Origin of the sequence: Fibrobacter sp. UWR4, assembly GCF_003149045.1 — a bacterium.
Taxonomy (GTDB): domain Bacteria; phylum Fibrobacterota; class Fibrobacteria; order Fibrobacterales; family Fibrobacteraceae; genus Fibrobacter.
In genome coordinates, this window is the sequence record NZ_QGDU01000028.1 from 1 (window position 1) to 48576 (window position 48576).

Annotated in this window: 48 protein-coding genes; 17 read left to right on the forward strand and 31 right to left on the reverse strand. The window is 48.6% G+C overall.

The genetic code is table 11. From position 1 onward, the window contains the following. Nucleotides 1–125 precede the first annotated feature (125 nt). The 13 genes from BGX12_RS11410 to BGX12_RS11470 all read right to left on the reverse strand — a co-directional run bounded on the left by BGX12_RS11410 (nt 126) and on the right by BGX12_RS11470 (nt 12148). On the reverse strand, nt 126–782 hold the full coding sequence (locus tag BGX12_RS11410) for a hypothetical protein (protein ID WP_109736188.1): 657 nt from the start codon (nt 780–782) through the stop codon (nt 126–128). Between the two features lie 7 nt (nt 783–789). After that, nucleotides 790–1428, reverse strand: a complete 639-nt coding sequence (locus tag BGX12_RS11415) for an OmpA family protein (protein ID WP_109736189.1) — start codon at nt 1426–1428, stop codon at nt 790–792. 3 nt (nt 1429–1431) lie between these two features. Beyond that, a complete protein-coding gene (locus tag BGX12_RS11420) occupies nt 1432–3321 on the reverse strand; it encodes a fimbrial protein (RefSeq protein WP_109736190.1) in 1890 nt (629 codons plus the stop codon). 11 nt (nt 3322–3332) lie between these two features. Continuing rightward, a complete protein-coding gene (locus tag BGX12_RS11425) occupies nt 3333–4241 on the reverse strand; it encodes a hypothetical protein (protein WP_109736191.1) in 909 nt (302 codons plus the stop codon). 8 nt (nt 4242–4249) lie between these two features. Beyond that, nucleotides 4250–4969, reverse strand: coding sequence for a hypothetical protein (locus BGX12_RS11430; RefSeq protein ID WP_109736192.1), 720 nt, complete (start codon nt 4967–4969; stop codon nt 4250–4252). Next, nucleotides 4969–5796 (reverse strand): hypothetical protein, encoded by an 828-nt coding sequence (locus BGX12_RS11435; protein WP_109736193.1) that lies wholly within the window; start codon nt 5794–5796, stop codon nt 4969–4971. The genes BGX12_RS11430 and BGX12_RS11435 overlap by 1 nt, the downstream gene beginning before the upstream one ends. Nucleotides 5797–5857: 61 nt before the next feature. Beyond that, a complete protein-coding gene (gene tadA, locus BGX12_RS11440) occupies nt 5858–6397 on the reverse strand; it encodes a tRNA adenosine(34) deaminase TadA (protein ID WP_233246377.1) in 540 nt (179 codons plus the stop codon). Nucleotides 6398–6409: 12 nt separating this feature from the next. After that, nucleotides 6410–6835 carry a hypothetical protein gene (locus BGX12_RS11445; protein ID WP_109736194.1) on the reverse strand — a complete coding sequence of 142 codons (426 nt, stop codon included), beginning with the start codon at nt 6833–6835 and terminating at the stop codon, nt 6410–6412. An 11-nt stretch (nt 6836–6846) separates the two neighbouring features. Next, entirely contained in the window at nt 6847–7839 is a 993-nt protein-coding gene (gene nirJ2 / locus BGX12_RS11450) for a putative heme d1 biosynthesis radical SAM protein NirJ2 (RefSeq protein WP_109736195.1), read from the reverse strand. Nucleotides 7840–7930: 91 nt separating this feature from the next. Next, complete coding sequence (locus BGX12_RS11455; RefSeq protein ID WP_109736196.1) at nt 7931–8191, reverse strand: hypothetical protein; 261 nt, start codon at nt 8189–8191, stop codon at nt 7931–7933. Nucleotides 8192–8277: 86 nt separating this feature from the next. Next, entirely contained in the window at nt 8278–9453 is a 1176-nt protein-coding gene (locus tag BGX12_RS11460; protein ID WP_109736197.1) for a cytosine permease, read from the reverse strand. Between the two features lie 16 nt (nt 9454–9469). After that, a complete protein-coding gene (gene hemL / locus BGX12_RS11465) occupies nt 9470–10756 on the reverse strand; it encodes a glutamate-1-semialdehyde 2,1-aminomutase (RefSeq protein ID WP_109736198.1) in 1287 nt (428 codons plus the stop codon). Nucleotides 10757–10816: 60 nt separating this feature from the next. Beyond that, the gene (locus BGX12_RS11470; RefSeq protein ID WP_109736199.1) at nt 10817–12148 is read right to left on the reverse strand and encodes a hypothetical protein; all 1332 of its coding nucleotides are present in this window, start codon (nt 12146–12148) and stop codon (nt 10817–10819) included. A gap of 64 nt (nt 12149–12212) precedes the next feature. Between BGX12_RS11470 and leuB the strand changes: the two genes are divergently transcribed. After that, a complete protein-coding gene (gene leuB, locus BGX12_RS11475; protein WP_109736200.1) occupies nt 12213–13304 on the forward strand; it encodes a 3-isopropylmalate dehydrogenase in 1092 nt (363 codons plus the stop codon). Between the two features lie 91 nt (nt 13305–13395). Here leuB and BGX12_RS11480 read toward each other — a convergent pair whose 3' ends face one another. The 7 genes from BGX12_RS11480 to BGX12_RS11510 all read right to left on the reverse strand — a co-directional run bounded on the left by BGX12_RS11480 (nt 13396) and on the right by BGX12_RS11510 (nt 23205). Further along, nucleotides 13396–14919 (reverse strand): CotH kinase family protein, encoded by a 1524-nt coding sequence (locus tag BGX12_RS11480; RefSeq protein ID WP_109736201.1) that lies wholly within the window; start codon nt 14917–14919, stop codon nt 13396–13398. An 89-nt stretch (nt 14920–15008) separates the two neighbouring features. Then, complete coding sequence (locus tag BGX12_RS11485; RefSeq protein WP_109736202.1) at nt 15009–15497, reverse strand: hypothetical protein; 489 nt, start codon at nt 15495–15497, stop codon at nt 15009–15011. 54 nt (nt 15498–15551) lie between these two features. Further along, nucleotides 15552–16397: a ZIP family metal transporter gene (locus tag BGX12_RS11490; protein ID WP_109736203.1), complete on the reverse strand. Its 846-nt coding sequence runs from the start codon at nt 16395–16397 to the stop codon at nt 15552–15554. A 123-nt stretch (nt 16398–16520) separates the two neighbouring features. Continuing rightward, complete coding sequence (locus tag BGX12_RS11495; protein WP_109736204.1) at nt 16521–17600, reverse strand: hypothetical protein; 1080 nt, start codon at nt 17598–17600, stop codon at nt 16521–16523. Between the two features lie 295 nt (nt 17601–17895). Beyond that, nucleotides 17896–21771, reverse strand: a complete 3876-nt coding sequence (gene purL, locus BGX12_RS11500; RefSeq protein ID WP_109736205.1) for a phosphoribosylformylglycinamidine synthase — start codon at nt 21769–21771, stop codon at nt 17896–17898. Nucleotides 21772–21979: 208 nt separating this feature from the next. Next, entirely contained in the window at nt 21980–22546 is a 567-nt protein-coding gene (locus tag BGX12_RS11505) for a hypothetical protein (protein ID WP_109736206.1), read from the reverse strand. 11 nt (nt 22547–22557) lie between these two features. Then, nucleotides 22558–23205 (reverse strand): hypothetical protein, encoded by a 648-nt coding sequence (locus BGX12_RS11510; protein WP_109736207.1) that lies wholly within the window; start codon nt 23203–23205, stop codon nt 22558–22560. A 101-nt stretch (nt 23206–23306) separates the two neighbouring features. Between BGX12_RS11510 and BGX12_RS11515 the strand changes: the two genes are divergently transcribed. Next, a complete protein-coding gene (locus BGX12_RS11515) occupies nt 23307–23834 on the forward strand; it encodes a hypothetical protein (protein WP_109736208.1) in 528 nt (175 codons plus the stop codon). On the opposite strand, the gene BGX12_RS11520 is transcribed toward BGX12_RS11515, so the two are convergent. Genes BGX12_RS11520 through BGX12_RS11535 form a run of 4 tightly spaced genes read right to left on the reverse strand, consistent with a single transcriptional unit; the run spans nt 23794 to nt 27799 of the window. Beyond that, entirely contained in the window at nt 23794–24489 is a 696-nt protein-coding gene (locus BGX12_RS11520; RefSeq protein ID WP_109736209.1) for a glycosyltransferase family 2 protein, read from the reverse strand. The two genes, BGX12_RS11515 and BGX12_RS11520, sit on opposite strands and share 41 nt — an antisense overlap. A 3-nt stretch (nt 24490–24492) precedes the next feature. Then, nucleotides 24493–25377, reverse strand: coding sequence for a glycosyltransferase family 2 protein (locus tag BGX12_RS11525; protein ID WP_109736210.1), 885 nt, complete (start codon nt 25375–25377; stop codon nt 24493–24495). After that, a complete protein-coding gene (locus BGX12_RS11530) occupies nt 25365–26615 on the reverse strand; it encodes an O-antigen translocase (protein ID WP_233246378.1) in 1251 nt (416 codons plus the stop codon). Before BGX12_RS11530 ends, BGX12_RS11525 begins: the two co-directional genes overlap by 13 nt. Nucleotides 26616–26620: 5 nt before the next feature. Continuing rightward, the gene (locus BGX12_RS11535; protein ID WP_109736212.1) at nt 26621–27799 is read right to left on the reverse strand and encodes a DegT/DnrJ/EryC1/StrS aminotransferase family protein; all 1179 of its coding nucleotides are present in this window, start codon (nt 27797–27799) and stop codon (nt 26621–26623) included. 69 nt (nt 27800–27868) lie between these two features. Here BGX12_RS11535 and BGX12_RS11540 point away from each other — a divergent pair, with 69 nt between their 5' ends. Continuing rightward, nucleotides 27869–28852: a GNAT family N-acetyltransferase gene (locus tag BGX12_RS11540; protein ID WP_109736227.1), complete on the forward strand. Its 984-nt coding sequence runs from the start codon at nt 27869–27871 to the stop codon at nt 28850–28852. Nucleotides 28853–28888: 36 nt separating this feature from the next. Here the strand turns inward: BGX12_RS11540 and BGX12_RS11545 are convergent, their stop codons facing one another. Continuing rightward, a complete protein-coding gene (locus BGX12_RS11545; protein ID WP_109736228.1) occupies nt 28889–29293 on the reverse strand; it encodes an FdtA/QdtA family cupin domain-containing protein in 405 nt (134 codons plus the stop codon). Nucleotides 29294–29531: 238 nt separating this feature from the next. Here BGX12_RS11545 and rpsD point away from each other — a divergent pair, with 238 nt between their 5' ends. Further along, nucleotides 29532–30137 (forward strand): 30S ribosomal protein S4, encoded by a 606-nt coding sequence (gene rpsD, locus BGX12_RS11550; RefSeq protein ID WP_109736213.1) that lies wholly within the window; start codon nt 29532–29534, stop codon nt 30135–30137. 157 nt (nt 30138–30294) lie between these two features. On the opposite strand, the gene BGX12_RS15540 is transcribed toward rpsD, so the two are convergent. Next, nucleotides 30295–30471, reverse strand: a complete 177-nt coding sequence (locus BGX12_RS15540; RefSeq protein ID WP_158278233.1) for a hypothetical protein — start codon at nt 30469–30471, stop codon at nt 30295–30297. A gap of 17 nt (nt 30472–30488) precedes the next feature. Continuing rightward, nucleotides 30489–32129, reverse strand: a complete 1641-nt coding sequence (locus BGX12_RS11555) for an acetolactate synthase large subunit (protein ID WP_109736214.1) — start codon at nt 32127–32129, stop codon at nt 30489–30491. Nucleotides 32130–32631: 502 nt separating this feature from the next. Between BGX12_RS11555 and urtA the strand changes: the two genes are divergently transcribed. The 13 genes from urtA (at nt 32632) to BGX12_RS11620 (ending at nt 43201) form a co-directional block, all read left to right on the forward strand. Next, the gene (gene urtA, locus BGX12_RS11560; protein ID WP_346348701.1) at nt 32632–33798 is read left to right on the forward strand and encodes an urea ABC transporter substrate-binding protein; all 1167 of its coding nucleotides are present in this window, start codon (nt 32632–32634) and stop codon (nt 33796–33798) included. A gap of 139 nt (nt 33799–33937) precedes the next feature. After that, nucleotides 33938–34840, forward strand: a complete 903-nt coding sequence (gene urtB, locus BGX12_RS11565) for an urea ABC transporter permease subunit UrtB (protein ID WP_109736215.1) — start codon at nt 33938–33940, stop codon at nt 34838–34840. A gap of 31 nt (nt 34841–34871) precedes the next feature. Then, nucleotides 34872–35945, forward strand: a complete 1074-nt coding sequence (gene urtC / locus BGX12_RS11570) for an urea ABC transporter permease subunit UrtC (RefSeq protein WP_109736216.1) — start codon at nt 34872–34874, stop codon at nt 35943–35945. Between the two features lie 9 nt (nt 35946–35954). Continuing rightward, nucleotides 35955–36785, forward strand: coding sequence for an urea ABC transporter ATP-binding protein UrtD (gene urtD / locus BGX12_RS11575; protein ID WP_109736217.1), 831 nt, complete (start codon nt 35955–35957; stop codon nt 36783–36785). 2 nt (nt 36786–36787) lie between these two features. Beyond that, nucleotides 36788–37501: an urea ABC transporter ATP-binding subunit UrtE gene (urtE, locus tag BGX12_RS11580; RefSeq protein WP_073160182.1), complete on the forward strand. Its 714-nt coding sequence runs from the start codon at nt 36788–36790 to the stop codon at nt 37499–37501. Between the two features lie 2 nt (nt 37502–37503). After that, nucleotides 37504–38184, forward strand: coding sequence for an urease subunit gamma (gene ureA / locus BGX12_RS11585; RefSeq protein ID WP_073160180.1), 681 nt, complete (start codon nt 37504–37506; stop codon nt 38182–38184). Nucleotide 38185: 1 nt separating this feature from the next. Next, nucleotides 38186–39898, forward strand: coding sequence for an urease subunit alpha (gene ureC, locus BGX12_RS11590; protein WP_109736218.1), 1713 nt, complete (start codon nt 38186–38188; stop codon nt 39896–39898). Between the two features lie 25 nt (nt 39899–39923). Next, nucleotides 39924–40433 (forward strand): urease accessory protein UreE, encoded by a 510-nt coding sequence (locus BGX12_RS11595; protein ID WP_158278234.1) that lies wholly within the window; start codon nt 39924–39926, stop codon nt 40431–40433. An 8-nt stretch (nt 40434–40441) separates the two neighbouring features. Continuing rightward, entirely contained in the window at nt 40442–41134 is a 693-nt protein-coding gene (locus BGX12_RS11600; RefSeq protein ID WP_109736220.1) for an urease accessory protein UreF, read from the forward strand. A 10-nt stretch (nt 41135–41144) separates the two neighbouring features. Then, nucleotides 41145–41753: an urease accessory protein UreG gene (gene ureG / locus BGX12_RS11605; protein WP_109736221.1), complete on the forward strand. Its 609-nt coding sequence runs from the start codon at nt 41145–41147 to the stop codon at nt 41751–41753. Between the two features lie 38 nt (nt 41754–41791). Further along, a complete protein-coding gene (locus tag BGX12_RS11610) occupies nt 41792–42157 on the forward strand; it encodes a hypothetical protein (protein WP_088665851.1) in 366 nt (121 codons plus the stop codon). Nucleotide 42158: 1 nt separating this feature from the next. Further along, nucleotides 42159–42470, forward strand: coding sequence for a hypothetical protein (locus BGX12_RS11615; RefSeq protein WP_109736222.1), 312 nt, complete (start codon nt 42159–42161; stop codon nt 42468–42470). Nucleotides 42471–42490: 20 nt separating this feature from the next. Continuing rightward, nucleotides 42491–43201 carry an urease accessory protein UreD gene (locus BGX12_RS11620; protein WP_158278235.1) on the forward strand — a complete coding sequence of 237 codons (711 nt, stop codon included), beginning with the start codon at nt 42491–42493 and terminating at the stop codon, nt 43199–43201. 8 nt (nt 43202–43209) lie between these two features. Here the strand turns inward: BGX12_RS11620 and BGX12_RS11625 are convergent, their stop codons facing one another. Genes BGX12_RS11625 through BGX12_RS11640 form a run of 4 tightly spaced genes read right to left on the reverse strand, consistent with a single transcriptional unit; the run spans nt 43210 to nt 48363 of the window. Continuing rightward, entirely contained in the window at nt 43210–43926 is a 717-nt protein-coding gene (locus BGX12_RS11625) for a M48 family metallopeptidase (protein ID WP_109736229.1), read from the reverse strand. Next, complete coding sequence (locus tag BGX12_RS11630; protein ID WP_199220767.1) at nt 43919–47149, reverse strand: type I restriction endonuclease subunit R; 3231 nt, start codon at nt 47147–47149, stop codon at nt 43919–43921. The genes BGX12_RS11625 and BGX12_RS11630 overlap by 8 nt, the downstream gene beginning before the upstream one ends. Before the next feature lie 59 nt (nt 47150–47208). Next, entirely contained in the window at nt 47209–48027 is an 819-nt protein-coding gene (locus tag BGX12_RS11635; protein ID WP_109736224.1) for a helix-turn-helix domain-containing protein, read from the reverse strand. A gap of 21 nt (nt 48028–48048) precedes the next feature. Continuing rightward, nucleotides 48049–48363 carry a restriction endonuclease subunit S gene (locus tag BGX12_RS11640; protein ID WP_158278236.1) on the reverse strand — a complete coding sequence of 105 codons (315 nt, stop codon included), beginning with the start codon at nt 48361–48363 and terminating at the stop codon, nt 48049–48051. Between the last annotated feature and the right edge of the window lie 213 nt (nt 48364–48576).

The window sequence follows — 48576 nt, forward strand, 5'->3', positions numbered from 1 at the left end:
GAACAATCGGCCGAGAAAACGACTTGGATTTCTCACCCCATTAGAGTATATTTCTAGGCAAGTTAAACAAATTTACTTGGCGACTTAAATTCGCCCTCAATATAGGTTATTCATTTAAAAGTAGACTACTTTTTTTCCTGGGGGACCAAGCGTTCCACAATGCGGAAGAGGTCGTTATAGATTTCCAGGAAGTCTTCAATCCAGATGGGATCGCGTTCGCCCACCACATGGAAGGTTTCTTCCAAAGTATGACGGGCATTGTACAAGCCAACCAGGCTACCTGCAGGCTGAACCACATTTCCCTGATACAAGTCAGCGGCAACAAGACGGGCTCTGTAGCTACGACGCAAACGGGAAATCAAAGCCCCGCGAAGGGACAGAAGTTCCTCATGAGCAGCCAGGACGTTACCATTCTTCACCCAATCTTCCACCAGACTCAGGCGACGCAAAATAGTTTCACGTTCTGTATTAGGAACAAGGGATCGCTTTTCGTTAAGAGTTTTCTTGATTCGCTCAGAAATACCGCCCAGGATTTCTGCGTTCCAGAACACCATGGGATTTTCCGCAAAGCGATTATCAGTTTCCACCTTAGGAGTATGGGAGGAAATCCAGCGGTCCAGCTTATCAGCCACCATCTGGGCTTCCGGCAGGCGGTCCACAGCCAAATATTCCCCAGCGCGAGTCAGCAGGTTATCTGCATAGACCATACGCCAATGAGGAAGCTTTCCGCTCTTGCGGATTGCATCAATGGACTGTTTCAATGTATCAAGACGTGTCTGCATTAAAAGCCTAGTTAGTCTTTTCCATCATCTGGAGCGGAGTCACACCGATTTCCACACGACGGTTCAGGCGGCGGTGTTCTTCACTATCATTGGGATACTTGGGCTGGTGTTCGCCAAAGCCCGCTGCAAACAGACGTTCCGGCGGGAATCCTTCCTTGATTAAGGTCTTCACCACGTTCACCGCACGTTCCGTAGAAAGGTTCCAGTTGGTATATGTGGAAGACTTAATAGGAGTATCATCCGTAAAGCCACTGACCATGATAACGTCCGTAGAATCCATCGCTTCCAGAAGGCCCTTGCTAATTCCACGAATCACGCCTACACCTTCCTGAGTCAGATCTGCACCGTTAATCGGGAACAGGAACTGAGCCTGAATCTGAATCTTGCCACCTTCCAAGGCGATAAGACCCGCTTCAATAGAAGTCTGCAAGCTCTTGGAAAGAAGGGCGTTTCGTTCAGCGGCAATCTTTCGCATTTCTTCCTGGCAGCTCAGCACTTCTTCTTCGGTACGAGTCAAGTCTTCTGCCTTCTGTTCCTTCAAGGTAGCCATTGCTACAAAGGCCAGAATAAACAGCGAGACCAGGGCCACACCCAAGTCGGTATAGGCCATCCAGGGATTGCTGTTTTCGTCTCTCTTGAAACGCATAGATTATTCCTCGACTTTGGATTCTTCTGCAGGTACGGCAGCTGCGGAAACGGAGTGGCCTACGCGCTGAGTCTGTTCCAGAACTTCCAGGAGGATTTCCTGAGTCTTGACCGCATTTTCCATGAGCACTTCGCTGGCGCGTTCGTGGAAGGCTTCCAGAGACTGGTTGAGATGTTCGATGAAGTTTTCTTCTTCATCACGTTCAGCAGTATCACCGCTGAGCTTTTCAAGGATAGTTTCCAGACCAGCACGGAGCATTTCCAGGTTGGCGCTCAGTTCGGACTGGTTTACACGCATCAGTTCTGCGGTTTCTACAATGTTGCCGCCAAGAGCGTCGGTTGCTTCCTTTTCCTTGACCACACGATTGTCAATGCTTTCAGTGAGAGCCTTCTGGGCTTCAAGCAGCACGGAAGAGGTTTCGGAAAGCTTCTGGAAAGCAGCCAGAATATCGTTGGAAAGAGTCCCAAGCTTTTCGGAAACAGAGGCGGAAAGTTCTGCAGAACCAGCCTGAGCCTTTTCTGCAACCTGAAGGGCAACATTCTTGAGAGTTTCAAGACCTTCACGCTGTGCATCCACATTGGAGGTAGCACGTTCTTCCAGACGTTCCATAAATTCGTTCCACTGAGCGTTGGACTGCTTTACCTGATCGGCAATGGATTCAGCAATGCTGGTAGAAGAATCGGCAAGAGAACTCTGGGCGGATTCACTGACCTTGTAAAGGCCATCATAGACACTGCCGGATACATCGCTCAGCGCAGACTTGACATCATCAGCAACGCCGTTCAAGCCAGCCTTTACTCCAGAAGCAATATCACCAAGACCATTATCCAAAGCAGAGGAAAGGCCATTCAACTTTTCGTCCAGCTTAGACGGGATGGATTCCACGGATGCGGACAGAGCCTTCACGCTGTTTTCCATAGGAGCGAAGGCCGTGGAAATGGAAGCGCTTACAGAGTTCCCCAGATCCTTAACTGCATTATTCATGCCGCTCATTGCAGTTGCCAGAGATTCGTTGAGAGTCTTCACGGAGGTCGACATATCTGCGGAAACCTTCTGGACGGAAGCATTCACGCTTGCAGAAACCTGCTCAACGGAAGCGGACACACTGCTATTCATCTTGGCGGTAGTAGCGGACAATTCCTCCCCTACCTTGTTTACGACGCCGGTAAGGCCTTCCTGCACGGAAGCGGTAACAGCAGCCAAGTTCTTCTCTACACTTTCGAACAGACGTTCAAGACCAGTCTTGTCGGATTCTTCTTCGGGAACATCGCCCTGCATATCCAGAGTCAGGGCATCCAGACGAGCCATGAAACTATCGCGGGAAGCGATCATCAAGGAACGAGTTGCATTCAGGATCAATGCGGCAAACAAGCCACAGAGGGAAGTACCGAAGATACCCTTCATGTTCTGGAACAAGTGCTGGATGGTATCCAAAGTGCCCTGGGTCGTTGTATCCATAGCGCCACCAGCTGTCGCGATGGAAGCCATGAGACCGAAGAAGGTGCCCATCAGGCCAAGGAGAATCACCGTACCGCCAGAACTGCGGGGAACCTTGATTTCCATATTGTTATTCAGGACTTCGTAGGCGATGGGAGAATCCAGACGGATGTTCTTGCTCAGAAGACGCTTTGCAAGAGCGATACGTTTTGCCACTACGCCATCACCAGAGATTCCATAAATACCGCGGCTCTCGCAAGTTTCAAGAACGGAAGTTTCTGCAGCCACCTGCTTAATCTTCTTGAGGGCGACGACCTGTTCCACGATGAACACCACGAAGATGGCGATCATGATCATCCAGCCAAACAGCGGAGCGCCGAAATAGCTAGCGCCTGCCAATAGAACCGCAAGGCCCACAATTGTTAACAACAAGACGGATGTGAATGTATTCTTCATTTTTCACCTGCTTAGGCCTTAGGAGAGGCCACTGTTTCAAACAAATTCAACTGACCACGGTTAAAGCCGCGGAGGAACAAGGCCCACTTGCTCTGGTACCATTCAATGACCTGAATGGTAAGACCGCGGGCATAATCGCAAAAATCATCAGTAAAGGCCAGGAAGCCGTTTTCGTAAGCGTAATGGGGATTCCAGTAGCGACCTACATTTCGTGCGCAAGAAGTAGCAGAACTGTAGTAGTGTCCAGAACCCTTGGTAGCAAATGCCGCTGCAAAACGTTTCTTGGCAAGAGCATTCAGAGAACTACGCAAGGAAACCACCATGGAGTTTTCCTTATCCCTAAGGGAGGCTTCCAGACTGGGCAAGAGTTTGGATACGGCATCCACAGCGGATTCTCCGTGCCAGTACTTGCACAATTTTTCCTGTAGCTGCATCACACGGCCATGCATACGCACAAACAGCGGTTCTGCATCGCTGACCAGCAAATGGATGGTAGCGGAATAGAACGCGTTAATGTCCTGCTTGTTATTCTTTACGGTAAGAGTCCAGCCCTTCTCCTCGTCATGCTGGAGGAAATCTCCTCCCTCGAGAAGCAAGCGCGTCACTTCTTCCGTAGAGAAGCGCTGCATCCACTTGGTGCGGAACTCGTCATAAAGTTTATTGGCATCCGCGATGATCTGAGGGAAACTGGCATCGGCCAGTTTCCATGCGGTATCACTGTAGGAAATCAATTCCGAGGATCCAACTGTTGCAGTCGGGTCGTTCAGCATGGCATCCAGATGTTCGTAAAGAACGATAGACCACGTCACCATCATGGACTGGGACAAATTAGCCACCATAGATGAACGGTTCGGTCGTACGTTCAGACGGACACTGCTGCCCGTCATCTTACGAATAGATCTGCGGAAGGAATCTTGCACTTAGTCTCCTAGAATGCAGTTTCGATGCGCTGCCAGATGGAGCGGTTCACGCGCTTGTTCTGGCTAGCCAGTTCTTCGGATTCCTTACGGATATCAGATTCAAGATTGTTCTTGACCAAGGACTGATCACCTTCAAACTGACCACCAGCTTCCAGATACAGACCATAGACGTTATTGGAAATCTTGGTCTCTGCAGAGATTGCCTTACTTGCACGAGCAGAAAGAGCAAAACGGTTGCGGTTGAATTCGCAACGAGACAGGAAAATTTCGGGAGCGTCGTCCAACCACAGTCCGTAGTAGTTGTTCACAAAATGGACATTTTCAAAAATGCCCTTGGAACGGAACACAGTATTGCGGAATGCATTTTCCACCACCAGGTTCTTCACTTCGAAGGGGCGGTTCAAAGAAATGAAATGGATGCCGTTCCAGCTATAGGACGGATTCTGACTGCGGAACACCACAGGCTTTTCTTCGGAGCCCTGAATACGTACCGTACCGCGGAACGTAATCTTGGCATATTCTCCCATAAGGACGGTCACCCCAGGTTCAATGTTCAGAGTGTCGTTAGCGGAGAACACCACGCCCATTTCAAGCAGGTAGGGACTTTCAGAAGCGAGCAAGTTTACCTTGCCGTTTTCTACCTGAGGGAAAGGTCTTTCGCCAGCAACAGCCAAAGAGGCCAGAGCGAGAAGGCCAGTAAGACAACGAGTCAACTTAGCAAAGCGCATTAAAATTCACTCCTCAGCTTAATCTTCTGGATGACGTGCATATCGGGAATAATGCTTCCGGAAACGATGTCATTCATCTTCAAGTCGCCAGAAAGTTCAATGCTAGCGTTCACCAGGACGCCATGAGTTACATCAAACAAAATGTCACCGGAGCCCAGAATGAAACCGTTGCTTTCCATCAGCACATCGGAAGTGGAATCTGCTGTTTCCCTGTACTTCAGGTTCATACCCACGCGGGCCATCTGTACGCCGTCGTGAACGTACTGTTCCTTAAAGGTAAAGGTCTTGTACACCGTAGTGTTGCCGTTACGCCCCGGAATTTCAGTAGGACGTTCCCAGGTTTCGCCAACGGAAACAGCCTTACCCGGAAGGATGGGCTGAATCTTCAGGAACAGACGGACCAGGTTCAGAGCTTCTGTTCCCAGCGTAAGGGAGTCTTCCAGGATTGCAGAACTGATCATGCCATCCTTAGCCATCTTGTACTGGAAATTTTCGGTAGCGACAGCCTTTTCCATTTCGCGGAATTCTTCCACGGTACGCTTGTCGGACTGATAGTCAACGGAATCCACGTTCAATTCGAACTTTGCAGTGCCATCATCGTAGGCGGTCAGCATGCTATTGGAGGCACGGACCTGAAGGTGGGTGGTCATGGCTTCCGGAGAAGTGGAAGTGGAATCCATAGGAAGAATGGAATTCAGGTTGGATTCAAGGTGATAAGTCTGTACGGGAGCATTTTCAGTATTGAATGCGAGGACGTACTGATCATTATCACAGGAACATAAGAAAAGCAGTGCAGCAGAGCTGGCGAGATATTTAATAAAAGTCATGGTTAAAATGTAGCAAAGACATAAAAAAACAGGGTCCCTCGCTTGCCGAGAGACCACTGAATCAGGCCTTTTTTCCGGAGTCCCCTTTTTCCAGTCGCATCCGCTGGAAGAAGGCCTTCAGGATCCCAAGACATTCTTCGGCAAGAACGCCTCCTGTAACGGGCACGGGACGTTTTAGGGCGTTATCCGTAATCACGTCGATGGTAGTTCCGCAACCGCCAAAACGAGTATCGGGAGAACCATAGACCACACGGGAAACTCGACTATTCAGAATAGCGCCCGCACACATGGGACAAGGTTCAAGCGTTACATACAAAGTACAACCATCCAGACGCCAGTTGTCCAAAGCACCTGCAGCCGTACCGATGGTCAAAATTTCAGCGTGGGCAGTAGCATCCTTCAGCATCTCGATTTGGTTATGACCTTTACCGATCACGACCCCATCCTTCACGATGACGCATCCAATGGGAATTTCCTTTTCGTCAAAAGCCTGCTGCGCCTCACGAAGAGCCATGCGCATGAAGCGTTCGTCTTCTTCCGCCAGCAACTTTGCCGCAATCTCCATCGGGTCAATATCACCCACTTTTTTCAGGTCTTCCATAAATTCGGCCTGCTAAATAAAAAGGTTTACGGCGGAAAGGATCAAAGCCAATATACCGCAAACCAAAGCGGCAATGGACGCCGGAGAAATAGAACGTTCCTTGGAATCCGTACTTTCATCCAGGCGAACATTTTCAGGAAGCATTTTCATCAAATGACGGATCTGCTTTTCCATAGAATTGCAGCGGGCATCAAGGTTCTGTAATTGAATATCGTGTTCTTCGTCCTTCACCGCCTGCCTATGGATTTCGGCATCCTGAGCCCCATTCTTATTTACCAGGGAATCCAAGCGGAAGTCATGTTCCTTATCCTTGGCCACCTGGGATTTCAGCTTAAAATCCTGAGTCTGATTTTGAGCACTCAAGGAATCCAGACGGGAGTCGTGCTCACGATCCTTTTCGCGGAGTTCGCTAATCACTTCTTCTTCATTTTCAGACATTGAGTACTCCCCTACTTTAATCCACGGCCATAGGCACAGTTGTTATCTTCGTGCATGTAGTCGCCATCATGATAGTAGGCAGCACGGGCTCGACAACCACCACAACGGTCGTTATACTTACACTTGCCGCAGGAGCCTTCGTAAGCCTTGGTACGAAGTTTCTTGAACACCTCCGCATTTGCCCAGATTTCGTCAAAGGGGGCATCATGAACATCGCCGGCAACTTCCATCATATAGGCGCAGGGGCGAACCTCTCCCACCGGGTTAATGATACAGTAGTCCAAGCCGGCAAGGCATCCGCGAGTGTAGCGGGTCTTAATATCCAGCTGATCAGCAATACGCAGGAACTGAGGGGCACATGTAGGCTTTACAGGAATACCCAAAGTTCGGCTCTTTTCCATAATGTCACGGAGAAGTTTCTCGTATTCCGCCACATGGAGCGCATGGTCTGCAATTTCTTTACCACGACCAACAGGCACCAGGAAGAAAATCTGATGGTTTACGGCACCTATACTCTTGACCCAATCCATAATGTCGAAAATTTCAGACTGATTCCAGTCCATGATGGTGGTGTGAATCTGGAACGGGAGACCTGCGGCCTTACAATTTTCAATGCCGGCCATCGTCAATTCAAAAGCATTTTCCAGACCGCGGAACTTGTTATGGCGAGCAGGATCGATACTGTCGATGCTGATTCCCATGGCCATGGCCCCGGCCTTCTTCAGATTCTGGGCCATTTCGGCGGTAATCATGGTGCCATTGGTACCGAAAACCGGACGGAGACCAACGCGAGAAGCATGTTCCACCAATTCCACAATATCCGGGCGAGTCATGGGTTCGCCACCACTAAAGATCATAATCTTGAAACCGGCCTTGGCAATTTCATCAATAAGCTTGTGGCCTTCTGCGGTCGTAAGCTCACGATCCCTATGGTCACCGGCATTCTGGTAACAATGCTTGCAGGTCAGGTTGCACTTATTGGTGGTCATCCAAGATACGATCATGATTATCCTCTTTTTATTACAATCGCAAATATAAAAAATGGGATTCCCCATCAGGGAAACCCATTCTAGTATTGATTGAAAACGAAACTAATTAAAGTTCAAAATCGAAATCGCCGTCGTCTTCCAAATCATCACAGGACTTATTTGCAAAAGCCTTGTCATAGAAATAGGTGGTAACACCATCTTCGTCAGTGCACTTCAGGACAGAACCGCTGGGGCAGCCAGAACCTTTCTTAGCGGTCATTTCCATGACGACACCTTCGTCTTCTTCTTGCTGGCTAACGCAGCGTTCATCCACATTAGCCTTATTGCTTGCAGTATTGTCCATTTCAGCACAAGTATGGGTGTTCATTTCCATAACGTCGGCCAGACAAAAGAGAAAACTTACAAAAAGAGTACAAGAAATTTATTTCAGCCCAGCTTTTTTTTGCTTGAGTTTTAAACTTTCTTGATTCTTGCAGCAAAAGTCAACGCTGCAGATATTACAACGGCCAGCAAAGTGGGTCCAACAGCCTCGAATCCCGTAGTAACAGCCACCTGATAAACTGCGAAACCCGCAAGCCAGGCGAACAGATTCCAGATCCAAAAGCACTTCTTCTCCAGATGTTCTTTCACGAAATAGAAGGAAACCAAGAGTACAGCGGCCATGGGCGCAAAGACAGAGGCAATCATGTACAGGAAGTGAATGTAGTGATCCACAATGCCCCAGATGGCAAGAACCGTACTGAGTGCACAGACAACAACGCCAGTAATTTTAGGGTTCAGCCTGTTAACAATGGCCTTGGCAGATTCGCCTGCAGAATTTGCAGCCAAGAAGTTGGTAGTCACCGTAGAAAGGGCCACAATGAGAATTCCCGGAATACCGATACCCGCCAAAAGAATAGCCTGGGCAATGTTGGTTCCCACACCGAGACCCGCAATCTGCAAACCGATGAAGTACATCCAAAGGCTTGCAACCGTATATGCAATCGCAGAAACGGCCGTCGCCTGGACAGGCTTCTCCACGTCCTTCGTATAGTCGGAAATGACCGGCAGCCAGGAAAGAGGCATGGCAATGGAAATTTCAAAAACAGTCCAGAAGTTAAAAGTCGGAAGATTTGCAGATGCACCTGCCGCAGCAGAATCTAGACCGAAGAACTTAGCAGTCAGCACCACCAGAAGGACCGCAAGGAGACTCATGACCACTGTAGTAATCTTCTGAGTTTTACGAAGTCCCACAAAAACCCATGCGGCAATTAACGCAGCAATAATAACGCACGTAACGGGAAAAGAAATAGGAAGATTAAGGCCACCTAATGCTAGAGCGCCCTGGGCATTCAGGACTGCAATCCAGCCAATCAGCTGCAACAGGTTCAAGGACGCAAAAAATTTGGAGCCGTACTTACCGAATGTAGAAGCGGTAGTTTCCATGGCGTTCAGACGAACTCGAGCACCAATAAGGCCCACGAAGTACAACATGATGCCACCCAAGACATGCCCCAGAATCAACGGAAGCCAAAGTCCCTGGGGCGTATTTGCAGCACCGATTTCAATACCACATTCAATTTCGGAAACGGAAATGGCGACACCAAACCAGATGGCACCATTCGTAAACAGGTTCGTTTTCTTTTCCATCTGCGAATCTCTAAACCTAAATATTCTTCAGCACCTTCTGGGCAGCGGTGATGGTTTTCTCGATATCTTCATCCGTATGGGCAGAGCTAACGAAGATTGCTTCAAATTGACTGGGAGCCAGATAGATGCCTTCGTCAAGCATTCCCAGGAAGTACTTGCGGAACAGTTCCAGGTCGGACTTCTGTACATCGGCAAAGCAATTTACGGGACCTTCCGTAAAGAAGACACAACCCATGGAGCCTACCTGGTTGGTCGTCATGGGAAGGCCAGCCTCGTCTGCTGCGGACTTAAGGCCCTTCAGCAGTTTTGTAGTGCTGGCTTCGGCGCGAACATAATGTTCGGGATTGCCGCTGAGTTCTCGCATGGTGGCAAGGCCTGCAGCCATAGCCACCGGATTGCCAGACAAGGTGCCTGCCTGATAGATTCCGCCCAAGGGAGCGATCTGCTGCATCACGTCCAGGCGACCGCCATAAGCACCCACAGGCATGCCGCCACCGATGATCTTACCGAAGGTAGTAAGGTCTGGAGTAATGCCGTACAGACCCTGTGCGCAGTGAATGCCCACGCGGAAACCCGTCATGACTTCATCCACAATCAGGAGAGCGCCATGCTTTTTGGTTTCGTCGGAAAGGGTCTGGAGGAATTCCCTGGTTGCAGGAACAACCCCCATGTTGCCAGCCACAGGTTCCACAATGACACCGGCGATTTCATTACCGATGGCGTTAAACGTTTCGCGGACACCAGCCACATCATTGTACTGGAGAGTCAAAGTGTACTTGGCAAGATCAGCAGGAACACCCTTACTGCTGGGCTTACCGGTGGTCAACATTCCGGAGCCAGCCTTGATTAAAAGGCTATCGCTATGACCATGATAGCAGCCTTCAAACTTGATAATCTTGTCGCGACCGGTAAAGCCTCGAGCCGCACGGATAGCGCTCATGGTGGCCTCGGTACCGGAGTTCACCATACGAATCATCTGGATACTGGGCACCAGCTGCATGACCAGCTTTGCAAGTTCTGATTCCAGACCGCAGGGAGCGCCAAAGCTCAAGCCGTTCTGTGCAGTTTCAGCAACCGCCTTGATAACAGCGTCATGAGCATGCCCCAACATCATGGGACCCCAGGAGCCCACGTAATCCACATAGTCATTTCCATCCACATCATAGATGTGACTTCCCTTAGCACGGGCAATAAACGGAGGGGTAGCCCCCACGTTACCAAAGGCTCGAACAGGACTATTGACGCCACCAGGCATCAGGGACTTTGCTTCAGCAAACAGTTTTTCACTAACAGAATGATTCATGAGCACGAAAATAAAAAAAACTCAGCTCGTAAAAAAATATCACCCCCAAAAATAACACCATCATTGATGCATTATTTCCAGACCTAAATAGGTTCCGTCTTTTTTGTACAATGTTCCTTCCCAGTCCAGCATCACATCTCCATGAGACAATTCTTCCTTTGCCGCGTAAAAATCCTTCGTGCTAAAGCGAAACAGAGCCATTCTAGAATCTATAGCGTCACACATATCCATCGCTCCCGCACATATATGTTTTACATTTCTTTCTTCCAGCATTTTACAGAACCTCTCTAATTTTTCATTTTTCTCCCTTACCAACGCATACAATTCACTGCAGCGAACACCATTCTGGGATTTACAAAAATGGCTGTTTGACATTCCATCATAAACAAAGGCTTTCATCGTTAAACTTTTTTGGTAAGAAACAGCAATTAAGGTATCCCCATAATTTTCTGCCGTTTCCTTCACAAAAGCTCGCTCCTGCGGGGATAATCCACAGGGAACCGCAAAACCATTTTCATAACACATTTCAAAGGGTATCAGAGAATCAACCTCATTTTCCCTATAGAAGTGCTTAAGGCTCCTTTCAAAAATAGAGGCTAGCAGCGAATCTATTTCTAAATCTTTGGGGAATTTATTTTCATTGATGCGAACATAGTAGCGTTCCGGTACCCAAGTAGAGCCATCCTCTTCCAGGAACTTTCCCATTGAAAATTTCTTTGAAAGAATTACTTGAGCATAAAGATCATCGCACTTCTTGCCATCCTTCGAAGCACAGGCAGCTTCAAGAGATCCATCTTCATTGAGAATCATTTTCGACATTGTCGGAACACCATCAACAACGGATTGCGCATAGCTGATAGATTGTAGTTTAATGCGAAGCCCCTTTAGAGAGTCTTCACCATTCATTTTCTTCACCACATTCACAAGCAGTGCAGAATCCAGGGAACAAGGATGACGAGTTTCTACCCCATCTACGTCTGAAAAACAAACCCTATAGACAAGATCCTGGGACTCGGTTTGAAGCGAATCTTTCACCGATGTTTTCTTCTTGGATAATTTTGTAATATCATCAAGAACCTTTTGAATATCCTTGCTAAAGGAAGCTAATCTGGTATCAAAGAACTTTTCGATTAACACGGAGTCCAACACAGTATACGTCATCAAGGAAACAGGCTCATTGACAACTTTGTCATCTGCAAACTTTTTCACGGACTTCGATGTATCATTTTGACTGCAGCCTGACAGAACAGCTAAAACGCAAAGAAACAATACTCTAAAAAACACTCTAAACCCCAAAGATGGATGCCCATTTTCGTTCAAATTAGCAAAATTGCAATCAAAGATTGCATTTAGCAGCGGCTCGGCAATGTCAAAGCATAAATACTTTGCCACTGCGCTCGCCTTTTTACTAGATTTGTCCCGTTCAAATAATTAAACCTTAAAAAGGACTCTAGTAATGAGCAAGAATTACAAGATTGCAGTTCTCCCGGGCGACGGTATCGGTCCGGAAGTGATGAAGGAAGCTGTCCGCGTTCTGGATGTTGTTTCCAAGAAGTTCGGCTTCGACGTGAATGCTGAATGGGCAAACGTCGGTGGCGCTGCTTACGATGAAAGCGGTTCTCCCCTGCCGGAATCCACCCTCAAGCTGGGCGAAGCTTCTGACTGTATTCTTTTCGGTTCTGTGGGCGGCCCCAAGTGGGAACACCTTCCTCCTAACCTGCAGCCGGAACGCGGTGCTCTCCTGCCGCTCCGTAAGCACTTCAAGCTTTTCTGCAACCTCCGCCCCGCTCGCGTTTACAAGGAACTGGCCGGTGCTTGCCCGCTCCGTTCCGACATCGTCGGTGACGGTTTCAACATCCTTACCGTTCGTGAACTGACTGGCGACGTTTACTTCGGTCAGCCCAAGGGCCGCGAAGGCATTCCTGGCTCCAAGGAAGAAATCGGTTTCGACACCATGAAGTACAGCCGCTACGAAGTGGAACGCATCGCCCGCTTCGCTTTCGACGCTGCTATGCTCCGCAACAAGAAGGTCGCTTCCATCGATAAGGCTAACGTTCTCACCACCTCCGTCCTGTGGCGTGAAGTTGTGAACGAAGTCATCAAGGATTATCCGGAACTGACTCTCGAACACCTCTATGTGGACAACGCTGCTATGCAGCTCCTGAAGCGCCCCCGCGACTTCGACGTGATGCTCTGCCCGAACCTCTTCGGCGACATCCTGACCGACGAATGCGCAATGCTCACCGGTTCCATGGGCCTCCTCCCCTCCGCTTCTATCGCTGAAGGTTCCTTCGGTCTGTACGAACCGGCAGGTGGTTCCGCTCCGGACATCGCTGGCAAGGGCATCGCTAACCCGCTGGCACAGATCCTCTCCACCGCTTTGATGCTGCGTTACACCTTCAAGGAAGAAGAAGCTGCACGCGCTATCGAAGCCGCTTGCGAAAAGGTGATTTCTCAGGGCTACCGCACTGGCGACATCTACCAGGAAGGCTGCACCAAGGTCGGCACCACCGGCATGGGCGACGCTATTATTGCCGCACTCAAGTAATTCGAGCATAACAATGCGAAAAAAGACCAGTTCTCATTTTTGAGGCTGGTCTTTTTTTACCCAAACAAATTTTATCCAAATAAATCTCGAATTAATACGCGGCGACTACACTCGTATAATCCGCAATCCTTTTTTGCAGCCAGCTTTTGAGGGCTACGACATCCGTAGTGTAACTGCGCTTGGGTTGCCAGCGGGCGGCATCATTTTCCAGAGCATTCTGGCACAGCGCCACATATTCATCTAGATTGGCGGTTGCATAATCATACAAAACATCTTTCAGTTCGTTCCAGCGTGCCTTATAGGCTGCCAGGAATTCTTCGTTACTGAACATGTTGGTAAAGAAACCACTTTCGCCGTAACCGTTCCAAGCAGCACCCGCGTTCACATTTCCGCCCGGACCAAATCCGCCGAATCCACCCATACCGCCGCGGCCTCCTGCCCCATTATTTGCAGTGTTACAATAAACCCATGCGCTCATGTTTTCGGCAATGCAGTTGAAAGGGCTCTTGCTAGGATTGCCGCTACTCAAGATCCAGGAATTTTCGCCAAAGTATTCAGAGGTTTCTTCATTCCAGCTGTAGCCAAAGCCTCCATCGTAATCCCAAATAGGACCGAAGGCGTATTTACCCTCAGCGCTTTCCTTATAGAGGTAAGTACTGCGGGGAGCCTCCAGTTCCACATTGCGGGTCACTTCCTGAATAATCAAATAGTCGATGAATGTGGCAACATCCATCAAAGCGGAGAACGTAGCGAAATCACCATCGGCAATAGCCTGCTCCACCTTGGAGAAATCCGCCTGGATGGATTCCAAGGCGGTAGCCGTAACATCCTTAGGGTACTTCACGGCCATGGGCAACTTGTAAACGCTACTCCAGAAATTATTGTGTTCCCAAGTGTTCAATTCCGGACCATCGTCCTTATCCATATTGAACAGCACACCTGTGGCCTTGTCAATGTTCACGCGGCTGGCAGCCTGTTCAATCTGTTCCGTCAGCTGGTAGATTCCCTTGTAATCCCCGTTCACTTCTACTTCTACAAAACGGTTGGCGTTCACGAACTTGAAGTTTCCCATGTTGCGGGCCATATCAAAAACAACCGCATTCATGAACTTGCTCTGATCGCGGTAATTGGCTAGCAACACCCAGTCCTTATTGGCAGCTAACCCAAGTAGCTCAGCCTTTTCGTTAAACTTGATGCGGTACGGTTTCTTCGGGTACCACAGGCGTGTGGAATTTCCGCGGTAGCGCACCTTCCCCGCCATCGCAGGAACATTCCCATACAAGCCATTGCCCGCAATCTCAATGACGGCCTCGCTATAGACAGCCTCGCCATTTTCTGTTGTATCATTTAGTGCGACACTATCGGGAACTGTAATGCGAATATAAGGAATGCCGTTATTCGGCAGGGGGGCAGACACAGAACTGGAGCTTTCCTCAAAAGTCGATTCATCACCAGTCTCTGGACTTGCAACATTTTCGGGGGTTGCAATATTTTCTGGACTCGCAACATTTTCGGAGTTCGCAATATCTTCCGGACCTGTGGAATTTTCCCCACAGGCAATCATCAAGCCACACCATACAAAAACAGCCACCCAACGCCAAAACATCCCGATCATAAAGCACCTCAAAAGGCAATTTAGACCAATCTGTTTTTCATGAAAAGGGCTGTTTCCAAGATTCAGAACAATTTCGTGTTAAGGATGTGTTAAGCCTTGAGCAAATTCTCAATATCTTCTCGACTCAGGTAAGTGCGCTGTTCCAAGCCTTCCACAATGGCGAGCAAGGATTTCTGGCAGGCCATCAGAATGTTGTAGCACTGTTCCACCACGTTGGTTTCCGCCAGCTGGAAATAATAGCAGGCGGCCTGAAAACTCTGATAGTCAGCGTCACTGCGGTTCAGTTCCATAGGGAGTTCCCGCATCACCGTGTCCAAGTTGCAAGCGAATTCCTTGCGGATAATGAACTCGGAAATATGTCCGGCGATAGCGATGTGGGCGGAGCCGTCCAGTTCGCTTCCCGTAATGCGGGTAATGCCCGGACGTTCCTTGGAGTTCACCATCTTCACGTATTCCAGCGGACGCTTGAACAAAAACGCAACGAGGGCATGGCCTGCTTCGTGGCGACACAATCGGGTATATTCTTCTGCACCGAAGAATTCCACCAAGGATTCACGAGTTAAAATCTGTTCAGACATACTTCAAATCTAGAAATTTCAAAAATCAAATTTGCGGCACAGATCCTCTGCCAATTAAAGTGCCGTATCCAGCACCATCATCAGGGAGAATCCTAAAGCAAAAAGCAAGGTCACCCCATCGAAATGAATTCCGTCGCTTGCCTCGGGCAGCAATTCCTCCACCACCACATAGATCATTGCACCTGCTGCAAGGCTAAGCAAATAGGGCATTGCCGGCAGCAAGGCGCTGGCCAGGAAAATGGTAACGATTGCGGCACCCGCTTCTGCAATTGCGGAAACAACGCCCAGCCAAAAGGACTTAAGGCGGGTTTCACCTTCAGCACGTAGCGGCAAGGAAATAATCGCACCTTCCGGAAAATTCTGCAAAGCCATACCAATGGAAACCGCTACCGCAGACGCCAAGGATACAACACCTGCGACACTCTCCGCCACACCAACTGATACCGCAGCACCATCCGTAACTGCGACCGCCCCCGCAAGCCACCCGGCAAACACAACGCCAATGGCCATGCCTTCAGGAATATTATGGATGGTTACAGCCAGCGCAAGCATGGTGGTGCGTTTCATCTTCACCTGGGGGCCTTCGGGTTCGTCACTGCCCAAGTGCAAATGAGGCGTAAGCTTGTCAATTAAAAAGAGCAAAAGAATGCCAGCCCAGAAACCAGCCACCGGCGGAACAAAGGCAAGCTTACCGTAATTTCCAGAGGACTCAATGGAAGGCAGCAGCAGGCTCCACACAGAAGCTGCCACCATCACGCCTGCAGCAAAGGCAATCATCCCACGCTGCACCTTGGGCGGCAAGCTTCCCTTCACGAAAAAAACGCAGGCAGCCCCAAGAACAGTCCCTAAAAACGGGATTCCAATTCCATAGATTACAGGCAAGTAACGTGCAATATCCATAATCCACCTCGTCAGTCAATTTACTTTACACCCCCATTTCCCATAATAGCAAGAAATAGGGATCCTTGCATACAAGAAATGCCGCAAAAAAGCGGCACTTCTAATTTTTTCAGAAACGAGGCATTACCTTTTCTTCTTGGATTTTGCCTTAGACTTCTTCTTAGTAGTCTTCTTAGTAGTCTTCTTAGAAGACTTTTTCTTGCTAGCCTTCTTTGCGGCAGGCTTCGGAGCCGGCTCAGGAGCAGCTTCCTCCGCTACAGGTTCTTCTGCAGCAGGTTCTGCTACGGCTTCTTCAGCCGGTGTCTCTTCTGCGGGAGCTTCTTCTGCGGAAGCTTCTTCAGCCTGTGCAGGTTCTTCTGCAGCGGGTTCTTCAGCCGGAGTTTCTTCGGCAGCAGGTTCTGCAGTTTCTTCCGCGACAGGTTCAGCAGCAGGTTCCTCAGCTACAGGTTCTTCTGCAGGCTGTTCAGTAGAGGAATCGCTATAGCTAGAGTAGTAATCCTCATAGGAAGCAGGTTCTGTATTTTCGCTTTCAGAGGAAGAACTTTCTGCGGCAGGTTCTGCAGTAGGTTCTGCGGCAATGTCGCCCCATTCGTCAGACTTTTTCTTTGCGCTAGCAGAACCACCGAACAGATCAAAATGAACCGTGATGGAACCACCAAACTTCATTGAACTCAGGCGGAAATTAACGTCAGCCAAATCTTCGAACTTCTTGTTCATGGTCAAGTAAGTCCAATCCAGTTCAATGCCCACGTTATACGGCAACTGGGCGCCCACAGCAACCGTTGCAAAGAAATTCAGGGGACTTCTCCACCAGGTAATGTAATTTGTGGCAGGAATCGGATAGCCAATTCGAGCTTCAAAATAAGGACGAGTGCCCCATTCTTCAGGACCGATTACACCAACAGAACCCCACAGAGGGATCGAAGGCATGACAATGTTATTGTCACCATCTTTCTGCACACTGAAGAGGCCAAGACCGCCACCCACCATCAACGGGCCTGCGGGGAACACTAAAAATTCACCACCAAAACCAAAAGAAATATCGGAATTGAGATCCGTGTTGGTGTCGATACCCTTTGCAGTTTTCTTTTGCTGGACGTTACCAGGAGCATATCCAGAAACAAAGCCCTGAATTTGAGCAGCAGAACTAAATGTAACGCAAGCGCCCAAAGCGAGAGCCAATACAGTAGAAACTCTTTTCATTTCAAAACCCTTTCTAATGAATGCAAATATAGCTTTGTCGTACTAGAGTTCCTCGTAATTTTTAACTAACAATTGCAATCCGCGAAACACGCATAAACTTTTGTAAACATTGTCAAAAATCCGACGCAGGAATCAGGGTTAAGTATTAAAAAAACCGCCCCCTGCAGGTGATGCAGGAAGCGGATATTTAGTAGACAGTAGGCAGGGATTCGGGAGATGAACCTCGCCTGCGTCACAGGCCGACCTCACACCTGTTTAGCCCACAAAAATACGGCCAGGCCGCATTCGACCCTAGCTACCCAACAAAAATACGGCCGTTGCGGAACAGCTGCATCCACGGGCCGTCTTCGCCCCATTCAGCCGGATGCCAGGAGTACTGGCAGGTACGGAATACACGTTCCGGATGCGGCATCATGACGAGAGCACGACCGTCTTCAGAGCAAAGGCCGTTGATTGCAAACGGAGAACCGTTGGGGTTCAGCGGGTAGCGTTCGGTGTATTCGTGCTTGCCGTCCACGTAGCGGAGGGCTACGAGGCCAGTCTTCAAGCAGGCTTCTGCAGCTTCACGAGAGGCGAATTCTGCGCGGCCTTCACCGTGAGCCACAGCGATGGGCAATACGGAACCAGCCATACCCTTCAGGAGAACAGCCGGGGTATCTTCAACCTTCAGAGAGCAGTAACGGGCTTCGAAACGTTCAGAGAGGTTCTGAACGAAGCGGGGCCAATGCTTTGCGCCAGGAATCAAGTCCTTCAGGTTGGAAACCATCTGGCAGCCGTTGCAGACGCCCAGAGTGAAGGTGTCCTTACGGTTGAAGTAGGCTTCGAATTCTGCGCGAGCCTTGGGGTTGAACAAGATGCTCTTTGCCCAGCCTTCGCCAGCGCCAAGAACGTCACCGTAGCTGAAGCCACCGCAAGCCACCAGACCATTGAAGTCCTTCAGGCTTACGCGACCGCTCAAGATGTCGGTCATGTGAACGTCGATGGATTCGAAACCGGCCTTGGCAAATGCAGCAGCCATTTCCAGTTCACCGTTAACGCCCTGTTCGCGGAGGATAGCCATCTTCGGGCGGCTAGAGTAATCCTTGATGATCTTTGCGCTTGCATTGAGATCGAAGGTGACCTTCGGGGTGATACCCGGATCATCCTGTTCAAGCTTCAGCTGGTATTCGCTTTCGGCGCAAGCCGGATTGTCGCGGAGGGCGGCGATGCGGCGAGTGGTATCGGACCAGATAGCGCGAAGGTCAGAGAGGCCTTCTGCGTAGTCGCCAATGACGATGTTGTAAGTGTTGTTCAGCTTACCGATTTCAGAAATGGTGTCGCCAAGACCTGCAGCAGCGAAGGCAGCCTTAACAGCAGCAACGTCTGCATTTGCAACCTGAAGCACAGCGCCCAGTTCTTCGTTGAAGAGAGCGTCGATGATGTTGCCCTGGAGAGAATTTACATCCAAAGTAACACCAACGTGGCCTGCGAACGCCATTTCGGTAACGGTGGTATAGAGACCGCCATCAGACTTATCATGGTAAGCCATGATCTTGCCGTCGGCATTGAGCTTCTGGATGGTTTCGAAGAAGGCGCGGAGTTCCTTAGCGGAATCAACGTCCGGAGCCTTGTCGCCAAGCATGTTATAGACCTGAGCTGCAATGGATGCACCCATACGGTTCTTACCGCGAGCCAGGTCAACCAGCATCAAGGTAGTCTCCTTGTTCTGGATGAGCTGCGGGGTCATGGTCTTGCGAACGTCGGCGCAGGGAGAGAAGGCGCTGATGACCAGGGAGATGGGAGCGGTCACGCGGTGGCTACCCTTTTCGTCCTGCCATACAGTGCTCATGGACATGGAGTCCTTGCCCACCGGAATGGTGATGCCTAGTTCCGGGCAGAGTTCCATACCGATTGCCTTCACAGCTTCGTACAGGTCGGCACCGTCACCTTCGTAGTTGGGAGTTGCCATCCAGTTTGCGGAAAGGTTTACGCGGCCCATATCCGGAACGTAAGCGGCAGCCATGTTGGTGAGGGATTCAGCAACAGTCATGCGGGCTGCGGCAGCCGGAGAGATGAGAGCGATAGGAGCGCGTTCGCCCATGGACATGGCTTCACCTTCGTAGGTGTCCAGAGTTGCGCTAGTGACAGCGCAGTCAGCCACGGGAACCTGCCAGGGGCCAACCATCTGGTCGCGGCAGATCATACCGGTCACGGAACGGTCACCGATGGAGATCAAGAAGGTCTTGTCTGCCACAGTGGGGTTAGCGAGAACGCGGTGTGCAATATCCTTGATGGTTGCATCAGCAGGAACCACCTGAGAAGTGAGCGGACGCTTCTGGCTCTTTTCGTTACGGATCATGCGAGGCGGCTTGCCCAAAAGGACTTCCAGCGGCATGTCGATAGGAGTAGAACCGAAGTGCTTATCGGTAAGAGTCAAGTGCTTTTCAGGAATAGCTTCGCCAACCACTGCATACGGGCAGCGTTCACGCTTACAGATAGCGTCGAACACGTCAAGCTTGTTACCAGCAACAGCGATCACATAACGTTCCTGGGATTCGTTACTCCAGATTTCGAAGGGGCTCATACCCGGTTCGTCGTTAGGAACGTTACGGAGTTCAAACTTACCGCCGAGACCGCCATCGTTCACCAGTTCCGGGAAGGCGTTGGAAAGTCCACCTGCACCAACGTCGTGGATGAAGGTAATGGGGTTTTCTTCGTCCATTGCCCAGCAACGGTCGATGACTTCCTGGCAACGGCGTTCCATTTCGGGGTTTTCGCGCTGCACAGAGGCGAAGTCCAGAGATTCGTTACCGGCACCGTTAGCCACAGAACTTGCAGCACCGCCACCAAGGCCGATGAGCATAGCCGGACCACCGAGAACAACCAGGTGGTCACCCGGGTCGATGTGGCCCTTTTCGATGTGGTCATGCTTGATGTTGCCGAGACCACCAGCCAGCATAATGGGCTTGTGGTAACCGCGAACTTCGGTACCCTTTTCAGCAGAGACTTCCTGTTCGAAAGTACGGAAGTAACCGAGAATGTTCGGGCGGCCATATTCGTTGTTGAATGCGGCACCGCCCAGAGGACCTTCAATCATGATGTCCAGAGCGGAAGCGATACGGCTGGGGCTGCCAAAATCCTTTTCCCAAGGCTGAACTGCGCCCGGCAGCTTGAGGTTGGAAACGCTGAAGCCAGTGAGACCGGCCTTCGGCTTGGAACCCTTACCAGTTGCACCTTCGTCACGGATTTCACCGCCACTACCGGTTGCAGCACCGGGGAACGGAGAAATTGCAGTGGGGTGGTTATGAGTTTCCACCTTCATCAAGATATCCACTTCTTCGTTGTGGAAGTCGTACTTGTTGGTGCGGGGGTCTGCGTAGAAACGACCGGCGGTTGCACCCTTCATCACGGCAGCGTTATCCTTGTAGGCGCTGAAGATGTTGGTGTTGTGCAGAGCGTAGGTGTTCTTGATCATCTGGAACAGGGACTTGTCCTGCTTGACGCCGTCGATGGTCCATTCAGCACCGAAAACCTTGTGGCGGCAATGTTCGGAGTTGGCCTGAGCGAACATGTACAGTTCCACGTCGGTGGGATTGCGCTTGAGGGCGGTAAAGTTGTTGACCAGGTAGTCGATTTCGTCGGCGGAAAGAGCGAGGCCCATGGCCTTGTCTGCCTTGACGAGAGCTTCGCGGCCTTCAGTGAGGACCGGAATAATGTTCAGGGGGCGCGGTTCTTCCTTGCTGAAGAGAACGTCCAGGGAAGCCTGATCAGCGAACACGGCCTGAGTCATGCGGTCGTGGATTTTGGCTTCGATAACCTTGCGGGCGTCGGCGGAAGCGGCACCGTCAAACTTTACGTAGTAGGCGATGGCGCGTTCGATACGCTTGATGGCGGGCAGGCCGCAGATGTGAGCGATATCGGTAGCCTTGGAGCTCCAAGGGCTGATGGTACCGGGGCGCGGGCAAACCACGAACATTTCACCTTCCAGAGCCTTGGCTTCACGCATGGGGCCGTAGTGGAGCACCTTTTCCAAGGTGGTCTTTTCGTCTGCAGTCAGATCTGCGGACAGATCCACCACATGGAGGAATTCAGCGTAAACGCTAACGACGTTCAGGTTTTCTTTCTTGAAGTCAGCCAGAAGTTTCTGGAGACGGAAGTCCGACAGAGCCGGAGTACCACGAAGAATGAGCATTTTTACCTCTTGCCGGGGTTAGCCGGCACCTTGTGTTTTTGATTTTTACGGGGTAAAATTTAGCTTTTCTCCCCTACCCTTTAAAGTTGCAAATTGCTTAAATTCGATTAAAAACAACAAAAAACGGTCCGAAACTCGGACCGTTTTCGTAACTCGTTGTAAGTCAAAGAGATAGCATTCAGTTCGCCGCAACCAAAGTCGCAGGCGATTACTTACGCTTCTTGCCCTTCTTACCCTTAGCAGCCTTCTTGGGAGCAGGTGCCGGAGCTTCTTCAGCCACTTCTTCTTCGCCTTCTTCATCTTCGTCCAGTTCTTCTTCAGCAGCTGCTGCAGAAGGATTGCCCTGGAGAGCGGAGATGTTCAGGCCGGAATAGCCGGCGAGAGTCTTCAGGTTAGTCTTCTTGTCTTCGGAAATGCTCTTGAAGGAAGCTTCAATGAAGTAGCTGGGAGCGATTTCGAAGCGGTGAACCAGGGTCTTGAAATTGTCGGAGCCCTTTACGGAAGGAGCTACGGCACGTTCGATGGCCTTAATATCACTGGAGGTCTTTACACCCTTTTCGGCAACACCGCAAGCAACAGCCCAAACCTGCTTGGAAAGCATGATGTTGGTGCTTACGTATTCGAGAGTGCTAGAACCATACTTCTGGTAGGCGCCGCTGCTCTTGGCATAAGCGTCATTTGCCTGAGAGGCATAGCCATTCTTCTGAACAAGAATCATCACCAAGAGGAGAGCGGCTACGCAAGTAAAAACGATGGAAAAAACTTTAACGTTCATTATTCGATCTCCTATTCAAAGTGGAACGGGGCCGGTTCGCCCACCTTAAATGCTTCGGTCATGTTGATCTTCTTGAGTGCTTCGTAATCAACGGACTTCAGCTTCTTGCCGTCGAAATTAAAGGTCACCACGCAACCCTTACCGCAAGCAACTTCCTTGACGTTTGCTTCGTCCTTTACTAGGAAGGATTCAGCAAGACCACGTTCACCATATTCAGCCAGAGCCTTGTTGATGATGGTTTCGGAGTTGTACATGTTCAAGAGAGCGTTCTTGTAGATGTAATTCAACTGAGTAAGACGAGCATCCTTGTTTTCTTCCACAGCCTTCACATTTGCCTGGAAAGAAGCGAGGGACTTGTCGCTATTCAGGGTAGCATAGACCAGATTCCAAGCCATGTTGTACTGGTCCACGGACTTCCACAATTCGAAACGAACTTCGTCAACGGAAGTCTTGTACGCAGTCATCTGGGTGTCGTAGGAGGACTTGGCCTGTTCTTCGTAAGAGCTCTTCATGCACATCATCAAGATGAACAGACCGACAATCAGGACGATATCGGCAATGAGCAGGATCTTAAACTTCTTCATGTTAGCGGGAGCCTTTGCTGCAGTTTCTGCTGCATCGGATTCCGTAGCCACGGTTTCAAGTTCTTCGTTATTCATAGGTTTCCTTTTTAAAAGATTTCTGCATAGAATATAATTCCTTACAACAAAACTGCAAGTTAACTTTTATAAAAATAGGGGTTATTGCTATATTTTTGCCCATGAACGAAACCACTGAACAGAAAAAACTCCCCTCCCAGATCATCTTCGAGAACCTGAAGGAACTTCTGCGCGCAAAAAACACCGCCCACGAATCCATGTTCAAGTTCCACTGGAAGAAAATGTGGCCATTCTCCATGTTTTGGCCGCAGGTGGATTTCGAGCGTATCGTCCGCCTCATGAGCGAACTTCGCAAAACAGTCATTAACCAGAAGAACCTGGTGGCACAAGCCAAGGGCAAGTCCAAGGATTTCGAGAAGACTTTCCTGAACGCCGTCCCCGCCTACCTCGACGCCCTGGACGTTTCCTGCAAGTTCCTGGGAGAAGCCGCCCAGTGGAAACAGGACATGCTGTACAAACGCATCCATAAAGATGTAAAATTCAAGCGAGACGTTTCTGAATGGAGCCGCATCCTGAAGGACTACGAAACCGCCCAGGGAGATTTAACCCGCGCAGGCGCTTTTGTCCAAATGGGCTGGCAGGAATTTGTCAATGCAGGAGGCTTCGTAGCAGAGCCAAGCGCCACTTAACGCGCTGCACTAGACCACGAGATTTGCCGCCCACCAGCTGGGTGGCATTTTTTTCATGAATTCGATACTGGATCAGGCATTCCTTTACAGCCACCACAGAAAAGTGACGTTCACCCATCAGCCCCAACCACTGGTCATGCATGGGCAAACCCTTCGGGAACGGCAAGGCCTTTTCCAGCAGTTCCCGACGAAACGCCATGCAGCAACCTGTATAAGTATTCTTGAGCCAGTTGGCGAACACACCGGACTTGTAGGGACGTTCCTTCCACATGGTCCCTAAGGTGGCAATAGGCTTGCCTTCCCCATCCATGAAATTTGCATCATGAACGGCCAGGACGGAATTTTCCAGAGCAGACAACATCTGAGGAACTTTACCCGGAATCCAGAAATCGTCCTGATCCGACAGGAAAATCACATCGCCCTTGGCTTCCCGAAGGGCACGTTCAAAATTGTACGTAGGTCCCAGGTGCTCCGACTGCGGGAGAATTCGTACACGGCCATCCCCCACGGCTGCAATCACATCCAGAGTCCCATCCGTAGAGCCGTCATCTGCCACCACAACTTCAGCATTCTCGGGCAGCTGGGAAAGGATACTCTCCAGCTGTTGCCTGATATAGGCGGATCCATTATATGTCGCAATGCAGACGGAAATCATGAGCTAGTGTTTTAACAGGAATGACGGAATAAAAAGTTTTGGCAAGCGTTTCAAGAACGGTCCAGTAAAGCTAGCCAATTGGGGAAGACGTTTCAGCGCTTCCCATTTCTGTTCATAAGCCAGGGCGGAGAACCAGCGAGCCTTCCAGACTTTTACCGCCCGTGAATAAAGCTCGTGTTCCTTGTACAGTTCTATTATTTTCAGAAATTCCCCGTACATGCGGTTATGATTGGCATGCATATTATTCCCGTGATCCCGGTAGTAACAGCATTCAATATCCGGAGAAACCGGCTGCGGTCCAAATTCATACAGGACCCGCAGGTACAGCGGATAATCCTCAAAGAAGAACCGGGAGTCGTAACCGCCAAGGCCACGAACGTTTTCCGTACGGAACATTTCCGCACAACCGTGAAGTCCCTTTTCCCCTAGGAAGAACGTCTCAAAATCAATTTCAGGAACAGCCTTCAGAAACTGAGGGTCCAAATCATCCCCCACAACGCCATCGGCAGTCATTGGCTTGACCTGTCCAAAGCAGGCTACTGCCTGAGGGCGACTTTCCAGAAACTGAGACTGCTTCGCCAGGCGATCCGGAGGCATGATGTCGTCAGAGGAGAACGTGCAGTAAAATTTTCCGCGAGCATAGGAGAGCAATTCATTGCATGTCGCTACAACACCTTTGTTGGGACGATGCACAAACCTAAAGCCCAGTTCTTCGGACAGACGCTTCAAGATTTCAGGGGAACGGTCGGAGCTACCGTCGTCCACCACAATCAGTTCAAATGAAACGCCCCTCTGTTCCATGACAGAACGGACTGCGGCTTCCACAAACTTTTCATGATTGTAGCTTGCCAGCAGCACCGATACCTGAGGGGTTGTTACGGATTCCACTTTACCCTCCGGACCATAAAGAACATAGCGATAAAGTACAGCAGATTTTCCATAGCATAGCCCACCATGGGGCCATTAAATTCAAAAGACTTCATCTGCATGCACACTACAGAGGAAACCGCCAAAAAGACTTCAGCCAGAATTTCTACCGTAAGGAATTTCTTGGTTTCCTGACGGGCAATCAGAACCAGAGCAAGAGCGAAACCGCCAGTCCTGAAGAAGTCCCCAACCAACTGATACAGCAGGTAATCGGCGGCACCCATATAGGCCCTGGAAAAAAGTACTTGCACTAGAATCCCGCGGCAGAAATAAAGAGCCACAACCATTACCAGGGAAATCCCCATGACACGCAAAAGCAAGGGATTGAAAAGTTTGAGGAATTCCTGACGAGTCTGTTTGGCTGATACCTTCGGTAAAATAATTACCGTCAAAATGGCAGACATCATCATGAACAAGAAGTCGGAAACTTTCCATACGCTCTGCCAAATACCGGTGGCATCATTTCCAAAATTGGAAGCCACGGAGGTTCGAATAACGGTCAGCACCACAGGGCTTAAGATCATGGGAACCAGCCCCATCAGAGCATAGGACAGCCAAGGCCCGCGAACATCCGCAGCAGTCGACCAGATTCTCTTCAGGCTAAAGCCAGCCTGGCTTGCCACACGGATTGCAAAGAAGGCGGCAACAATAGACTGGGTCGCAATAATGGAAAGAACGGAAAGTCGGCCGGAATAAAGGAAGAAGGCGACCCAGATAATTTGCCACATGGAAGTGACCATATTGATGAGAGCCCACTTCTTGTTCTCCCCCAGCCCATTCATTACGGCAGCTGTAATAGTAATGATGTTCGTGGACAGAATGCCGGGCAAGGCGAACAGGATAGCCGCCTGGACCAGCCGAGTGTTCATTCCCGGGAAAAGACTTTCCAGGGGAGCCATGAAGCAGAAGAGCACCGCGGCAATTGCCGTAAACAAGGTGGCAAAGGTAGTGAGCCTAAAACCACCATGCCAAATTCCCAACAGTTCCTTGTCATTATTCTTATTTTGTGCAGAAAGACTCGTCCAACCATTCTGGAGAGCAAGGCTAGAGGTCGCCTGTCCGATGGAAAGCAAGTTCATGAACTGTCCCACGCAGGCAAAAGCGGCAGGCGGCAGGAAGATCGCCAGCAATTTGTTGATGGCAAAAGCCCGCAAGGCATTGAACGCGGTTACAGCCCCGGAGCCCAGAAAACTCTTCATAAACATTAACAATCCACCTTAAAACTGTTGACGCCATCAATAACAGCCTGAATTTCTTCATCGCTCATAAAGGGATGAAGAGGCAAGCTCAATTCTTCACGGGCCAAACATTCTGCAACAGGATATTCCACCATTCCATAAGCGTCAGAGAAAGCCTTTTGCAGATGAGGCGGCGTAGGGTAATGGATGAGGGTTTCGACCCCCAGTTTCGCCAGATGTTCGCGAAGTTCGTCGCGGCAGCTGGAGCCATCGGGACGTTCGCAGTGTACTGCAAAAATATGCCACACACAATTGGCGTCGGCTGACGCAGGCAAGCGAATCAAGGGATTCTTAATTTCAGTCTGATACCGCTTGGCGATTTCGCCACGGCGGGTATTCTCCCCATCCAGGCTTGGAAGTTTTTCGGACAGAACTGCGGCCTGCATTTCGTCCAGGCGGGAATTTTCGCCCACATACTCGTGAACGTACTTTTTCTCGGATCCATAGTTCGCCAGCATGCGGACTACGGCAGCAAGTTTTTCATCGTTGGTCACCACGGCACCTGCATCACCAAGGGAACCCAAGTTCTTACCCGGATAAAAACTGAAGCCAGCAGCGTCGCCCAGATTTCCGGCACGGCACACCTTTTGAGATCCGTCAACGCAAGGCATATTCATGGCAGCACCATGGGCCTGGGCGGCATCTTCCAGCAAAAGCAAGTTTCGATCTTCCGCATAGGCACGGATTCGGTCCATGGGGCAAAGGCGGCCATATAGATGAACCGCAAGAATTGCCTTGACAGCAACACCGCTCAGTCTTGCATTGGTAAATGCATTTTCAACCGAAAGCAAGGACAGTACACACGTATCCTTATCCGGTTCTGCCGGGAACGGTACAAGTCCGGCTGCCTTTACAGCAAGCCAGGTTGCGATAAATGTATTGCTAGGAACAATGACTCCATCACCCGGTTCCAATCGGCCGAGTTCAATGTAGCCCTTCAAAATCAAGGAAAGAGCTTCCAGACCATTCCCTACCCCGACGCAGAATTTGGCACCGCAATATTCAGCAAAACTTGCCTCGAATTTGCGACATTCCTCGCCACGAATGAACCAGCCAGATTCCACCACACGGGAAGTTGCCTGCTGCAAGCGTCCATGATAGGAATCTACCACACGCTTTAAAGGATAATAGGGAACTTGAATCATATAGTGTAAAGTAGCAAATTCCATGAAACAGATACAATTTAAATCGCCGTGTTTTTCTACTTTAAGGACATGTACGAAATTTTGCCCTACACCAAGGAATTGGATAGTCGCCTAGACCGCTTTGTGAACCAGGATTCCGTGAACGGAACATTCCTGCAAAGCAGGCGTTTCTTGAACTATCATCCCGAGGGCCGTTTCGACGAAGCAGGTTTCGCCCTACAAAAAAGTGGGATCATCGCAGCCTATTTTCCCGGTGTAAAAATTGTTGGCAACGTAAATGAAAAGCCTGCATTCATTTCCCACGCGGGATCCACTTTTGGTGGACCCATTATGGGCAAGCCTTTTTACAATGGCGCAAAAATTCAGGAAGTCCTTTCCGAAGCCGACGCTTACTTGTCACAGAATTTTTCTGAAGTTCGTCTCAAAGTTACGCCAGCCCTTTTCTCCGAAGAAAGCCCTGACCTGCTTGAATATATTTTGGAACATCTCGGCTATCAGCGCCACACGGAACTGAGCTGCAGTACACCCATCAAGAAAGGCGAAGATCCCCTGGAACGTTGCGATGCAAAGCACCGTCATCAGTTTGCAGCCAGCGAGAATTACAAGCTCACTTACCGTGATCTGGAAAGCGAAGAAGATTTCGCCACGTTCTACAAGTTCCTTGAAATTTCCAAGGCCAAGCATCAAACCAAGCCGGTCCACTCCTTGGCAGAACTTTTGGATTTAAAGAAACGAATCAAGAAGAGCATTCGGTTCAAGAGCCTTTGGCTGGACAATCGCTACATCTGCGGCATGATGCAGTTCCTGTTCCCGAAAACAGGTGTGGTTCACGACCAGTATATTTCTGCGGACGAAAGTTTTGATTTGTTCCACCACACTACAGCAATGCATGTGTACGCCATGCGCGAAGCTGCCGAGGAAGGCTACACCAATTTTTCCTGGGGAATCTCCACCGAAGAACACGGCGACATCCTCAACGAAAACCTCTATCGATTCAAGGAAGCCTTTGGCGCAAAGCCCTGCGTCAACGTAACCTTCACCAAAAAATTCTAGTCCCACAATGAAGCAAGGGGTGGTCCCCCTTTTGCATCATTTAACTTCCTTCAAGAAGTCTTCGTATTCGTAGATGTAATCTTCGGCATCGTAATGTTCTGAAGCCAAGACCATGCACACGGCGCCGGAGGAGAAATTCTCGATTTCACGCCAGGTCATGGTGGGAATGTACAAGCCCTTGTAGGAACGGTTCAACTGGAACTTCTGACGGGTTTTGCCGTTATCCAGAACCACGTCAAAACTGCCGCTGGCAGCAAAAATCAGCTGGCGGAGTTTCCGATGGGCATGACCGCCGCGAGTGGATCCACCCGGAACGTCGTAGAGATAATAAACTCGCTTAATATCAAAGGGGACCAGCTGGCCACCCTCCACAACACTAAGGTTGCCACGTTCATCATGAACGATGGGGATGTCAATCAGTTGCGGTTCATTCCAATTCATGGTATACAATATAGTAGGAAGTAGGAAGTAGGAAGTAGGAAATGGGAAGTAGGAAGTACAGAAAAAAGCCAACAACCGTCTACTTCCTACTAAAAGGCACTCCTCGGGTGCAAGTCTTCCCTTCTCGGGTTGAAATTCCTGTCAAGATTTTCTATATATGGGTCACAACTTAGCGTATGTCGTGTTAAGCTCTACCAACATACGTGTTAACCAAAGAGCTTCCTTTAACGAGGTTAATATGTCCTCTTTCCGTGGACCTAAGGGCAAGGTTGCCCGTTCCCTGGACCTTGCTGTTTCTCAGAAGACTCAGAAGGCTCTCGACCGTCGTCATTTTGCACCTGGCCAGCATGGTCAGAACCGCAAGAAGTCCGCTTCTGTGTACAAGCAGCAGCTCGTCGAAAAGCAGCGTCTTCGCTTCACCTACAACATTTCCGAAGCTCAGCTTGCTAAGGCTTATGCCGAAGCAAACCGTCGCGCCGGTTCTGCTGGTGATAACCTGATGATCTTGCTCGAAACCCGTCTGGACGCAGCAGTGCTCCGCATGGGCTTCGCTCGCACCATCTTTGCTGCTCGTCAGTACGTTGCACACGGTCACTTCACCGTGAACGGCGTCCGCAGCTTCTCTCCGTCTCGTCAGCTCAAGGCTGGTGACGTGATTGCAGTTCGCGAACAGTCTAAGGAACACGTTCAGATCAAGGAAGCCCTGGCAGCAGGTGCAACCGTTCCTGAATATCTGACCGTTGATGCCGGCAAGATGCAGGGCTCTCTCGTGAAGCTTCCGCTCCGCGACCAGATCCCCGTTCAGCTGCAGGAACAGCTGGTTGTGGAATACTACTCTCGCTAACGCTAGAGTTGATCCAACGACAACTGGAACATTTGGAGACACCTCGCGCAAGCGGGGTGTTTCTTTTTTATTCCGCCCACCGTTCCGCCTATACAGAAAAAGCCCCCGGCATTCGCCGAGGGCCCTTTTGTTCGATTGAGGGAGTTTCTAGTAGCCACTACCACTGATTCTTGCCGTGAGATTCTTCGGTCACGGGGCGGGACTTAAGACCTGCATGGCGGTAGACTACAGCGTGACCGGTGACCACGTTGGGAGTCAAGGTGATGGAGGAGGAATCTACAGGGACCCCTGCGGATTCCGTGATTCCAGACAGAAGTTTGTGGGAGTAGTGCATTTGTTTTTCCTTTGTTGTTAAACTTTTAAATTTTTCAGTCGTTCAGACAGTTCCATGTTGGCGGAGTAATCCACCGGGCACTCGATGATGGAGGGTACATCTTGTTCGAAGGCTTCGCGTAACGTGGGAATAATGTCCTCAGTGCGTTCGATGCGGTAGCCCTTCAGGTGCATGGACTCGGCGTACTTCACGAAATCCGGGTTGGTGAAATCGATGGCGTAACTATCGCCGTAGCGTTCTTCCTGCTTCCACTTGATGAGGCCGTAGTTGCCATCAGTAAACACCAGCGTTACGAAAGGAATTTTTTCGCGGTAAGCCGTTTCCAGTTCCTGGCTGTTCATCATGAAGCCGCCATCGCCTGTAACCGCAAGCACCTTCTTTTCGGGATTCAGAAGCTTTGCCGCAATGGCCCCCGGCACCGCAATCCCCATGGTAGCGAAACCGTTGGAAATAATGCAAGTGTTGGGATGATAGCAGTGGTACTGACGAGCGATCCACATCTTGTGAGCGCCCACATCCGAAAGAAGGATGTCGTCCTCCCCCATGACGATTCGAATGTCGTGAAGAATCTTCTGGGGCTTGGGCGGGAAACTCTTATCCAAGTCATAGCGGGCGTGGTCTGCAGCCATCTTCTCACGAATGTACAAAGCCCATTCCGGATCGGAGGTCCTGCGGCACATGCAGCATAGGGACAACAGGGATGCGGAAATGTTTCCGATGACTTCTTCGATGGGCTGATAGAATTTATTGATGTGGTTAGGCGTTTCGTCAATATGGACAATGGGCTTGTCGCCGGTGGGATTCCACCTTGCGGGAGCGTACTCCACAACGTCGTAACCAATGGCGATCACCAAGTCGGACTGTTCCATGATGTAGTTCTGGTAATCCTTCTGGGGAATACCGATACACCACATGGAATAAGTGTTGTCGCAAGGAATCACGCCCTTGGCCATCATGGTGCTGACCACAGGAATCTTCGCAGTAGAGGCAAACTTGGTAAGGGCATCGGAAGCACCGTTACGAACCGCAGAATGGCCTGCAAGAATCACAGGACGCTTGGCTTCGGAAATCATGGCAGCCACCGACCTCAAAACATCATCGCTGGCATACACCATATTTTCGCGGTGATGCTTCAGAGGCGCCTGAGCCACCTCTCCCGCCACTTCCATGGCCGCAATGTTACAAGGCAAGTCAATATGACAAGCGCCCGGTTTTTCCATTTCGGCATACTTGAAAACAATACGGACAATTTCATTCACCGTGTCCGGACGGACCACCTGCTTGCTGCGCTTGGTAATCGGCGTAAACATGTTCACCAGATCCAGGTACTGATGGCTGGTCAAGTGCATGCGTTCGGTACCCACCTGGCCTGTTATGGCAATGAGGGGCGCACCGTCGGAATTGGCATCGGCCACGCCAGTCACCAAGTTTGTAGCGCCAGGACCCAGAGTAGAAAGACAAACGCCCGCCTTACCTGTCAAACGACCATAGACATCCGCCATAAAGGCCGCCCCCTGCTCATGACGGACCGTAATAAAACGGATGGAGGAATTCTTGATGGCCTCCATCAACTCCAAGGTTTCTTCGCCAGGGATTCCAAAGATATACTTGACACCTTCATTTTCAAGACAACGGATTAAAACTTCTGCGGTATTCATAGGATAGTAGTCAGTGATTAGTGGTTAGTGATTAGGAACGCGGGAGATGTACTCCTATTGCATTCCAAACCACCTCCATAGTTTTCTGTTGGGACATTCGCAAAATGCGTGCCATAGCGGATAAAAAACGTCAAATTTATTCGAATCGGCCGTCTTTTACAAGAAATGAAACAAAAATGTAAATCCTAGGACTTCTTAAACGAAGAAAACATATTTATCTAGCAACTTTTACAAACAATTTCTGTAACATATTCAAAAAATGTATCTACGAAATTGTTACACGAAAATTATCTAAAACTGCATTCTAGATTCTTTCCTTCGCAATGTTTTAAAATTCTTTAATTCACTGGGTTAGAATGGCAAACCTGTCCTGCAATTAAAACTTTGGCACGGCTTTTGCATTTGGTAGGGCGAAACCAACAAGGAGACCCCTATGAATATCGCACGCAAGTTCCTATCCACCATTGCAGCTAGCGCTGTAGTCCTGGGCGCCTTTGGCCTCATGGGTTGCAACGAAGAAAAGGCTGCAGAATCCGCAACCGTAAAGGTGGGCTTGCTTCACTCTCTGACCGGCCCTATGGCCATCAGCGAAAAGTCCGTCCGTGACGCCGAAGTTTTGGCCATCGAACAAATCAACAAGGCCGGCGGCGTTCTCGGAAAGCAGATTGTTTTTGTCGAAGAAGACGGCGCTTCCGAACCATCAACTTTTGCAACCAAGGCAGAAAAGTTGATCGACATCGAAAAGGTCGCTACCGTTTTCGGCTGCTGGACCTCTTCTTCTCGCAAGGCTGTAAAGCCCATTTTTGAAGAATACAAGTCCCTGCTTTGGTACCCGGTACAGTACGAAGGTATGGAAATGTCTCCGAATATTGTCTACACCGGTGCCGCTCCTAACCAGCAGATTGTTCCGGCTATTGAATACTTGATTTCCAAGGGATACAAGAAGTTGTTCCTGCTGGGTTCCGACTATGTGTTCCCCCGCACCGCCAACATGATCATCAACGCTCAGGCTAAGGCTGCAGGCATTTCCGTGGTCGGCGAAGAATACGCAGACATGGATCAGACCGACTTCGCAGCAATCATCGCAAAGATCGAAGCCGCAAAGCCTGATGTTATCGTGAACACCTTGAACGGTACCGGCAACGTTTCCTTCTTCAAGCAGATGTCCGAAAAGAACTACTCCAGCAAGGAATACATGACCATGTCCTTCTCCATTGCTGAAGAAGAAGTAGCAACCATCGGCCCCGCCATCTTGAAGGGTCATCTGGTTTCCTGGAACTACTACCAGACCACCTCCACTCCTGAAAACACTGCATTCGTTGCTGCTTACAAGGAAAAGTTCGGCGCAAACCGCGTAACCTCCGACCCGGCAGAAGCTGCTTATGACGCAGTTTATCTGTGGGCAGAAGCTGTGAAGGCAGCAAAGAGCTTTGAAGTGGATGCAGTTCTTGCAGCAATCAAGTCCGGTTCCATTTCTTACAAGGCTCCGGAAGGCGTTGTGGCTATCGACGGCAAGAGCCAGCACCTTGCAAAGCCTGTCCGCGTGGGTGAAGTTTCCGAAGATGGTCTCATCAAGGAAGTTTACGCCACCGCAGCTCCTGTTGCACCGGATCCTTACCTGACCACCTATGATTGGGCAGTGAAGGCAGGTCTCCAGCCGCTGAACTAAAATATACCCATCCTCATAAAGACCGCAGGCTTTTCGCTTGCATTCTATAAAGGGAAGCGGGTCTCTGGGCCCGCCACCTTTTATTTCCACACTTCATTCAACAACTTCAAAAACTAAACGCAACCGGACCGAGGACACCTTGGAACAGACCATCAACATCCTTTTTAACGGCTTGAGTCTCAGCTCCATTATTTTGCTGACTTCGCTTGGCCTAGCCATTACCTTTGGCGTCATGCGCGTAATCAATATGGCCCATGGTGAATTCGTCATGATCGGCGCTTACATGACTTTTGTGGTCCAGCAGCTTTTCGCCAAGTTCCTGCCAGAATCTATTGGCGGACTCTATTACTTCGTAGCCATCATCGCCGCATTTGGCGTCGCATTCGGGCTAGGAAGTCTTCTTGAAAAATTCGTGATTTCAAGACTGTACGGTCGTGAAATCGACAGCCTTTTAGCCACATGGGGCATCAGCTTGATTTTACAACAAGGCGCACGCTCCATTTTTGGATCCCAGGGTGTGAACGTTACGGCTCCTTCCTTTTTAAGTGGCGGCATCACTCTCGGAGAATGCACTTTCTCCTATAACAGAATTTTCATCATCTTGCTGGTAGCTCTTTGCATGGGTGCCGTTTGGCTTGTGATGTACAAGTCCAATTTTGGTCACCAGATGCGAGCCGTCATGCAAAATCGCCCCATGGCACAGTGCATGGGCATCAATTCCCGCAAGGTGGACAACTTGACTTTCGCAATGGGCTCTGGATTTGCAGGTATCGCAGGATGCTCCGTAGCACTTCTCGGCTCCATTGACTCTACTGTCGGACAAAGCTATATCGTCAACTCCTTCATGGCAGTTGTTCTCGGAGGCGTTGGAAATTTGATCGGAACAGTCATCGGCTCCGGCATCATCGGCATCAGTTCCATCTTTACCGAAAACTACACTTCCTCCACCATCGCCAAGGCCGTGGTATTGCTGATTGTGATTGTATTCCTGCAAAAGAGACCTCAGGGACTGTTCGTTATCAAGAGCAGAAATTTGGATTAAGGTTTAACGAATAAGGATTACTGGTACAAATATGAAAGCATTAAGACTTTTCGAAAGACACGGATCCAACATCACTTTTGGAATTATCGTTTTTATTCTCGCCATGATGCCCGTCCTTTTGATGATGGGCGTCGTAAGCGGCGGTTCCACCATTTTGTTCCTGGGCAAGTGCATTAGTTTCGCCATTGTGGCCATCGGTATCGACTTAATCTGGGGCTATACAGGAATCTTGAGTCTCGGACACGGATTGTATTTCGCCCTGGGTGGATATGCCATGGCCATGTACCTGAAAATGCAGGCAACTGGCGGCCATTTGACCGATTTCATGCACATCGGTGGCCTTACCGAGATGCCTCTGATTTGGGTTCCTTTTACACTTTCTCCGGGAAGCCTTTTGCTGGTGATTATTGCACCTGCCGTAGTTGCCTGGATTGTAGGGTACTTTATTTTCAAGAATCGCGTAAAGGGCGTGTACTTCTCCATTATTTCTCAGGCTCTTACTTGGGCAGCTTGCTCCCTGTTCATCGCCATGTCTCCCTATACCAACGGAAACGTAGGCATTACAGAGATCAAGTCCATCTTTGGAAGCATCAAAGGCAGCGCCAATCAGGGAAACATGTTCCTTCTATTTTATGTGTCCCTCATCGCCTTGATCGCTGTTTACGCACTTTCCAAATTCCTTGTAGAACGTAAGTTCGGTAAGGTTCTGATTGCCATTCGCGATGGCGAAAACAGGACTTACTTCTCTGGATATCCTGTAAGTCGCTACAAGACTTTCATCTACGTTCTCTCCGCTATTTTCGCAGGCATTGCAGGCGCAATCTTTGTCAACTTCAATGGATGTATCACTCCTTCCCAGATGACCATCACCTACTCCATCGGCATGGTGATCTGGGTGGCCATCGGTGGACGCGGAACCATTATCGGCGCAGTCATCGGAGCCTTCTTCATTAACATCTGCGAATACAATTTGAGTTCCGGAAGCACTGTAGAAATTTGGCAGTACATCATCGGCGTCCTTTTCTGCGTTACCATTCTGTTCTTCAAGGGCGGCATCGTAGGCTTAGTTCGCGACAAGGTTCCTTCTCTGTTCAAAAAGGTCTAAGGAGTTTTTATGCAAAACGAAATCGTATCAAAAGAAGAACTTCTTGCCAAGAACCCCGCACCTATCAAAATCGCACAGCTTTCAGAATCTGTATTGGATATCAACCATGTTTCTGTTTGCTTTGATGGGTTTTATGCTCTAACCGATGTAAACACAAAAGTCAAGAGAAATACAATTCATTTCTTCATTGGCCCCAATGGTGCAGGGAAAACAACATTACTTGACATTATCTGCGCCAAAACTAAACCCACCCAAGGCAATGTGGTTTACCATCCTATGTACAAGGAACCCGTAACCTTGACGGGAATGAAGGAATACAAGATCGTCTGGCTTGGAATCGGCAGAAAATTCCAGGTTCCCTCGGTGTTTGTAAACCTGACTGTGGAAGAAAACATGATTCTCTCCCTGAAAAAAGGCAAGAGAATTATGGACACCATTCTGCGCAAGCCCAAGAAGGAAGAGTTGGATAACATCGATGCCACTCTGCAGAAAGTGGGCCTTGCCGACAAACGTCAATGGCGCGCAGGAGCTTTGGCTCACGGCGAGAAGCAATGGCTCGAAATCGCAATGCAGCTGGTGCAAAAGCCGGAAGTCATTATGCTGGATGAACCCGCCGCCGGCATGGGCAAGCCAGAAACATTTAAAACCGGAGAAATCCTGAAGGAAATCAAGAAGGATTGTACCGTCATCGTTATTGAACACGATATGGATTTCGTGAAGCAGGTTGCCGACAAGGTGACAGTCCTTCATGAAGGAAAAATTCTGATGGAAGGCAGCGTAACGGAAGTTCTTGCCGATCCTACCGTGCAGAAAGTTTACCTGGGTCGTGGTGGAGAATAATTATGCTTTATTTGAAAAACATGGATTCCTATTATGGGGAAAGCCGAGTCATTGAAGGTTTGAGCCTGGACATCCCTAAAGGAAAAATCGTAAGCCTCATCGGTCGAAACGGCGTTGGAAAAAGCACCACACTAAAGAGCATTATGGGGCTAGTAAAGACGGGCCCCGAAACATCTCTTGTTTTTGACGGAAAGGAAATCGCAAAACTTCCCGCCTACGAACGTGTACGCTGCGGCATTGGCTACGTCCCGCAAGGTCGAGATATTTTCCCGCAGATGACTGTCCAGGAAAATCTGGAATTGGGCATACAGCCCATTCTTGGCCGTGGAGAAAAGGTGGGTAAGAACAAGATTCCCGAATATCTCTACGACCTGTTTCCTATCCTGCCCAAATTCGCCAAACGCCGCGGTGGCGACCTTTCCGGCGGTCAGCAACAGCAACTTGCCATCGCACGCGCCCTAGTGCAGGACCCAAAAATTTTGATTCTTGACGAACCTACCGAAGGTATCCAGCCATCCATCATTAACGACATTGGCCGCGCCATCCGTAAGATTAACGAATGGAAGGGCATTACCGTTTTGCTGGTGGAACAGTATCTGGATTTCGTTATGGAAAACAGCCACTACATCAACATCATGGAAAAGGGAAACATCATTTTCCACAGGGAAACATCCCTTTGTGACAAGGCTGAAGTCCAAAAATTGATGACGGATTAATTATGCATTTAACTCCTAGAGAAACCGAAAAGTTGATGCTGCACTATGCAGGCATTGTTGCAAGCGAAAGACTGCAACGCGGACTGAAACTGAATTATCCGGAAGCCATCGCCTACATTTCCAGCAAGTTATTGGAATTGGCTCGAGATGGCAAGACCGTTGCAGAATTGATGTCCGAGGGTCGAAAGATGCTGACTGCCGAACAGGTGATGGACGGCGTCGCAGAAATGATTCATGAAGTTCAGCTGGAAGCCACATTCCCTGACGGAACAAAGCTGGTTACCGTACACGATCCAATTCCTGCTACCGGGAAATTGATTCCTGGCGAAGTTCTCGTGGAGGAAGGTTTCATCGAACTGAATGCGGGCAAGAGAACACTTACTCTAGATGTTACCAATACGGCAGATCGCCCAGTTCAAGTAGGTTCCCATTTTCACTTCTTTGAAGTCAACAAAAAACTGGATTTCAATCGCATGGCAGCCTATGGCATGCGTCTTGATGTACCCGCGGGAACCGCAGTACGTTTTGAACCCGGCGAAACAAAGACCGTAAACCTGGTTGAAATCGGTGGTAGCCGCGAAGGTCATGGATTGAACGGTCTAGTAGAAGGCCCTATGGATGATGAATTCGTAAAAACGGCTGCATTTGGCAGAGCATCAACCTCTGGTTTTACGGGAGCTTAACATGTACAAGATTTCCAGAAAAGATTACGCTCAAATGTACGGTCCCACCGTAGGCGACCGCATCCGTCTTGCAGATACCTCCCTTATTGTAGAAGTAGAAAAGGATTATTGTGTTTACGGTGACGAAGCCAAATTCGGTGGCGGAAAATCATTGCGTGATGGCATGGGCCAGGCAGCGCCCTTTAAGGATGACGAATGCCTAGACACTGTCATTACAAGCGCGCTTGTCATTGACGCCACTGGAATTTTCAAGGCCGATATTGGCATTAAGGACGGAAAAATTGCTGGCATCGGAAAAGCCGGCAACCCCCACATGATGGATGGCGTTACCCCAGGCATGATCATCGGCAGTTCCACCGAAGCCATTGCTGGCGAAGGCCTGATCTTGACTGCCGGCGGTATCGACACTCACATTCACTTTATTTCTCCCACGCAAGTTCGTACAGCTCTTTATAGCGGCGTCACCACCATGATTGGTGGCGGCACAGGCCCTGCTGACGGAACCAACGCTACCACTTGTACGCCCGGCGCATTCAACATTCACAAGATGCTGGAAGCTGCAGAAGATTTGCCTGTCAACTTAGCCTTCCTCGGCAAGGGAAATGGGTCCTGTGCAGAAACCTTGAGAGAACAGGTGCGTGCAGGAGCTGCAGGCCTGAAGCTTCACGAAGACTGGGGTTCCACTCCCAAGGCTATTGACACTTGCCTAGGCGTCGCGGATGAATTCGACGTCCAGGTTTCCATCCACACGGATACATTAAACGAAGGCGGCTTCGTAGAAGATACCATCTCAGCCTTTAAGGGACGCACCATCCACACCTACCATACGGAAGGTGCTGGCGGTGGACACGCTCCCGACATCATTCGCGCAGCCGCCTTCGAAAATGTCTTGCCTTCTTCAACAAATCCGACAATGCCCTTCACCAGAAATACCATTGACGAACATTTGGACATGTTGATGGTATGCCACCATCTGGACAAGAACAATAAGGAAGACGTAGCTTTTGCCGATTCACGAATCCGTCCGGAAACCATCGCCGCCGAAGACATCCTTCACGACATGGGAATTTTCTCCATGATGAGTTCTGATTCTCAGGCCATGGGCCGCGTAGGTGAAGTGATCACCCGCACTTGGCAAACCGCAGACAAAATGAAAAAACAGCGCGGCACTCTCGAAACAGACTGCGAACGCAACGACAACAATCGCATCAAGCGTTACATTGCCAAGTATACCATCAACCCGGCCATTACCCACGGCATTTCAAAGTACGTTGGTTCCGTAGAGGTTGGCAAAATCGCAGACCTTGTCCTTTGGCGTCCCGACATGTTCGGAGCCAAGCCCGAAATGATCCTGAAAAACGGTTTTATTTGCGCATCCAAAATGGGCGATGCCAATGCCAGTATTCCCACCCCAGAGCCAGTTGTATATACCGATATGTTCGGTGCCCACGGCAAGGCTTTGGCAAAAACCTGCATCACCTTCGTTTCGGAATACGCTTTTGCAAATGGCATCAAGGAAGAACTGGGCCTCGAAAGAATGGTCCTCCCCGTAAGCAACTGTCGAAACATCAGCAAGAAGGACATGGTTCACAACGACCGCATCGCAAAGCTGGAAGTAGATCCTGAAACCTACACTGTAAAGGTGGATGGCGAAAGAATTACCTGCGAAGCCGCCACAGAACTTTCTCTTGCAAGAAGGTACTTCCTTTTCTAAAAAGCAATCTGCAAGGAGTCAAAAAATGATTGCCGATAAAATTCTCGGAAACATCCATCACGGAAACGAAGTTCCTTCCAAGACCGTGGTAGACATTCCATTCGAATGGTTTGAACTGGACAAGCATCGTATTTTTAAAGTTGCCGATGACGGAACCGAATTAGGAATTCAGATTGAGGAATCCCTTTCTGATGGCGATGTTCTCGCCGTCAGTCCCGATAAAATTTACGTTGTAAAGATCAACAAGGCAAAGCTGGTTCGCATTCCCGTCAAGACTATGGAAGATATGGGGCGCCTTGGATTTGAATTGGGTAACAGGCATCTTTCCCTGCAAATTACAGAAAAGGATGTCACCATTCCTTATGACGAGCCCACCTTCGAATACCTGGCCCGTTTGGGATTTTTCCCTCAGGTTGTAGAAGATGTTTTTTCTGACTACATCGTCTGCAAGGCACACGGCGCAAGTAACGGCCACCCCCATAGCCACGGTCATGATCATAATGAGCATGGTCATCACCACGAGCACCATCATTAGTACTAAATATGCTAGCCACTCTCCGGATGATTCAGGTTTGCGACAGCCTCTTTCCCATTGGAGCATTCACACTCTCCAATGGTCTTGAGACTTTAATTGCTAACAAGACCATCACAAACGGAGAAACCCTTCAAGAATACGTTTCTAGCTTTTTGAATGTACTTCCCTACAACGATCTAGGCGTTATGATGCTCAGTTATGATCATGCCGCCGATTTTGACTACATTCAAAATTTAGACAGTTTCTCTATGGCCTTAAAAGCACCGGAAGAAGTCCGCACAGGTTCCAAAAAACTCTGCAGCAGATTTTTAAAAATCTATGGCGAATTTGAAGGTGCAAAAAACAACTGCTTTCCATCTCTGGACTTTTATCGAGATGAAGTTTTAAAAAATGGCTCTTGCATCGGAAACCACGCCATTGCAATCGGACTCTTCGCAAACGACATCGGTTTAAACAAGGAAGAAGCCGCAAGCATTTACACCTACAGCTTGCTAAACGCCATTGTCACAAACGGCGTCAAGATGATTCCCCTAAGTCAAATGGTCGGCCAAAAGATTTTAAGCAATTCCCAAAAGAAAATCATCCAAGCCGTTCAGCGAGCCTGCACGCTGGACATGGATGACTTGGGCGTAGGCGGAACTGGCATAGATATTGCAGGAATGAAACACGAAGAACTTTATTCCCGACTTTATATGAGTTAATGAGCAAAATATGAGTTATGTAAAAATTGGCGTAGGCGGTCCCGTTGGATCTGGAAAAACCGCATTGATTGAAAGACTTACCCGCAAGATGAGTAAGGAATACAGCATCTGCGTAGTAACCAACGACATTTACACCAAGGAAGATGCCGAATTTTTAATCAAGAATTCAGCCCTGCCTCCCGAAAGAATCGTCGGTGTAGAAACTGGAGGATGCCCCCATACCGCCATTCGTGAAGACTGTTCCATGAACCTGGAAGCAGTAGACGAAATGGCCCGCAAGTTTCCAGATGTCCAGATTATTTTTATCGAAAGCGGCGGAGACAACCTGTCGGCCACCTTCAGCCCCGACCTGGCCGACGCAAGCATTTATGTTATCGACGTTGCCCAAGGCGAAAAGATTCCCCGTAAGGGTGGTCCCGGCGTTATGCGTTCCGACCTGCTAGTCATCAACAAAACGGACCTGGCTCCTCTTGTAGGCGCAAGCCTTGAGGTCATGGCCCGAGATTCCGAACGGATGCGAGAAGGCCGCAAGTACTTATTCACAAATCTCATGAGCATGGATGGTGTAGATGACGTCATCGCATGGATCAAGAAAGCTGTTCTTTTTGAAGGTATTTAGCCCGTCGAAACATTTACCATTTTTTAAAGGAGTCACTTATGGCATGTTTTGTTGTTCCTGCCGCAGAGGCGTTAATCACCACAGCCGTCACTTTGGTGGTTGAAAAAAAATTCCCCGATAAAGCCCCGTTGCAGGCTCCCCGCCGTTTATCAAAATTGCTGTGGGGCGGTTCCGCTCTGCTTGCTTTTGAGCACTTCTGGCACGGAGAAATTCAACCTTTCTACCCTTTCTTGACTGCAGCACAGGATCCCGAATCCTCGCAAGTCATGATTCATGAAATGTCCACTGTGGGCGTTGGGATGGCTTGCATGGTCACATTGGCGTGGGCGGCCTCCTTGATATTCCTAAAGGTTCGGAAACCATCAAGCAGCCACGCAACAGTCAACCATTCCAAGGGGGCTTAAAATGACTTTACTCATTACCGTTTTCGCAGCTATCATTGCAAGCCTTCTCTGGTTCAACCAGATAAAGACTCATGGCAAGGACACCATGAAGTATTCCACCCTCTGCTACATGTTCTGGGGCGCTTCCCTCATGTGGCTGGTAGACGCTATCGCTGAATACGCAGAACTTGGTGCAGAATACTTTACCCCTGCAGCAGCTGATATGCTGAACGACGCCTTCCTGGGTGTTTCTGTAGTGGCACTTGCACTCGTTATTTGGTTAGCACGTCTCCTCTGGTCCGCAAGAGACCTATGCAGAGCACACTCCGCATAAAGACTTGCCTGCGAAATGGCATGACCGAAATCGGGGACGCTTTCTACACGTCCCCTTACAAGGTTATGCACCCGTTCCACAACGGAAAACACTCAGACATTATGATGATGGCAGCCTCCGCCGGACTTCTCGGCGGAGACCATTTTTCGTTGCAGCTTGAATTCGGCGAGGGTAGCGACGCCACATTTCTTTCTCAGAGTTACGAGAAAGTTTTCAATACCGACGGAAAAATTGCCTCCAAGGATATCGTCATTAACGTCGGGGCCGACGCCCGCGTCAATTACATGCCCTATCCGGCAATCCCTTTTGCCGGCAGCAATTATCAAAGTACCGCCAGAGTCCAGATTCATCCTTCCGCAACATTTTATTACACCGACATTTTCACTTGTGGCCGTACAGGCATGGGCGAATTTTTCGCCATGGAAAAATTCCAAAGCAAGAGTCGCTTTTATGTAGGCGAACATTTAGCCTTTGCCGACCACACCCTGATTGACCCTAAAAAATTCGATTACACGAAAATCGGCTTTTGGGGCAATTACACCCATAACGGAATGTTTTTTGCGTACAGTCCCGAAAAAGAAATGCTTATCCAACTCAAAGAAAAAGTTCGAGATATGGGCAAAAGCTTTGACGGCGTCATTGGAACATCTTTTGCGGAAAAAGGTATAATCATCCGCGCGTTAGCCATGCGTGGCGAAACTATTTGGGAACTATTCAAAAATTTCAACTAGAGAGGGCCCTAACATTTCACTCCTTCCAACTTCATCTTTCGCATTTCCCAATCAGGCATTCTGCGTTCCAGAAGCCTGTAAAAAGCCTTGCCGTGATCATTGTGAACCAAATGACATAACTCATGAACGATCACATATTCAATGCATTCCTTCGGTGCTGCGATGAGTTTTGAATTGAGTGTTAGAATTCCCCCTTTGGAAAGCGAACCCCACCTAGTTTTCATAAAGCGCACTTGCATTTGCAGGGGCGTTTTTACTGCATATTTTACCTTGTAAAAATCAAGAATTTTTCCGAAGTTGAGTACAGCTTTTTCGCGCAACCACTCGTCTAGTAATTTTTTTACAGTATGCGGATTGTCCTGCCTTGCAGAAACAACGACGAATCCACCTGAGATTTTTACAGGTTTATTGCATTGCTCACACGCATCCAAAATTTCAATTTTCAAACGATATCGTCGGCCCAAATATAGATGGGTTTCGCCACTCAAATACTGCCGCGGAGAACTTTTTTGCGGAAACTTCGCAAACCAATCCTGTTTTTCAACGATCCATGCCGCTCGCTTTTTCACCTTAGCGGCAACAAGATCTTGTGACGAACCAACTGGAGCCTTCACCTCAACGGATTGATCAGGCAAGACAGAAATTTCCATGGTCTTTCGTTCACAAAACGCAATTCGATAGGAAATTTGTCGATCACCATAGGCTATGCGATATTCATTATTCATGAGAGCGTCGCCTTGCCACATTCATAATCCTGTCTTCAAACTCATCAATATTTTCACTAGACCAACCTAGATTTTCACGAACTCCAATTTCATCGTACAACAGGTTGTCAAGTTCGTCTCGAACGCGATTTTGGGCGTCCGTATCTTCCCAGAACTGAACCTTGTTATGGTCAATAAAAGCTTGGTCAATAAACAGGGCGGCTTTTACTGCGAAACTTTTGGCTTCGTCTATTGAACATTTATCTTTTTCTTTAAAGGCTGCCAGAGCTACGCCGTAATACGCCGCAGCATCATCGTTCCCTATCAATTCTTCGGGAAGATCATCGCGTTTTTTATTCCGTTCCTGTTCCTGCAATTCCGTTACAGACTTCAAATAAGCGTCATCGGAAATTTTATGTGCCAAGAACTGATCAATAACATCCTGAATCATCTTGGAGAATTTTTCGTAGAATGCAGGATCCTCTTCCATCTTTTCTGAAATGGACTTTTTTAAGGCGTGTGCAATTGCATCGGCGCGGGCAGCCGGAGTTCTGGCGTCGTAACCAGCCTCGCCGTCATGAAAACCTTGGCGGAAAGATTTGTCAAGAATGTTTGTGGGAGCTTGCGTTTGCGTTACGGAATTGGATTTAATATGAGTGTCCAGCAGTTTCTTGATTTTCGGTTCATATTCGCTATAGTCAACATCGTCGGCATAACGATGCTTCACAGACACTCGCAGGTTTGTAAACGCTCTGAATTCCTGACGGTAACGATCGACATCTTTTTTCGGAGTCTTTTCAAGGAATTTTTGAGAGGATATTGCGATGCTCAAGCACTTTCCAAAATCACGCAAGGCCTTGTAGAAATCATTGCGACGTTTTTCATCTGCCAAATGGCGTTCCATCTGTTCTGGGTCTTGCTTGTTCTTTACACCCTTGAAAATATCCCAAACAGCAGAATGCAACTGGGGCAATCTGTCTATTTGTGAGGAAATGTCGGTAAAAGCCCCTTCAAGATCTGCTGGGTCAAATCCTTCCAGGGAATCATACAAGGCTAGAGCAGAATCCAAGTCGTCTCGAACATTGGCGTAATCAACGATGTAACCGAATTCTTTTTCTTTGCCGTCTTCTTCAAAAAGGCGGTTTACACGAGCGATAGCCTGCAAAAGCGTGTGTTCTTTCAATGTTCTGCATAAATACAAAACAGTATTTCGTTCCACATCAAAGCCAGTCAGAAGCTTGTCGCATACAATTAAAATTTCAGGACCACTACCGGAATCAAAACGATCAATAATGGAATTGTTATAGTTCTCTTCGGACCCGTATCTTTCCATCATTTTTTTCCAGAACTTGGCCACACGATCGGTAGGTTCTTCATCAACCTCGCTGTAGCCTTCGCGTTCATCTGGACCCGAAATAATGACTTCCGACGATACAAGGCCTATTTCTTTAAGAAATTCATGATAAAGGACAGCAGTATCTTTACTCGGGGCTACCAACTGTGCTTTAAACGGAGTTTCCTGCCAGTTTGCTCGGAAATGCTCACTGATATCAAAGGCCCGCATATAAATGACTTGTTCGGCCTTGTTGAGCATATCTGCGCGGGCGTACTTTTTCTTAAGATCGGCCTTCTGCTTATCCGTCAAGCCGGCAGTATATCTTTCGAACCACAGGTCAATCGCTTCCTTGTCCTGCTTTAGTTCTGCATGGCGACCCTCATAAAGCAGCGGCACCACGGCACCATCTTCGTTTGCCTGGCGAATAGTGTACGATGGCCCAATAAGGCCGCCAAACTTTTTAAAGTTATTCTTCTCCTTTTTCATCAGCGGGGTTCCCGTAAAGCCGATGTAACTGGCGTTAGGGAGCATCTGCCTCATGCGAGCATTAAGGTTCTTGAATTGAGTGCGGTGAGCCTCGTCCACCAAAAGGAAAATGTTGTCAGAAGGCTCCGTATAATTGCGAACGTTTAGAGCCTTGTCAAACTTGTTGATGATGGTTGTGACGACAGCGGAGTGATCAGGGCCCAGCAAGTCTAAAAGATTCCTGCCAGAGGTTGCCTTTTCTACATCGAGCCCGCAATGTTTGAAGGTGTCACAAATCTGTTTGTCCAGATTGGTTCTGTCGGTTACAAGTATTATGCGAGGATTCTTGATATTTGTATTCGGATCGTATGTCGCTGTAAGTGCAATGCCCTTGGCAAGCATTACCATGGAAAGAGACTTGCCCGAACCTTGCGTATGCCAAACAAGGCCGCCCTTGCGTTTACCTTCTTTATCAAAATTTTGAATGCGTTCAAGTGCGGAACGGACTACAAAGAATTGCTGATAACGGGCAATCTTCTTTTTGCCTTCATCAAACAATGTGTAGCGATAGGCGATTTCCAACAGGCGGGATGGCTTGCAAAGACTGTAAATCAATTTATCCTGTTCGGTGACCTTGCGTTTTGTCTGCTTACAGGTTTTGCGGAATGGTTTAAATTTTGGCTCAGAAAAAAGTCTATCTTCATCCTCTTCCGAAAGGAACTTGTTTACCGTTCTTTCTATTTCGGAGTCCTTAATTTCCAGTTCGTGCCAATAACTCCAGAATTTTTCAGGAGTTCCCACTGTTGCGTATTTTGCATCATTCATGCTAACGGAAAGCAAAGCCTGGCAATATATAAACAGCCCTGGAATAAACTCCTTGCTTTGATTCCGTAGCATTTGTGAAATTCCCTGTCCAATACCTTCTTCGGGGGACTTATTTTCTATGACAGCAAAGGGAATTCCGTTTACAAAGAGAACGATATCTGGGGTTGCACATTTCGTTGACTTGGAACGCTCTACGGAATATTCCGCAACGGCATGGAAAACATTGTTTTCGGGTTCCTGCCAGTCAACATAGCGAATATTGTAACTACGCTTATCGCCTTCCACCGATTCTTCTTCGGACTGGGGTAGAGTCAGCATGTCGTAAACTTTCAGGTTCGTACGAACAAGACCGTCGAACTGCTGGTTCTTTAACTTGAGCATCGCGTTGCGCAGGTTCTCTTCGCTAAAGTCATGCTTGACTCCCTTATGGGTAAAGGAATTCAGCTTGCGCAGTTGGGACATTAGAATATCTTCAAGAAGAACATTCGTCAGCTTTCCCTTGCGTTGCAAATTGACTTCTGCAGGAGTCAAAATCTTATAGCCCAAATTCGCAAGCAAACGCATCGCAGGAATTTGCGATGTAGGAATCTCTTTGTAATCAAGTTCTGGAGTGTTCATAAAATCAATTCTGATTGAATTATTCAAAATCTATTAGATAACTTGAATTTCATAAGTGTCTATTTTCGATTTGATCGATTTAGAATGGATTGCATTAGTTTCATAGATTGAACTCGTTCCGAATCTTCAAAATCAATATAATCCTGTCCACAATACAGTTGATGATTCAATCTTAAACAGGTGTGATTGTCTCCTGGCCAAACTTCATGTACTGAAGAAAACGGAAGGTTAACAGAATATTTATTATCATACACTAATTTGAAAACATCATCTGAGTTTTCAATCCATTCGAAGAACCACTTTGAAGGACGTCCTCCCCTGGGATTTGGGTATATAACAACACTATTGTTGCCTACAATATGTTTTTTCAATTTGAGAAACATTGATCGACTTCTATTGTCTATCATTCTTTTTTCCACATCCTCGTATGTCATAAATCGATTACCAAATTCAGTACGATAAGGAAAGCAATATTGCAAACGATCTCTATTAAGACATACGCCCACTAAATTTACAGAAGGCTCTACATTAACAGCCGCAATAAGATTACTATTCACAACAATCGGAACAACTTGAACTTCGATATTCGGAGAAATCAAATCACGAACTTGTGTATGAATTTTTTTCCTTATAAATTCAATATCAATATTTGGAATAAATCCCGATGCCACTTTGCGACCATCTTTCGATGTTTCAGCTACACCAATTAATAGAATTCCTCCGAAAGTATTGGCAAACGCTGCCAAGTCAATGGCTATATCTTCCAAATTATTTGAATTGAAAGATTGTTTATAATCCCAATGAATGCTTTCCGATGTTTCATCAAAATGGATGAAACTAAGAAAATCTACTTCATTTTTAAACGGTTTGTAAAGCATATTTAATCTTATCCATACAACCTATTTTACTCGCCATTCGCCGGTGAGAAGTTTTTGCATTAAGCCTTGCTTTTGTTTTTTGTATAAGGCAAGTTGCTGTTTGAGGAGAGATAGTTCTTTTTCATTTGCAAGCAAAAACTCTGCAATTCTTTTTTGTTCATTCAAGGAAGGAACGGGGACTGACATATTAAAGAAATCTTCTTTGGAAACATTCAAAAGACCATGATTTCTAGCGCCCTCTCGACAAATCAAAGACAGCTGTTTTTCCAGACAACCGGATTCGAATAGGTAGACAAAAAAATCTGAGTAGCATTTTTTTTCGTTTTTTATACCCATACATAGGTATAATGTGGATAACACTCCGGTTTCATACCTATCCAAGCGTTTTACAACACCAAATGGATAACCTGTGGAAGAACTTCTATTATACGCAAATTCGCCTTTCTTTAACAAAGGCGAATTTAAGTCGCCAAGTAAATTTGTTTAACTTGCCTAGAAATATACTCTAATGGGGTGAGAAATCCAAGTCGTTTTCTCGGCCGATTGTTC

Excerpts from the sequence above, each read along its gene's own strand:
- BGX12_RS11410 (WP_109736188.1), bottom strand. The coding sequence starts at position 782 with ATGCAGACACGTCTTGATACATTGAAACAGTCCATTGATGCAATCCGC.
- BGX12_RS11415 (WP_109736189.1), bottom strand. The coding sequence starts at position 1,428 with ATGCGTTTCAAGAGAGACGAAAACAGCAATCCCTGGATGGCCTATACC.
- BGX12_RS11420 (WP_109736190.1), bottom strand. The coding sequence starts at position 3,321 with ATGAAGAATACATTCACATCCGTCTTGTTGTTAACAATTGTGGGCCTT.
- BGX12_RS11430 (WP_109736192.1), bottom strand. The coding sequence starts at position 4,969 with ATGCGCTTTGCTAAGTTGACTCGTTGTCTTACTGGCCTTCTCGCTCTG.
- BGX12_RS11435 (WP_109736193.1), bottom strand. The coding sequence starts at position 5,796 with ATGACTTTTATTAAATATCTCGCCAGCTCTGCTGCACTGCTTTTCTTA.
- tadA (WP_233246377.1), bottom strand. The coding sequence starts at position 6,397 with ATGGAAGACCTGAAAAAAGTGGGTGATATTGACCCGATGGAGATTGCG.
- BGX12_RS11445 (WP_109736194.1), bottom strand. The coding sequence starts at position 6,835 with ATGTCTGAAAATGAAGAAGAAGTGATTAGCGAACTCCGCGAAAAGGAT.
- nirJ2 (WP_109736195.1), bottom strand. The coding sequence starts at position 7,839 with ATGATCGTATCTTGGATGACCACCAATAAGTGCAACCTGACCTGCAAG.
- BGX12_RS11455 (WP_109736196.1), bottom strand. The coding sequence starts at position 8,191 with ATGAACACCCATACTTGTGCTGAAATGGACAATACTGCAAGCAATAAG.
- BGX12_RS11460 (WP_109736197.1), bottom strand. The coding sequence starts at position 9,453 with ATGGAAAAGAAAACGAACCTGTTTACGAATGGTGCCATCTGGTTTGGT.
- hemL (WP_109736198.1), bottom strand. The coding sequence starts at position 10,756 with ATGAATCATTCTGTTAGTGAAAAACTGTTTGCTGAAGCAAAGTCCCTG.
- leuB (WP_109736200.1), top strand. The coding sequence starts at position 12,213 with ATGAGCAAGAATTACAAGATTGCAGTTCTCCCGGGCGACGGTATCGGT.
- BGX12_RS11480 (WP_109736201.1), bottom strand. The coding sequence starts at position 14,919 with ATGATCGGGATGTTTTGGCGTTGGGTGGCTGTTTTTGTATGGTGTGGC.
- BGX12_RS11485 (WP_109736202.1), bottom strand. The coding sequence starts at position 15,497 with ATGTCTGAACAGATTTTAACTCGTGAATCCTTGGTGGAATTCTTCGGT.
- BGX12_RS11490 (WP_109736203.1), bottom strand. The coding sequence starts at position 16,397 with ATGGATATTGCACGTTACTTGCCTGTAATCTATGGAATTGGAATCCCG.
- BGX12_RS11495 (WP_109736204.1), bottom strand. The coding sequence starts at position 17,600 with ATGAAAAGAGTTTCTACTGTATTGGCTCTCGCTTTGGGCGCTTGCGTT.
- purL (WP_109736205.1), bottom strand. The coding sequence starts at position 21,771 with ATGCTCATTCTTCGTGGTACTCCGGCTCTGTCGGACTTCCGTCTCCAG.
- BGX12_RS11505 (WP_109736206.1), bottom strand. The coding sequence starts at position 22,546 with ATGAACGTTAAAGTTTTTTCCATCGTTTTTACTTGCGTAGCCGCTCTC.
- BGX12_RS11510 (WP_109736207.1), bottom strand. The coding sequence starts at position 23,205 with ATGAATAACGAAGAACTTGAAACCGTGGCTACGGAATCCGATGCAGCA.
- BGX12_RS11515 (WP_109736208.1), top strand. The coding sequence starts at position 23,307 with ATGAACGAAACCACTGAACAGAAAAAACTCCCCTCCCAGATCATCTTC.
- BGX12_RS11520 (WP_109736209.1), bottom strand. The coding sequence starts at position 24,489 with ATGATTTCCGTCTGCATTGCGACATATAATGGATCCGCCTATATCAGG.
- BGX12_RS11530 (WP_233246378.1), bottom strand. The coding sequence starts at position 26,615 with ATGAAGAGTTTTCTGGGCTCCGGGGCTGTAACCGCGTTCAATGCCTTG.
- BGX12_RS11535 (WP_109736212.1), bottom strand. The coding sequence starts at position 27,799 with ATGATTCAAGTTCCCTATTATCCTTTAAAGCGTGTGGTAGATTCCTAT.
- BGX12_RS11540 (WP_109736227.1), top strand. The coding sequence starts at position 27,869 with ATGTACGAAATTTTGCCCTACACCAAGGAATTGGATAGTCGCCTAGAC.
- BGX12_RS11545 (WP_109736228.1), bottom strand. The coding sequence starts at position 29,293 with ATGAATTGGAATGAACCGCAACTGATTGACATCCCCATCGTTCATGAT.
- rpsD (WP_109736213.1), top strand. The coding sequence starts at position 29,532 with ATGTCCTCTTTCCGTGGACCTAAGGGCAAGGTTGCCCGTTCCCTGGAC.
- BGX12_RS15540 (WP_158278233.1), bottom strand. The coding sequence starts at position 30,471 with ATGCACTACTCCCACAAACTTCTGTCTGGAATCACGGAATCCGCAGGG.
- BGX12_RS11555 (WP_109736214.1), bottom strand. The coding sequence starts at position 32,129 with ATGAATACCGCAGAAGTTTTAATCCGTTGTCTTGAAAATGAAGGTGTC.
- urtA (WP_346348701.1), top strand. The coding sequence starts at position 32,632 with ATGGGTTGCAACGAAGAAAAGGCTGCAGAATCCGCAACCGTAAAGGTG.
- urtC (WP_109736216.1), top strand. The coding sequence starts at position 34,872 with ATGAAAGCATTAAGACTTTTCGAAAGACACGGATCCAACATCACTTTT.
- urtD (WP_109736217.1), top strand. The coding sequence starts at position 35,955 with ATGCAAAACGAAATCGTATCAAAAGAAGAACTTCTTGCCAAGAACCCC.
- urtE (WP_073160182.1), top strand. The coding sequence starts at position 36,788 with ATGCTTTATTTGAAAAACATGGATTCCTATTATGGGGAAAGCCGAGTC.
- ureA (WP_073160180.1), top strand. The coding sequence starts at position 37,504 with ATGCATTTAACTCCTAGAGAAACCGAAAAGTTGATGCTGCACTATGCA.
- ureC (WP_109736218.1), top strand. The coding sequence starts at position 38,186 with ATGTACAAGATTTCCAGAAAAGATTACGCTCAAATGTACGGTCCCACC.
- BGX12_RS11595 (WP_158278234.1), top strand. The coding sequence starts at position 39,924 with ATGATTGCCGATAAAATTCTCGGAAACATCCATCACGGAAACGAAGTT.
- BGX12_RS11600 (WP_109736220.1), top strand. The coding sequence starts at position 40,442 with ATGCTAGCCACTCTCCGGATGATTCAGGTTTGCGACAGCCTCTTTCCC.
- ureG (WP_109736221.1), top strand. The coding sequence starts at position 41,145 with ATGAGTTATGTAAAAATTGGCGTAGGCGGTCCCGTTGGATCTGGAAAA.
- BGX12_RS11610 (WP_088665851.1), top strand. The coding sequence starts at position 41,792 with ATGGCATGTTTTGTTGTTCCTGCCGCAGAGGCGTTAATCACCACAGCC.
- BGX12_RS11615 (WP_109736222.1), top strand. The coding sequence starts at position 42,159 with ATGACTTTACTCATTACCGTTTTCGCAGCTATCATTGCAAGCCTTCTC.
- BGX12_RS11620 (WP_158278235.1), top strand. The coding sequence starts at position 42,491 with ATGACCGAAATCGGGGACGCTTTCTACACGTCCCCTTACAAGGTTATG.
- BGX12_RS11625 (WP_109736229.1), bottom strand. The coding sequence starts at position 43,926 with ATGAATAATGAATATCGCATAGCCTATGGTGATCGACAAATTTCCTAT.
- BGX12_RS11630 (WP_199220767.1), bottom strand. The coding sequence starts at position 47,149 with ATGAACACTCCAGAACTTGATTACAAAGAGATTCCTACATCGCAAATT.
- BGX12_RS11635 (WP_109736224.1), bottom strand. The coding sequence starts at position 48,027 with ATGCTTTACAAACCGTTTAAAAATGAAGTAGATTTTCTTAGTTTCATC.
- BGX12_RS11640 (WP_158278236.1), bottom strand. The coding sequence starts at position 48,363 with ATGGGTATAAAAAACGAAAAAAAATGCTACTCAGATTTTTTTGTCTAC.